This is a genomic window from Ensifer adhaerens, assembly GCF_013283195.1.
Classification (GTDB): Bacteria; Pseudomonadota; Alphaproteobacteria; order Rhizobiales; family Rhizobiaceae; genus Ensifer; species Ensifer adhaerens_G.
This window is the reverse complement of record NZ_JABEKT010000002.1, coordinates 228,975-284,116: the sequence shown is the minus strand read 5'-3', so window position 1 is coordinate 284,116 and position 55,142 is coordinate 228,975. Positions and strand designations below refer to the sequence as shown.

The following is a 55,142-nucleotide window of genomic DNA, read 5'->3' as shown; positions in this document are numbered from 1 at the left end:
GGCCAGCGGTTGCAGCCCGGCATTGCAGGGCGTGATCGTCGAATGACCGTTGGCAATTCCGATCATCGGCTTGGAAAAGTCGGCCTTCTTGTAGCCCAGCGCATAATACATCGCCCGGTTGGGGGACCGTGCGACGCCTTGCGTGATGTGTTTCGATCGCTCGTTGTAGGCCATGGCATGCTCCCTCATTTGGTTCGAGGTGGAGTTTACTGGCGTTCATGAAGCTTGTGAAATATACTTTTCACGCCAGAATAAGTCGCAGAGCATATCAATCGGATCACATCATGGATTTGAGACAGCTTCGCCAGTTCGTCGCCGTCGCCGAAGAGCTGCATTTCGGCCGTGCGGCCTCTCGCCTCAACATGACCCAGCCGCCGCTCAGCCAATCGATCCAGGCCTTGGAGAAGGAACTGAACGTGCAGCTCTTCAAGCGCACCAAGCGGAGCGTGGAGCTGACATCTGTCGGCAGGCAATGGCTCGCCCACGTCCGCCAGGTACTGGACGGCGCGAACAGTCTTGCCGGCACCGCAAGAAGGCTGTCGCGCGGCGAGATCGGGGTTCTGCGTCTGTCCTTCGTCAGCACGGCCGACTACAGCGTGCTGCCCGACATGGTCAGCCGCTATCGCGCGGCCTATCCGCACGTGGAATTGACGATGCGCGAAGCGACCAGCGATATCCAGATAGAGGCGTTGCTCGACGAGGAGATCGATGTCGGCCTGATCATCGCGCCCAGCCGGGCGTCCCTCCATCCGACCCTTTCCTACCGGCCGCTCTTGCGCGAACCGCTGGTCGCCGCGGTGCCAACGGCCTGGATCGAGCAGGGACGAAAGGGCTTTGCCGCAAGCAGTCTGGAGCCGGCCGATTTCTTCAAGGCACCCTTTATCGTCTTCCCGCGGCGGGCGGCACCGGCCTTTCATGACATCGTCTCGGGATACTTCGCCGAGCACGGAATGGCATTCTCGACCCACCAGGAAGCCATCCAGATGCAGACGATCGTCGGTCTGGTCGCATCCGGGCTTGGTGTCGCTCTGGTCCCCCAAACCATGACCAATCTTCAGCGGCGCGGCGCAACCTATTTGCCTCTGGCAGGCCGCGTGCCGGAGGTCGAGACCGGCCTTGCCTGGCGCAGTGCAGACCAGAATCCGGCCCTCGACACGTTCCTTGCCGCGGCGGTGGCGGCCGATAGCGATTGAGAATGCGGCTTCTGCCGATCGGACTGAAGCGCATCGGCGTCTCTGGAATGTCGCGGAACGCTACCGCACGAAACCGCGCAGGTCCGGCATGCGATTGCTGATGATGGTTTCCATCGAGAAGAAGCCGGTGACCGTCATCAGGTCGATATCGGTGATGAGCTTCTGATAGAAGGCGTCATAGCCGGCCATTCCGCGTGTCACCACCTTGATCAGATAATCCCAGTCGCCGCCGATCCGGTAGAGGTCCGTTACCTCGGGCAGCCGCTCGACATGCGTGCGGAAACTGTCGGCCCATTCCTTGGAATGGTGGCGGGTGCGGATCATCACGAACACCGTGAGGTCGAAGCCGAGCGCTGCAACGTCGATCGCTGCGTGAGTGCCAAGCACAAGTCCGCTGGCGTTCAGCCGCTGCAGGCGCCGCCAGCAGGCATTCTGCGACAGGCCGACTCGATCGGCCAGATCACGCTGCGAGATCGTGCCGTCCTTTTGCAGACAGGACAGAATCCGCATATCAATATCGTCAATCTTTTCCATTTTACCGATCATATGACCCGAATTCGACTCGTTCCAGCATAAGAATGATGAGGTTTGCATGCAACCGATCGATTAGACTTATCGTCTGTCCGACCCGGGAGGAAACGATGACGATGCCGTGCACACGCCAGCCACGCATGAGCGGCCCGCTCGATGCGTTTCGGGAAAGCCTTGCCGGCGACGATACAATCTCGGCGCTGCGGGCGGGGCTGGTCGGCAAGACTGCCAAAATCGAGGGTCCCTTCGGCGTCAAGAACCTCGTCTATGCCGACTATGTCGCCTCCGGCCGGGCATTGATGCAGATCGAGCAATTCATTCTCGAGCAGGTACTGCCCTACTACGCCAACAGCCACACCGAAGCGTCCTACTGCGGCGGCTTCATGACCCGGCTGCGTCGCGACGCGCGCGCGGTGATCGCCGGTTGCTGCGGAGCCGGACCCGAGCATGCCGTAATTTTCGCCGGCTCCGGCGCCACCGCCGGCATCAATCGGCTCGTGAACCTGTTTGGGGTCACCGAGGCGGTCGCCACTGGGCGGCGTGTTCGCATCCTGATCGGACCCTATGAACATCATTCCAACATTCTGCCCTGGCGTGAAAGCGGCGCCGAAGTGGTCGAGATTGCCGAATGTCCAGCGGGTGGACCAGATCTCAGCGCGCTCGGCGACGCGTTGCTACAGCCGGCCGATCTCACGATTTGCGCCTTCTCCGCCGCCTCCAATGTCACGGGCATCGTCACCGACGTTGCAGCCGTCACCCGGATCGCCAAGGCTGCGGGCGCAAAGATGGTGTGGGACTATGCCGGCGCCGGCCCCTACCTGCCGATCGACATGTCGCCCGACGACGACGCCAGGATCGACGCGGTGGTCGTCTCGCCGCACAAGTTCATCGGCGGGCCGGGCACGTCGGGTGTCCTGATCCTGCGACGCGACGCGGCTGTCACGGCAAAACCATCCTGGCCCGGCGGCGGCACGGTGAAGTTCGTTTCGCCGACCGGCCATGACTACAGCCAAAGCCTCGAGGCGCGCGAGGAAGCCGGCACCCCGAACGTCGTCGGCGATATCCGCGCGGCACTCGCCTTCCTCGTCAAGGAAGCGATCGGGGCTGCGGCAATGCAGGCCAGAAACGCGGACTTGACCCGCCGCGCAATCGCCGCATGGCGCGGCAACGAGCGACTGGAACTACTTGGTCCTCTCGGACCGGAGCGGTTGCCAATCTTTTCCTTCCGCGTCAGGGACGGCAAGGGCGGCCATGTTCACCAGCAACTGGTAACCCGCATGCTCAGCGACCGCTTCGGCATCCAGGCACGCGGCGGCTGCGCCTGCGCCGGACCCTATGTGCACCGGCTCCTGGGAATTGACGATGGCCAGTCGCAGCGCCTGCGCGAGGCCATTCTTTCAGGACAGGAAATGCTGAAGCCGGGTTTTGTACGGCTGAACTTCAGCGTCCTGCTTTCGGACGAGGAAGTGGCGTTCATCCTCGAGGCTGTCACCCAGCTTGCGGCCGACGCGGCCAGCTACGAGCAACATTATGATTTCGATCCGTCGCGCGCCATTTTCTTCCCGCGCGCCGCACTTGCACTGGGGGCGTGAGCGATGACGAGGCCCGACATTGCGGCTTTCTTCGATCCGCGAACCTGGTCCGTGCAATATGTGGTCAGCGATCCGAAAACGCGGGCCTGCGCAATCATCGATCCCGTGCTCGACTTCGACGAGAAGTCCGGCGCGGTAGCGACTGGCAATGCCGACCGGCTGCTCGACTTTGTCCGCGCGCAAAACCTCAAAGTCCAGTGGATCCTGGATACCCATCCGCATGCCGACCACTTTTCGGCCGCCGCCTATCTGAAGGCCAAGACCGGCGCCCCCACGGCCATCGGCGCGCATATCGTCGATGTGCAGAAACTCTGGGCCGACATTTACAACTGGCCAGGCCTGAAAACGGATGGATCGCAATGGGACCGGCTGTTTGATCGCGGCGACACGTTCCGGATCGGCACTTTCGAGGCCGGAGTGATGTTCTCGCCGGGGCATACGCTGGCGTCGATCACCTATCGCGTCGGTGACGCCGCCTTCGTGCACGACACGGTGTTCATGCCGGACAGCGGAACTGCGCGCACCGACTTCCCCGGCGGCAGCGCCAACGCGCTGTGGGCAAGCATCCGCGATATCATGGCTCTGCCTGACGACACCCGCATCTTCGTCGGTCATGACTATCAGCCCGGTGGCCGCGAACCGCGCTGGGAAAGCACCGTCGCTCAGCAGAAGGCGGACAACATCCATCTGACGCGCTATGCCTGCGAAAGCGAGTTCGTCGCGTTCCGCGAGGGACGGGATCGAACGCTGCCGATGCCCAAGCTCATCCTCCACGCCCTGCAGGTCAACATCAACGGCGGCCGGCTTCCGGAGCCGGAGGAAAACGGCCGGCGCTACCTGAGATTCCCGATCGATGCGCTGCGAGGGGCGGCATGGTCCTGAAGCCTTTCCCTTCAAGACAATGCTCGGCACCAGGGCTTTCCATCGGCCCGGGTGCATCGCTGATATCGTCGGCTCACCCTCGACGGAGCTGTCGGCCATGACGCTAGACGTTGCCCAGTTCGTGTTGGCAGCATTGTGCGGCGGTCTCGTCGGTTTCAGCCTTGGATTGTTTGGCGGCGGTGGCTCGATTCTGGCCGTCCCCCTGCTCGTTCAGGTCGTCGGCGTCAGCAACGTGCATGTGGCAATCGGGACCAGCGCCGTCGCGGTTGCGGCAAACGCGCTGTCGGGACTGGCGATGCATGCGCGACACGGCACGGTCAAATGGCGCTGTGCTAGCCTTTATTGCATCACGGGCGTCGGCGGCGCATGGATCGGCGCCACGCTCGGCAAGGCCCTGGATGGCCAAAGGCTCCTGCTGTTGTTTGCGGCACTCATGGCCGTCGTCAGCGTGACGATGTTGAGACGGCGACACCTGGTCGGTGATCCGGCGTCGAGCTGCACGCCCAGAAACGCACCGAAGGTGCTCTCGTTTGGCGCCGGGACCGGCATCGTCTCCGGCTTCTTCGGGATCGGTGGCGGCTTCCTGATCGTGCCGGGCCTGATGGTTTCCACAGGCATGCCGACGATCAACGCAATCGCCACATCGCTGGTGGCCATTTCCGCATTCGGCCTGACCACCGGGGCGAGCTACACATTCTCCGGCCTCGTCGATTGGCCTCTCGCTTTTTCATTCATCGGCGGCGGAGCACTTGGCGCGCTCACGGGTTGCCGCGCCGCCCATGGCTTCAGCAAGTATCAATCCACGTTGAACCTGCTGTTTGCGGCACTCACTTTCGCCGTCGCAATCGGTCTGGCGCTTTCTGCCTTGCGATAGGATCGCGGGCCCTTGCCGGAAAGCGTTTCGGCGACACTCTGGCGCCACAGAACGATGCCCCACCGAGAACAGTATCTGTGACGCGTCTTCGTCGCCCGGTGACAAATGTAGCTAACCTACATTCCTTTTGACATATGTAGCTTTCTTCATTATGACGATGATCACGCACGGCGAGTGAGACCATGAGGGCCCAAGAAGGGCTCTCGGATGAGGCCGATGCGATCGTTCGGAGGAAATCGATATGTCACGCCGTTTCGCGCTGGCTTCAGCGCTTGTTGCCCTATGCTCAGTTTTCTCGTCCGGCAGTGCGCAAGCCGCCGGAATGACCGTCTATTGCCCGATGTCGGAAGACGATTGCGCCTCCGTCCTGAAGGCGTTCAAGGACGATACTGGCATCGAAGCGCAGTTCGTGCGCATCGGCGCCGGCGAAATCCTCGCCCGCATTCGGGCGGAAAAGAGCAATCCGCAGGCCGGGCTTTGGCTTGCAGGCGCTGCCGACAACTTCATCCAGGCCGCCAATGAGGGCCTGCTGGCACCGCACAAGAATGCCGGCATCGATAAAGTTGACCAGCGCTACACCGACAAGGACGGCCGCTGGACCCCCATCTCCCTCTCGCCAATCGTCTTTGCCTACAGCCAGGCGGTTCTCGATGAAACCGGTGCCAAGCCGCCGACAAGCTGGAAATCCTTTGCCGATCCGGCCTTCAAGCAGAGCGTCGCTCTGGCTCATCCAGCATCGTCGGGAACAGCCTATGTGGCTCTCGCCTCGATGGTGCAGCTTTTCGGCGAGGAGCCTGCCTTCGAGCTTATGAAGACGATCGACGAGAACGTGGTTCAGTACACGCGCTCCGGCGTCGCGCCATCGCGCATGGTCGCCAACAACGAGATCGCGCTTGCCATGGCCTATACGCAGGACATCGAGGCCGCATTGGCACAGGGCTATACGGTCGGCTACGCCTTTCCCGAAGAGGGAACCGGCTTCGAGGTGAATGCAGCAGCGGCCATCGCTAACGCGCCTGAGGAGCAGTCCAAGGCTGCCGCCAGCTTCCTCGACTGGGTGCTCACCGAGAAGGGCCAGGCTGCCATCGGCGCAACGTTCCGCGGGCCGATCGTGCCGGGCTACAAGAACCCTGAGGCCAAGATCGACCTCTCCAACGTGAAGATGATCGACTACAACTTCAGCTGGGCCGGCGAGAATCGCGCGCGCCTGCTGGAGCGCTACGAAAACGACGTGCGCCACAAGGCCGACGCCAAGTAACGCCGGCAAGGAGCCTCGCCATGACCCTCGTCTCGCAAGCGACCCCGTCCGGGCGGACGGGGGCATCGCCGGCCTTCCTGCGCAAGATTGTCGTCGATCCCTGGCTGTTCGGCATTTTCGCCGTCGTCACGGTCTCGGTGCTCGTCTTTGCCGCCTTGCCGATCTTCACCGTTCTGAAACAGGCCGTCATCACCGACCGCGGCTTCGATCTCGCAGCACTGGCCGAAGTCCTGTCCAAGTCCTTTGTCTGGGAATCGTTGTTCAATACGCTGTTGCTCGGGGCGACCTCGGCCGTGATCGCCACCTTGATCGGCTTCGTTCTCGCCTTTGCGGCAACGCGTACGACCATGCCCGGCAAGACCTTCGTGCATGGGGTGGCGCTGCTGCCGATCATCTCGCCGCCCTTCGTCATGGCGCTCGCGGTGGTGATCCTGTTCGGGCGCTCGGGCCTCATTACCCGTGAGCTGCTCGGCATCCGCAACGCCAACGTCTACGGCTTTCACAGCCTGGTCCTGATCCAGTCGCTTGCCTTCACGCCGATCGCCTATCTCAACATCCGCGGCATGTTGCAATCGATCGACAGTGCGCTGGAAGATGCTTCCGCCTCGCTCGGCGCCTCGCGCTGGGTCACCTTCTCGCGAGTGACGCTGCCGCTCGTCACGCCGGCGATCCTGAGCTCGGCGCTGCTCGTCTTCGTCAAATCGGTGGAGGATTTCGGCAACCCGATGCTGATCGGCGGCAATTTCAACACGCTTGCCGTCGAAGCCTATTCGCAGATGGTCGGTTACTTCGACCTGCATTCCGGCGCGCTGCTCGCGAGCCTCATGCTGGTGCCGTCGATCACCGCCTTTCTTGTCCATCGCTACTGGGTCAGCAAGCGAAGCTACGTGACGGTCACCGGCAAACCGACGGCTCAAACCATCCGCATTTCCGGCGCAGCCGTGGTACTGCCGATTTCGATCCTCTGCTACACGATCGTCTTTGCGATCCTGCTGTTCTACCTGACGGTCATCTACGTCTCGTTCACCCGGCTGCCGGGCATCGACAACACGCTGACGTTCGACCACTACGCGACGGTCTTCACCGCCGGATTCCAGACACTTGCCAACTCGTTGCTGCTGGCGGGGATCGCCACGCCTGTGACAGCCATTGCGGGCATGCTCATCGCCTATCTCTTGGTGAGGAAGGCATTTCCCGGCAGTTTTCTTCTGCGCTGGGGCACGCTGCTCTCTTTCGCCGCGCCCGGCACCATTCTCGGCATCGGCTATGTCAGCACCTTCAACGCGCCACCGTTGCTCCTGACCGGCACCGCTTTCATCGTGGTCGCCGCCATGGTGGTGAAGAACCTGCAAGTGGGCATCGAAGCAGGCTCGAACCAGCTTCGCCAGATCGACAAGTCGATCGAGGAGGCCTCGATGACGCTCGGCGCTTCCAACACGCGGACCTTCTTCCAGATCACCCTGCCGCTGCTCAAACCGGCGCTGTTCACCTCGCTATCCTATGCCCTCACCCGGTCTCTGACGACGCTCAGCGCAGTGATCTTTCTGGTTTCGGCCAACTGGACGCTGATCACGGTCACCATCCTGTCGCAGGTGGAAACGCTGAAGATCGGGGTCGCGGCGGCCTACTGCAGCATCCTCGTCTTCGTCGTGCTCGCCATCCTGGCGCTCATGCAACTTCTCCTGTCGTCGACATCGCCCAAGAGGTAATCCCATGTCGAAAGTCATTTTCTCCAATATTTCAAAGCGCTTCCCCGTAGCGGCCGGTGCGGCCGCAGGCCTTGCGGTCGATCGGCTCAACCTCGTCATCGAAGAGGGGACATTGGTGACCTTGCTTGGCCCCTCGGGCTGCGGCAAGACGACGACGTTGCGCATGCTTGCCGGTTTCGAGACGCCGTCGGAGGGCGCCATCACAATCGGCGGGCGCGACGTCACCAATGTCCCCGTCAATGCCCGCAATGTCGGCATGGTTTTCCAGAGCTACGCCCTCTTCCCGCACATGACCGTGCGTGAAAACGTCGAATACGGCGTGCGGCTTCTCAATCTGCCGCGACAGGAGATGAAGGACCGGGTCGGCTCCGTCCTTGCGACGATGGCGCTCGAGACCTACGCCGACCGCTCGCCCTCACGGCTGTCGGGCGGCCAGCAGCAGCGCGTGGCGCTTGCCCGCGCCGTCGTCACTCAGCCGAAAGTGCTTTTGTTCGACGAACCGCTCTCCAACCTCGACGCACAGCTCCGCGAGCGTATGCGCGACGAACTGCGCGCCATCCAGCTTCGTCTCGGGATCACCAGCCTCTACGTCACCCACGACCAGAGCGAGGCCATGGCGATTTCGGACCGCGTCGTGGTGATGCGCAATGGCGTCATCGAACAGGACGACACGCCGCTCAACGTCTATTCGCGTCCCGGCACCGGTTTCGTCGCCGAATTCATGGGCAAGGCAAACATTCTGAATGGCCGTATCGAGGCGGTTGACCAATCCACCGTGTCGATCCGCATCGCCTCCACGGTTGCCTTCACGTTGCCGCGCGGCAGCCGTGCCTTCAGACCGGGCGAAGAGGTGCGCTGCGTCGTTCGGCCGGAGCATATCCGTGTCGATGCCGAAGGAGCGATGCAGGCAAAGGTGCGCCGCGTTGTGTTCCAGGGCGCCTATGTCGAATACCTGACTGATCTGGAGGGGCAGGAATGCGTCTTCCTCGACAGCAATTACTACCGCACGGGCGTGGCTGAAGTCGGCCAGATGCTGCGCCTGTCCGTCGACAGCCAGCCCGTCTGGATCCTGCCGAACAGTGAAGCCGCCGACATGGGAAAAGCCGCATGACCATCAACCAGCCCATCCTCCACAGTCTCTACGAAACGATCACAAGCGTTGCCAAAGAAGCCGCGCTCGCTGCAGGCGCAGTGGCGCGCAAGGGCTTCATCGAGGCGAGCCCGGAGACGCTGCAGACCGAGCAGAAGGCGGGTTTCTTCGACATCGTGACCGCCTGCGACAAGGCGGCGGAACGGGCCGCCTGCGACATCATCTGGTCGCGACTGCCGCAGTCGCGCATTCTCGGCGAGGAAAGCGGCTGGCAGGGTGAGGGCGAGACGACCTGGATCATCGACCCGATCGACGGTACTAGCAATTTCGCCTCCGGCCTGCCGTTCTTCTGCGTCTCGATCGCTGCCTACTATGCCGGCGAGCCGGTCTGCGGCATCGTCTACGATCCGATGCGGGAAGAGCTGTTCATGGCGAGCGACGGACGCCTGACGCTGAACGGCGACGTCGTCTCGCCTTTTGCGCGCGCCAACAGCGATCGCCATGTCGAACTGCTGAGCAACGCCCCCTATGAAGGCGAACGGCCCGATCTGGCGGCGCTCGAGGCCTATGCCGATCTCGTCACCTCTTTTCGCGCCGTTCGGCGCCTGGGCTCCTGCGCGCTCCACCTTGCCTATGTGGCGGTCGGCCGCGTGGCCGTTTCCTACGAGTCGAAATTCAGCGCCTGGGACATCGCCGCCGGCGTACAACTGGTTGCGGCCGCCGCCGGGCAGATCATCGCTCAGGACGCAAACGGACGACGCCTCGAGGCAAACGAGCAGGCGCTTGGCGCCGTGAAAAGGCTCGTTGTCGCGCAGGCCGGTTTTGACTATCAATCGTCCTGCCTGTCGAAGCTGATGGCAGACGGCAGGTTGTAATCCGCAATTGCGAAAGACGCTTCATGACACGAGCATCCGAGATGTCGGTACGATGGGTCCCATGCTGGATCTGATCAGGCAATCCCTGTCCCAGTTCACGCCCGCCGAGCGCAGGATCGCGGAAGCGATCCTCGACACGCCGAGCACGGCGATCACCTGGTCGATCACGGATGCTGCGCGCGTCGCCAAGGTCAGCGAACCCTCGATCATCCGCTTCTGCCGCAGGCTCGACTGCGACGGATTTCCGGATTTCCGCCTGAAACTTGCCCAGCAGCTCGCCGTTCGCCAGTCCACGGCGACCGTCGCCGAGAGCGGAACCGATCCGTTCGCCGGCATGGTGGACGACATCTTCAATCGGGCGGCGGAAGCGTTACGGGAGACGCGGCATGACCTCGACCTCGATTCCCTGCGTCGTGCGGTCAGCCTTCTGGCGCGCGCCCGCCGGATCGACGTCTATGGCTACGGCGGATCCGGCTTTCTGGCAGGCGAAGCCCAGCATCGCATGGCCTCCCTCGGGATCGCGAGCGTCGCCTATTCCGATCCGACCTTGCAGATGGTCTCGGCGGCACGCCTGTCCCCCTTGGATGTGCTGTTCGTGCTCTCCTTTTCCGGCCGCACCAGCTATCTGATTTCCAACATCGAGATCGCCAAGAAGTCGGGCGCGCGCATCGTCGCCATCTCTCCAGGCGGCTCGATCGTCGCCTCGCTTGCCGACGAGAACATCAATCTCAATGCCTACCGCACATCCGCGGGGCCACTCATCGTTCCGACCGGCCGCGCGCCGATGTATGTGATGCTCGACGTTCTCTTTGGGCTGCTGGCACCGGAACTCGGAAAGACCGATTGAACCGTCCCGGGTGAGGCGCTGCTGCGTGCTGCAGCGTCCGGGGCGCAGGACACGCCGGCAACCGGAATGTCGTCACACTTGTTACTCCCATCAAACCCGTTCCGGTGCGAAACTCCCTCCAGAGCAATCACGCGCGAAGACGCCCGTGCCAACAAAGGAGGTTTCAACCGCCATGACGACATCTGCGGAAAAAGGCGGTCACCCCGCCATGCTGACACCTCCTGTCGTGTCGCCACGGGCCTGGGAGGACGCCCGCCAGCAGCTGCTGGTGAAGGAGAAAGCCCAGACCCGGGCGCGCGATTCTCTTGCCGCCGAACGCCGGCGCATGCCGTGGATGGCGGTGGAGAAGGCCTATGCCTTCGACGGCCTTGCGGGCAGAGCCAGCCTCATCGACCTGTTTGCCGGTCGACGCCAATTGATCGTCTACCGCGCCTTCTTCGAACCGGGCGTGTTCGGCTGGCCCGATCATGCCTGCAGGGGTTGCTCCATGGTCGCCGACCAGGTTGCCCACATCGCCCACCTGAACGCGCGTGACACAACGCTGGTCTTTGTTTCGCGCGCGCCGCAGGCCGACATCGCGCGGCTCAAGGCGCGCATGGGCTGGGAAATCCCATGGTTCACCATCACCGACGATTTCGATGCCGACTTCGGGGTCGCCGAATGGCACGGAACGAACGTGTTCTACCGCGACGGCGAACGTGTATTCCGCACCTACTTCATCAACAACCGCGGCGACGAACAGATGGGGAGCACCTGGAACTATCTCGACATCACACCGCTCGGGCGCCAGGAAGTCTGGGAAGATTCCCCTGCGGGCTACCCCCAGACGCCGACCTACAAATGGTGGAACTGGAACGACAACTATGGCGCGGACGCCGTGCCTGACAAGAAATGGGTCGAAGTGTCGGATGCCGGCGAAGCGGCGTTCCGGGACCGGCAACAAAACGAGATGCCATGAGCGTGCCGATCACATACGCAAATTGTTTTGCCGGCTGTTGAGCTGCGCAACATCGGCAAGGGTCGCGAAATAGGGGCTATGGCGACGGCATCAAGCGCTGGGCGCGGTTGTCGCGCCAATACCGAGCGAGCTTTGCCGAATCGCCTGCATATCGCTACAGCATTCGTCGCACGTTCAACGGAACGGGCGAAGGGTGTTGCAGCGCCTCGGTCCTGCTGCACAAGACCAGCCGGAAGAATGCCTTGAAGACCATCGCCATCGATTTCGAAACCGCCAACGAGCAGCGTGGCAGCGCATGTTCCGTCGGTCTGGCCTGGATCGAGGATGATCGTGTCGTGCGGGTCGAGGAACGGCTGATCCGCCCGAAAGACATGCGCTTTTCCTCCTTCAACATCGCCATTCACGGCATTCGCCCGGAACACGTCGAAGATGCGGGTGAATTTCCCGAGGTGATGGACGAGTTCGCCGACGACTTTCGCGGCGCGACCATGATCGCCCACAATGCGGCCTTCGATTTCAGCGTCTGGCGTTCCTGCCTCGATCTCTACCGGCAGGATTACCCGGACCTGTCCTATCTCTGTTCTGTGAAGATGGCGCAAAAGGTCTGGCCGCATCTCGGATCGCACAAGCTCAACATCCTGGCCGGCCATCTCGGCCTGACCTTCGCGCATCACAACGCAGCCGAAGACGCGGCCATCTGCGCCGAGGCGGCCCTTGCAATTACCAGATCTCTGCGCGTTTCAGAGGTCCGCGACGTCCCGGTGGCGATTGGCATGAGGCCCGGCCGATTGTTTGCCAACGGCTACGACCCCTGCACCTGCCGCAAGAAGTGATCGGCAGGCAGGCGCCCGACCGAAAAACCGTTCCAGTTGACGAGGGCCTTACGCGACCCTTGTGTCACCTTCATGGTGGCACCGCTTGTCCCGATGGATACAGAACCGGCAGCGACAGAGGCGCAAGAGGCCAGGAGCGGTCCAGACGCCGACGAAATGACGTAAGGACTTCAGCCCAGGGCAGCGGCTTCGACCGAAAGCCGGTAGCGCGTGATGAACGGCTGATCGGGATGGAAGGATAGCGAGGTCGGGCTGGCCGGCGAAGCCACCGGGTTGTCGGCCGTCGACACCGCCGGTCCGAGGTCGAAGGCCGCGCAGACCGGTTCAACACCAAGAGCCAGATGCTTGCCCTCCCATGGATAGGCCGTGCGACCGCGATTGCTGTACCAGAGCAGAAGACTGGGGAAATGCTCTTTCTGCCAGGTCAAGCAGACCCGAAATCCTTCGTCTCGGTAATGCAAGGCGATTGCGCCATCGATGCCGACCAATTGCAGCAGTTCCTCGGCATTCTGGTCAAGCGGTACGGATGTCGCATCGACGGCGGTGCCGTCGCGGGCATCGACGCTCTGGAGCTTCGACCATCGGCCACCTGGCGCAAACAGGGCAGCGCCCGGCTCCACGTCACCGGGAAAGCTGTGCGCCTCGTTGTACTTTCCCGGTTCGAGCCTGACGGATCCGGGGCGGGGCGTCAGGCGGAAGGTGGGGTGCAGGCCGATCGGCAACCGGCACGGTCGCCGCACCTCGATTTCGAGCGTGATATCGATCGCGGCGTCGTTCGGGTCCGGCACGATGGACCGGCGCAATTGCCTGACCGGATGGTCCTCGGGGTAGCTGCACGTCAAGACGATCTGCCGATCGTCGCAGTCGCCCCAGTTCCAATGCACGTTCGAGCCGTGACCGTGCGGCACATCCGCGCCAACGAAACTTTCGCCGGTGTCCGACCAACCTTTGGGCAACGGGCGCGAGCCGTCGCTGCCGAAAGGCACGCAAGGCCATTCGCCGCGCAGTTCCTGCAAGATCGGTGGCAGCGCCGTTCTATTCGGATCCCCGCCCCAGGGCGCTACATGCAACGGGCTGACCTGCCGCCCGTCGGGCAGCAGGAAGGTGACCGGCCCGAGCATGCCGCCCAGAGATTGTACCGCCAGGCATCCATGCGCCCAAGCCAGGCCGCGCCTTCTCGTCTCGGTCATGCCGAAACGATCCTGCCAAAACGGTTCTCCGCCAGCCCTGGAACCTCGACCCTGAGAGAGTACAGGCTACCGGCGAGCCGCTCTCCCGGTTTCGAGAGGATGCTCGCCGTCGTGACATAGAGCGTCTTCAGGTCTGCGCCGCCGAAGGTGCAGGTCGTGATGTTGGTAACCGGCATTTGGATGACCTCCGTCACCGCGCCCTCAGGCGACACGCGCGCGATGCAGCCGCCGCCGAAACGGCAGTTCCAGAGATAGCCATCGCTATCCATTGCCGAGCCATCCGGAGAACCGCGGGAGAAATCGGCAAGGAAGGCCCGTTCGTTCGAAATCGAGCCATCAACCACTGCGTAGTCAAAGGCGTAGATCTCGTTTGCGAGCGTATCGGCGAAATAGAAGGTGCTGCGATCGGGGCTCCAGCACAGCGTGTTGGAAATGCCGAGCCCATGCCGCCATTCGCTCACATTTCCATCCGGTGCGATGCGGTAGAGAATGCCCTCGCCTGCTGCCGTCTCGCCAAGTTCCCCATCGGGCAGAACGTTGTTCTTCATCGACCCGACCCAAAAATTTCCCGCCGGATCGGCGCGCCCGTCATTCAACCGCACGCGCGGATAACCGGGCAAACGGAAGCCTTGATCCGCGCGCCGGTCGCCTTGCGGCCACCACCAGATGAGCTTCGAGGCGAGCGCCAGAAGGAACCGGCCCGGCTCGTCTGTCAGCGACACCGCCACCACCGGCTCTTCGAACATCCAGGAGCGCACGGCACCGCTCGCCTCATCATAGCGATGGACGAGGAAGCGGTTGATGTCGCTCCAGTAGAGCGCCTGCTCGGATGCCGACCAGGCGGCGCCCTCGCCGCATTTGTCGCCGACCGGGGCAACGCAAGTGATCGACCTCTCCATCCGCGTCTCCTATTCGGCCGCGATATCATGGACAAGCGACCGGGACGGTCCGAGCGCATGGGCGTTCTGCACCAGCGCCCGCATGTACCCAAGCGCAAACGCCTTGCCCGCATGCCAGGAGGCGGCACAGGTCATGGCCGGCGTATGGTCGGGGATCATCACGCCTTGATAGTTCTCGTCGCGCAGGATGCGGACGATTTCGGCCATGTCGATATCGCCTTCGTCGACGAAGGTTTCGACGTAGCGCGGCATCTTGCCCCTGACATTGCGGAAATGGATGTAGCCGATGCGGCCCGAGCGCGCGAACCGGCGGACATGTTCGTAGATATCGCCGCCCGGCATTTCCTGCAGCGAGCCGAGGCAGAGCTCCAGCCCGTTCGATGGGGAATCGACGATCGACATCAGCCGATCGAACTTCTCCGGCCGGTTTACCAGACGGGCCGTGCCACGCAGCACTTCCGCCGGCGGGTCATCGGGATGGGCGCCGAGCATGACACCAGCCTCTTCGGCAACCGGGACGACTTCCTTCAGGAACCGGGAGAGACGGTCCCAGATCTCGGCATTGCTGACCGACACCGGCTTTGCGCCAGGCAGCCCGTGCCGATAGCGCATGTTCCAGACCATGCCGTCGGGGATCGGCGCGTCCGGATCGGGCACGACACCCGGCGCATCCTCGACGCCGAAGCCGACGGATTCCGCACCGCCGCGCGCATAGGGGCCGCGCGTCCAGCCATAGACGCCGGCGAGCGAGAAGTTGTAGCCGATGCAGGGCACGCCCGCCTTCCCGGCATCGCGGATCAATTGCTTCAACGCCTCGATCTGCGCGCCGCGTTCCGGACCGTCGAGAAGGATGTCGTGCCAGAAGCGCGGCGAAAAATTCTCGATCGCGGCAAGCTCGAGGCCGGCAGCACGCACGTCCTGAACGAGCGCCGACAGCTCCTCATAGGTCCAGAGGCGGTCGGCCGAGCAATCGCCCCACCCACCGGTGTCGCCGCTGTCGATCTTCGGGTCCTTGCCGGCGAAATAGTTGGTCAGGTGCGCAACGATATGGGTCGCGCCGGACTGAAGTGCGAAGCGATAATTGTCGGGCGTGAGCTGTTCACGGTAGAGGCCAAGGCCGATTTTCATCTTGTTCTTTCCCTGTGCGATTATTTCACGCCGATGCCGGCGGTGAGCCCGCCGTCGATGCGGAAGTCCGATCCGGTGATGAAGCCGGCACGATCGGAGGCGAGATAGGCAACGAGTTCTGCGACCTCCTCCGGCTCGCCGATGCGGCCGACCGGGTGGGCCGCGCCGAAGCGGGCGAAGGCGTCCTCTTCGCTGACACCCTCGCCGCCATAGCTACGCGCGGCCAGCGACAACAGCGGCGTGCGAACGGAGCCCGGGCTGACGGAGTTTACCCGCACGCGGATGTCGGCGTGATCGAGCGCCATTGCGCGGGTCAGCGCATGGATGGCGCCCTTGGTGGCGACATAGGCTGCGACGTTCTGTTGGCAGTTGTGACCCTGCACCGAGGAGATGTTGACGATCGCCCCGCCGCCGCGCTTGTCCATCTCCGGGATGGCAAAGCGTCCGGTCAGATAGATAGAGCCGACATTGACGGACAGGCACCGGTTCCAGGTCTCGAAGCTGGTGTCGAGAACGGTGCCAAAGGGATGGACGGCGGCGGCGTTGACGACAATGTCGAGCCCGCCATGGCGCGATACGACGTCGGCGACGGCGGCCGCCACCTCTGCCTCGACCGACACGTCGGTCAGTCGCGAGGCCATGGCAAGGCCGCGCTCGCCGGCGATCCGGTCGAACGCCGCGTTCGCCGCTGCATCGTTACCACACGCCAGGACCTTGGCGCCGGCTGTAGCCAGCCTTATCGCCGATGCCAGCCCGATGCCGGAGGTTCCGGTAATGAGCGCTATTTTTCCTGCAAATTCCGTCATGGTCGGCTCCGAATTCCCTTAACGCACACGTTCCAGAACTTGATTGAGCAGCACGGCGCCAAGGATGATCCCGCCGCGCACGACGTACTGCCAGTATTCGCTGACATTCATCAGCGTCATGCCGTTGGAGATGCAGCCGAGAAAAAGCACGCCGATCAGGGTTCCCCAGATGCGGCCCTTGCCGCCGAACAGCGAGGTACCGCCGATGATGACGGCCGCAATGACGTCGAGCTCCATGCCGGTGGCGGTCGTGCCGGTGCCAGCGCCGATCTGCGAGGCGATCAGCGTGCCCGAAATCGCCGTCAGCGCGCCGGTAAGGCCAAGCGTCAGCGCCTTGACCTTCCAGATGTCGATGCCCGAAAGCCTTGCCGCTTCCATGTTGCCGCCGACCGCATAAACCTCGCGGCCGAAGCTGGTGTATTTCATCAGGAAGTGCATGGCCGCGAAGGTGAGAGCGAAGATGTAGACCGGGAACGGTATGCCGAAGAGATAGCCGCCGCCGAGAAAATCGAAACCGGCCGGAAAGGTCGAAAGCGGAAATCCGCCGGTAATGAGGTTGGCGACACCGCGAAGGGCGGCAAAGAGGGCAAGCGTGGTAATGAAGGTCGGCACGTTGAACCATTGCCGGAAGCGCCCAGTGAGATAGCCGAGCGAAAACCCGACGGTGAGCGCGACCGCAAAGCCGAGGATGACAGCACTCCATCCACCGATTGCGTCGGTGTAGGCGTCGGCGAACCAGGCGACGATGCATCCGGCCAGCGCCACCCCGGCGCCGACGGAAAGATCGATCTCGCCGGAGATGATCACCGCGGTCATGCCGAAGGCGATGATCCCGAGCATCGCCACCGTGCGCAGCACGTTGAGGATGTTGGCGGTGGAGGCAAAACCCGGAGCCATCAGGATCAGGAACAGGACGAGTGCCGCCAGAATGATTTCCATCGGGTAGGTCTTGAGCAGACGCAGCGGCACGTTCTGTCCGTCGCCTTCTGTCGTTTGGCTGACAAGTGTCATTTCGAGGCCCCTTCCATGCATAGGCCGTAGAGTTGGGTAAGGTCTGTCCGGGTTGGGTCCACCTCGGCCACGACGCTGCCGTGGTGCATCACGAGAATGCGGTCCGCCACTTCGAGGACCTCCTCGAGCTCGGTCGAGACGAAGATGCTCGAAAGGCCTTCCGACGCCTTCTGCCAGATGATGTCGAAGATCTGCCGCTTGGCCTGGACGTCGACACCTCGGCTCGGCTCGTCGAAGAACATCACCGAGGGCGCGGTGTTCAGCCATTTGCCGATCACCACCTTCTGCTGGTTGCCGCCCGATAGCGACGATACCGGCAGTTCCGGATCGCCGCACTTGATGTGCAGGTCGACGATCTGGCGATCGACATGCGGCTGTTCGCGCCGGCGGGAAATGAGGCCATTGCGCGCAATCGGACCGAGACTTGCCATGCAGAGATTGTCTGCCGTCGGCAGCGACTGCACGAGGCCGACCTCCTTGCGGTTCTCCGGCGTGTAGCCGAGACCTGCGGCCCGCATCTGGCTTGGCGTCGCCCCCGTCATCGATCGCCCTTCCAGGTGCACCGTGCCGGCGTCGATACGGTCGGCGCCGAAGATCGCGCGCATGAGCTCGGTCCGGCCCGAACCGAGCAGACCGGCAATGCCCAGGATTTCGCCGCGATAAAGATCGAAGGAAACGTCGTTGAAGTGCCCGGCGCGGGTCAGGCCGCGCACTTCGAGCAGCGGCTTCACCCGGTCGATCGCCTGGCGCGGCGGGCGGGTCGTGCGGGCGGCATCGCCGAACATCATGCCGACAATCTCGGCTGGCGAGGTCGCCCGCATCTCGACGGCGCCGATGTAGTGACCGTCGCGAATGACCGTGCAGGTGTCGGCGATCTCGAAGAGTTCGCTCATGCGGTGCGTGATGTAGATCATCGTCACGCCGCGCGCCCGGAGCCGCTCGATCAGCGCGAAAAGCTGCTTGACCTCTTTCGAGGCGAGCGCCGATGTCGGCTCGTCGAGCAGCAGGATCGAGGGGTTGAAGGACATCGCCTTGACGATCTCGACCACTTGCTGTTGCCCGACGCTGAGCGCCGAGACCGGCTTTCGGGAATCGATCGTAAGCCCCATGTCGGACAGAAGCTCGGCCGCGCGGCGATGCAGCCCTTTCCAGTCGACGACGCGGAAACCGGCGCGTCTCGTGTGCGGCAGGCGACCGAGAAAGATGTTCTCGCCGACGGAAAGCTCCGGAACGAGCGAAAGCTCCTGGTGCACCGTCACGATACCCGCATCGAACGCATCGTGCGGCGAGGTAAAGGCCTGGTCGCGTCCGTTGACGCTGATCGTCCCCGAGGTGGGTTCGGTCACGCCGGCAAGAAGCTTGATCAGCGTCGATTTGCCGGATCCGTTCTTTCCCATCAGGGCATGGACGCGCCCTGGAGCAAACTCATGGGTAAACTCCGACAGGGCAACGGTCGGGCCGTAACGTTTCGTGACGGATCGGAACGCGAGCCGCCCCTGGGCGGCATCGGTCCGTGGCTGAGAATAGGTCATCCGTGGTTTCCGGTTGGCGCGGCAGATGGTGGGCAGGGCCGGCAGGCCCCGCCCCGCAAGCCTTACTTCAGAGCCTTCAGGCCTTCCTTGTAGGCGGCGACGCCTTCGGCATTTGCGCGCGTGAGCGGAAGGACGGGAACATTGACCTTCGTTTCAAACGTCTTGCCTTCCAGCAGTTTCTGCGCGGCCTCGATCGCCTGCTTGCCGACCTCAAGAGGCTGCTGGGCCGTGGTCGCCTGCAGCACGTTGTCCTTGTCGAGAAGCATGTTGGCGAGCTGCTCGGAACCGTCGGTGCCGAACACGAACACCTTGCCCTCGAGCCCGGCCTTCTTCACCGCCTGGACGGCGCCGATCGTGCCGCCTTCGTTGGCGGCGTAGATCACCTTGATATCCGGATTGGCTGTCAGCATGTCGCTGGCGACGGCCAGCGCCTTTTCGGCCAGCCAGGCATCCTGCTGGGCGACGATCTCGACCTGCGAGGACACCACATGCAGGAAGCCGTCGACGCGGGCGTTCGATTGCTCCGGCAGGAGCGCCTTGAAGGCCAGCGTGCCGATCTTGACCTTCTCGCCATTGCCGAGTGTCTTCAGGAACGGGGCGGCGGCCTCGCCGGTACCGATGCCGATATCCCGGTCCGAGCTGGTCACGGTCGCCTGGGCGACGTCGCCATTGGCCGATGTGCCATAGGTGACGACCGTGATGCCGGCATCGCGGGCCTTCTTCAGCGCGGGCACCGAAGCATCCGCCGACAGCGGCGCGACGACGATCGAGTTGACGCCGCGGGCGATATAGGTGTCGATCAGTTGCGCTTCCTTTTCGAGCTTGCTGTCGCTGTTTCCGGCCAGCAGCTCGTCGCCGGCGGCTTCCGCCGCCTTCTCCATGCCGATCTGGATACCGCGGAAATACTGGTCCTGCTGGAAGACGATGCCGGCGATGGCCTTGCCATCAGCAAGGGCGGCATTGGGTGCGAAGCTGGCGCTCACCAGAAGGGCTGCGAGCGTCAGGACGTGGCGTTTTGCATTGATCATTTTGGGTCTCCTCCCCGATGCCCTCGATCGTATTGCCGGACCCGCGGGCATAGGGGCCGGTGCTGACTGAATGCTGAAAACGATATGCGGCCTATGTCTTGATCGCAGCGGGTTGGGCGCCCGATGGCGCACCGACGAATTTGAGGCCGAATTCAAGATGACGGCTCATGAGATAGGCGTAGGCAATCCGGTCGCGCGCTCTCAGCGCATCGATGATTTCGGCATGGGCCTCGTAGGTCGCCGACTGCACCGGCCGCTCCGCCTTGCCCAGACGCATGACCTCTTCGATCACCGAGCGCATCATCCGGTAGGCGGCGAGCGTCGTCCTGTTGCCTGAGAGTTCGACGATCGCCTCGTGGAATTCGTAGTCGTAGCGAGCCGCTTCCTCGACGCTCTCAGCCGTCCGGATCCGGGCGTTGGCCGCTTCCAGCCTGTCGAGGTCGGTTTCGCTTGCATGAAGGATGATGTGATCGCCGACGCCGGTCTCGATGATGCGGCGGAAGCCTTGAAGGTCGCGAAAGGAATCGGGCGATATGCCATTGTGAAAGGCAAAGAGCCGGCGGATCGCCTCGCCGTGACCGCCACTGATGACGGCGCCGACCTTGGGCCGCGTCTCGACAAGCCCATAGGCGCGCAAAACCTGCAGCGCCTCACGCACCGTGTTGCGCCCCGCCTGAAACTGTTCGCCGAGATCGCGCTCGGTCGGCAGCGCGTCGCCAATGCCGAGACCGCGTTCGGCGATCAGATCCCTGATCTGCTCGACGAGCCTGTCGACCGCCGACGTCTTGCCGACCTCAGCTGGCTCGACGCCTGTCGAATGCTCCGGTTTTGCGGAATTGTGCGCCACGCTCCCCTCCTTTGCGTTGTTCTATTTGTTGGTCCAGATTGGAAAACATGTCAAGCACCCTGCGGCGATTTCAGCGTCACCAGGAAGAATTCGGCATTATCCGCTCATTTTTACTTGAATTTATCTCTGCGTCGCTCCTTAATGCATCATCTGGTCCAACAATAAAGATCATCATCGAGACCGCAGGAGTTCAAGAAATGAGGCCGATGGAAGAGTGCTTTCGCTGGTATGGCCCCGACGACCCGGTGCCGCTCAGCCATATCCGGCAGGCGGGGGCGACGGGCATCGTCACTGCGCTCCACCACGTCTATGACGGCTCACCCTGGTCCGACGATCAGATCCTGAAGCACAAGGCGCTGATCGAGACGGCGGGCCTGCGCTGGAGTGTGGTCGAGAGCATTCCGGTGCACAATTCGATCAAGCTCAAATCATCGGACAGCGCACGCTACGTCGGCTGGTACAAGGACACGATGCGGGCGCTTTCGCGCTGCGGCATTCGCACGGTCTGCTATAACTTCATGCCGGTGGTCGACTGGACCCGCACAGAACTCATGCACCCGCTGCCAACAGGTGGATACGCGCTGCGCTTCGATGCCATCGATTTCGCCGCCTACGATCTCTTCGTCTTGAAGCGGCGGGGCGTCGAGCAAAGCTATTCGCCGGCCCAGATCGAAGCGGCACAGGCGCGCTTTGCTGCGATGACCCCTGCAAAGATCGAACGGATCGAACGCAACCTGATTGCCGGCCTGCCGGCATCGGAGCGCAAGTTCGATCGCGCTGGCTTTCTCGGAGCACTCGCGGAGTACGATGGCGTCAGCGCCGAGGACCTGCATGAAAACCTCGCGCACTTCCTGCGCGAGATCGTCCCGGTGGCCGAAGAGATCGGGGTAAGACTCTGCATCCACCCCGACGATCCGGCCTTCCCGCTCTATGGCCTGCCGCGGATCGTTTCCACGGCCAATGATGCGCGCCGCATCCTGGCGGCGGCCGACAGCCCCGCCAACGGCCTGACCTTCTGCACAGGATCCTACGGCACCCGCGCCGAAAATGACCTGCCCGCGATGGTGCGCGAGTTCGGCTCGCGCATTCATTTCGCCCATCTGCGCAACGTCCAGCGCGAAGCGGACGGCTCGTTTCATGAGGCCGACCATCTTGGCGGATCGAGCGATATCCCGGCCGTCATCCTCGCTCTCCTTGAGGAGCAGGAGCGCCGCCACGCTTCCGGACGCGACGACTGGCAGATTCCCGTTCGCCCAGACCATGGGCATCTGCTCGCCGACGATATCGGCAAGGAACGGATCAACCCCGGTTACTCGCTCATTGGCCGTCTGAAGGGGCTCGCCGAAATTCGCGGCGTGATGCAGGGCATTTCTGCGGCCAGGGCCGCACAGAACGGACAGGTGACACGATGAAGACTTTTGAGAACGATGCCGATTTGTTCGCGGCCATGCGAAGCCGGCTTTTTACCGCCGTGGTCGGCGACATCCTGGACACGATGGGGCTGCAGCACCAGTTCCTGCCGCCGCGGATCAAGGCCCTGCGTGACGACATGGTGGCAATCGGCCGTGCCATGCCGGTGCTGGAGGCGGATTTCTTTGCGACCGCGAGCAACGGCGGCCACGCCGAGATCAGCACCAAGCCATTCGGCCTGATGTTCCATGCCCTCGACAGCCTGAAACCCAACGAAATCTACGTCTGCGCAGGCTCCTCACCACGTTATGCCGTCTGGGGTGAACTGATGTCGACGCGCGCAATCCAGCTGAAGGCTGCGGGCGCGATCTGCGATGGTTATTGCCGGGACAGCGGCGGTATCCTGGCCCTGGACTTTCCGACGTTCTGCTATGGATCCTATGCCCAGGATCAAGGTCCGCGCGGCAAGGTGGTGGATTACGCCGTCCCGATCGAGATCGGTGGCATCCGCATCCGCCCCGGCGACATCCTCTTCGGCGATCGCGACGGCGTACTCGTTATCCCGCGCGAGGCGGAACAGGAGGCGATCGCCCTCGCCTTCGAAAAGGCCGAGACGGAAAACAAGGTTCGCCTGGCGATTGAGGCCGGCATGAGCACGGTCGAGGCGTTCGAGCGCTTCGGCGTCATGTAGTCGGCGAGGGCAGGAACCGCGACGCGGTACCCGCGTTCATGGGCGAAAGGCCCTGCCTGCCCCCCAAACGCCGGACTTTGCTATCACGGCGACCGTCTAAGACAGGGGGTTGGTCAGCCGTCGAGGATACCGGCGGATTTAGGGATGCGATGTGTAACGCGCAACATTCCTGTTCGTCTGGTAGACATGGGCAAAGTGGCACACAGGATCAGACCAGCGATATGAACGACGCCCTCACCATGCTCGGCTCCCGCACCCATACGGCCGAGGCGCAGCCTTCCTCCGCAGGCTTCCACGTCTTCACCGACGGCTCGTACGAACCGAGCTCCGGCGAGGGCGGCTGGGCATTTGTCGTCTATCACGACGGTACGGAGATCGCGTCCGAGTTCGGTGGCGCCCGGCGTTCCGCCGACAACACGATGGAGCTGACCGCGCTGCTCAAGGCGACGCTGTGGGTCAAAGGCAACGCGTCTGCCAAGAGCGCAATTGTCTGGTCCGATTGCGTTTACGCGGTCAATGGCTGCAACAGCTGGCGCTTGATCTGGAAGAACAACGGCTGGAAGAAGATTGTCCCGAATGCGAAGGTCCGGAGCCGAAGAATAGCGAATGCCGAGCTTTGGATGGCGATCGACCTTCAGCTCTCAAGCAACCCCGAACTGACTGTCGCCTGGTGCAAGGGCCATTCCGGGCTCGTCGGCAACGAGCGCGCAGACAGGCTTGCCGCGCTTGGGCGCCAATCTGCCCGGACCGGCGCTCGCTGATCCCGCAAATGTCTTTCGCCAGCATCGTCCGCCAATCGCGACGGTGCTCGGAAACGCTAGTGACAGACTCGCACATTGTGGGACATCGTGGTCTCGGCACCGGCCGATCTCGTCGACGACAGATGGACGAGCGTAATGCCAAGCTCGAGAAGAAGCTCAGCAGACTTGATATCTTGGGCCGCAAGATTGTCAGTGTATCCGCGGATCGTGCAGGCGACGCATTTCGAGTGGGCCGCGAAACGGATGTCGCCCAGATCTTCCGCCTCTTCGGCAACGGCCTCCAGTGCTCCGGCGACCGTTTCCAGCATGCCGTACCGCTCACGCGCACTCATGTCTTCCAGCGTCTTTGGGATCCCGATCATGTTATCTCCTTCGCGCCCGGCAGGATAAACTGCGGCGCTGGCATCACGTCGAATTCAGGTGTTGGTCTAGATATGGAGATCGCAGCGTCCATTAGCAAATCATGTCGGCCATGCGACTGCTGCATGACAGGCGCCAGCAGTTCAGTTCGAACCGGAGACCGCTTCAGCCGGGTTTCATCTTTACGCGTGCGTGCTATCAGATCGGACGGCCTCAATTTTGCCTGGGCAGATTGTCGGGCTGGAGATGCGTTGACCCGCAAAGCAGAGGCATGTTCGAATTGACCGCCCCATTTCCCTTGCACGCGCCGGACCAGGTGGAAGACGCCGGTAGGCCGGTCACGTCGCCTTCGACCGTGGATCCGTGAACGTGAGTAGCGGCCTCCTGAAATCCTGGCTCTTTGCTACGGCGCTGTGGCTCGCCGCGGTCCTGGCCTTTGCGTTTTATTCCATCGAATCGTCGCGGCAGCGCCTCGGCGATGAACTGACGACTGCGGGCCGGACCTTGCACCGCTTGATATCCCAGCGCGCGGCGCAGCACGACGCACATATGACCAGCCTGATCGCGCTTGCCGATGACACCGAACCGGCACGACTGGACGCGACCCGGCAGGTGATGGAGAGCGTTGCGCGGTTTTATCCGCGCATCGCCTGGCTCGCACTCGTTTCGCTCGATGAGAAGATCGGGAACGAAGCGACGCTGACGGCTCAAAGTGGCAATGAACTCGTACCGCTGATCGAAGTCCCCTTCGGCAAAGGCGAGGATCTTTCGCCACTGCGCGACGCGATCTCACAACAACAGCCCGGCAAGGTCTCGGCCTATGTCGGCCGAGACGGCCATTACCTGCTGGCCAAAAGGGCGCAAGCGCCATCGGACACCGCGCTGGTGCTTTCCATCGATGCGCGCCATTTGCTGGAGCCGGAAGAGCGGCCGCGATGGGCGCATCTGACGCTCACGCTCGACAATCATCTCCTGGTCGACTTACCTGCCGAGGAGACAGCCGGCGCAGCCGTCTCCTTCGTCGCGCCTGCCCATTTCGAATCGACGATCGACAGCGCCAGTCAAAGGATCTCGCTGTCGCTCGACCGGCCGATGCCGACCGACGCACTCCTGCCGATCAGACAGCTGATCGGCTTTGCCGCCATGGCCGGACTGGCGTCCTTTGCGCTGATGTTTGCGCTTCGTCAGCGGGCTGCCGTCCAGAAATCCCGAATGTCGACCGAAGAGGCCGAGGCTCGCGCGCTGTTGCAGGAGCGACAGGCGCTTCTTGCGCACGCCTCGCGCGTCAACGCCATGGGCGAGCTTGCGTCGGGCATCGCGCATGAACTGACGCAACCCCTGACGGCGATGCTGAGCCGCAGCCAGGCGGCACTCCGATTGGCCAGCGCCGACAAGCCCGATATCGGGCTGATCTCCGAGGCGCTTGAGGTCAATGTCCGCGAGGCGAAACGAGCGGGTGAGATGCTGAGGCGGATGCGCGATTATGCCTCCAACCGAACGCCGGAACCTATCACAAGCGCGATCAACGATATCGTTGCCGAAATCGCAGCGCTGACCGGCGCCGATCTTCAGGGGCGCGACATCCGGCTCAAGCTCGATCTGACGAAGGAGGCGCTTGTGGCCGACGTCGACCCGATCGAGCTGGAGCAGGTGCTGCACAATCTGATCCGCAACGCGGCCGATGCGCTGGAGGACGCGAAGACTGCTGACCCGTTGGTCGAAATCGAGACACGAGCCATTGGTGACGAGATGAAGATCATCGTTCGCGATAACGGGCCCGGGATCGCCGCAACTGCGTTTCCCAAACTGTTTCAACCCTTTTTTACGACCAAGGCCGATGGCATGGGTCTGGGGCTCTCGCTGTGTGCGACATTGGTGGAGCGCGTCGATGGCCGAATTGAAGCGGAGAATGCTCCAGATGGCGGGGCATGGTTTACGATTACGCTGCCACGCACGGGGAAACGAGAGACGCTGTGAGCAAATACCGGGTCTATCTGATCGACGACGATGAGGCGGTACGGGCTGCTATCGCCTTTCTGCTGCGCACCTACGGCATCGATGTCGAGACGTTTGGCGATCCCCAGACTTTCCTGACGCATGTCGACGAGGAGAGACCGGGCTGCCTTCTTGTCGATCTGCGCATGCCGCTGGTTTCGGGGCTGCAACTGCATGCAAAGCTGGCCGAGCGCGGCATTGACTGGCCGACGATCATGATCACCGGCCATGGCGACGTCGCAGCCTGTCGGCGCGCCTTCAAGGCGGGGATCCAGGACTTCCTGACCAAACCGGTCGACGGTGAAGTGCTGGTGGAGGCTCTGCAGCAGGCATTCGCCAGCTTCGACGCGCGGCTCGAAAAGCGCGAGGCACGACTGCAGCTGGCCCGATTGACCGAGCGCGAGCGCGAAGTCCTCGACATGGTCGCCATGGGCTGGGCGAGCAAGGAGATCGCGGCGGCGCTCAACATCTCGGCACGGACAATCGATGCGCACAGGGCCAAGATCGCCGACAAGCTCGGCACCAGCTCAGTGGCCGAGTTCGTTCGGTTGACGATGGCGGAGAAGGGGTCGGCATAGGTTGTCCTACCTATGCCGGGTGGTGGCATCGCGGATTCTGCCGCTCGGGCTGATTGGGTAGTGCTGGTTTCGGAAAAGCGAAACGCTTCCTCCGGAACAAGGATAGGAACCACGCCATGATCAAGACCCTCCTCGCAACGGCTTGCGCACTCGTCGTCGTCAGCGGCACCGCAAAGGCCGAACTGCTCACCGAAAAGAACATCCCGTCGAGCCTTGCCGTCGAGATCGCCGTGAATGCCGTTCAGGCCTGCGCCGCCGACAAGTACAATGTGACGGCAGCGGTGGTCGATCGCGCCGGCGTGCTGCGCGCGCTCGTGCGCGCCGACAATGCCGGCCCGCATACTGTTGGGGCAGCGCGTGCCAAGGCGTTCACCTCCGCATCCTCGCGCACGCCGACCTCGAAAATGGCCGAGAACGTCGCCAAGAACCCGGCAGCCGCCGAACTGGTCAACATCGAAGGCTTCCTGGTGCTTGCCGGCGGCGTCCCGATCAAGGCCGGTGACGTCACCATCGGTGCGATCGGCGTGGGTGGCGCTCCCGGCGGTAATCTCGATGAGGCTTGCGCCGCCGCTGCCATCGAAAAAGCTGCCGGACAGCTGAAGTAATCTGAAACCACCGGTGGCCGGCTCTCCCGGCCAAGATCGTCGCGATCCCCCAGGACGGTTGCACCGCCCTGGGGCGGAAGCGTGTGGGCGATCCGGGGTCGCCCGGCACCGGCCAGTGGCGCTGAGGCGGCCTGCGACAACCAAGATGTTCTGGATCGGAACGGTGCCGCCGAGTGCGCACAGGTTTGCCGACAGACCGGCGACAGTAACGTGTTGCCGGAGAGCAACATATCCGTGGCGATATAATTGCAATTCGAAATTGCGCCTTGCCGTGCCGGCAATCGCGTGCGAGGTTACATTGTCTGCAACCCACACTGAAGGAGGCGTGAGATGACATATACTCTCTTTAATATGCGCACTTCTGGTGGAACCGTTGCTGTACTCGGGATGCACCGTGCATCCTGCTTTGCCCCGTCGGGTTCACAAAGCGCCTGAACGCTGGCCTTCAACGGCCCGGCATTTCCCAACTGACCTAACGTTACCGGCCCATGACGCGACGAATCGCGTCCAAGCCCAAATCAACTTTTAGAGGACCCGATCGCGTCGCAGCGTCGGGATAAACACATGCGTGAGACATCTTTGCCTGTTGCCGGCACTCTGCCGGCAGCCCTCGACGATCTGTGCCGTACGTTCGGCATCTGGAAAACGACAACCGGCCTCGTTCGGGCGGCCTGGCGGCATCACCGGCTGGTCAACCAGTCGACCGGCCTCTCCAATCGGATGCGCCGCGATATCGGGCTTCCCGAAATCGACGAACCGCCCGACGACCCCTGGATCGCTGCCTGGGCATCGCCCCGGTGGGCTCCGGCCGTCCGTATCAACTGACCTGATGCATCAACCGTCAAACCCGTCAGGGTGAGACGGTTGATGCCGCTCATGCAACACGGGCGCGACGCCAGTCGTGCCCGTGGCCTGCCCTTGCTACAGCAACGCAGCCCGTGCCGAGCACCAGGTACCGCGCAGCGGGCTCGCACCTGAGGTCCAAATCAACCCCATGTCAGGGGATCGAGACGCAGGTAGAAATCCAGACGCCCGAGATCGGGCATGGCGATGCCGAGCGCCTCGAACAAGATTGCGGTCGCCCGTTGTGCCTGATCCAGCTCAGTCCAGCTTTCACCGGCGTTGGCGGTCATCAGCGCCAGGTCGGCGTAACGGTCCGCCGTTCCCAGACGCCCGAGATCGATCATGCCGGTGCAGCGAAGGGTCTGAGGGTCGATCATGAAGTTCGGCATGCAAGGATCGCCGTGGCAGACCACCCGGTCCCTCGCCTCCTGCTCGAGGCGAACTGCAAGTTCCCGCTCCACCCGTGCCAGCAAGTCTGTCGCGGGCGTCTGCCGGTCGTCGTCGGACAGGAAATCGGGATTGACGGCATTCCGCCCGACTACGTCTGCGGCGCGCGCAAACATCGGCGCAAGGCTGCGATCGAAAGGGCATTGACCGGTATCCAGCGCATGGAGTGCTCCAAGTTGCCGGGCCATGGAGGGCCAGGCCTGCAGCAAGTCGGCCGCCGAAAGCGCGGCGGCCGGCACGCCTTCGATTGCCGAAATGACCAAGCATGCACCACACTCGGCGATATGCCAATCGATCACTTCAGGGACGAGTATGCCTTTGCCCTGCAACCACAGGAGCCGATCGCGTTCCCCGGAAAGCTCTTCGGAGCGGAGAGCCGTTGCGACTTTGGCGTAGGCGTGCCCATCGCTGCGGCGGTAGACGAAATCTCCGGACTCGCCGGCCATGACAGGCTTCCATTCGAAGGGCAAACGCCCGAGCAATTCCTGTGTCCAACTCAAAGCGACGGCTCCCACGGTCTTGAAACGGCTTGTGTTAGCTGGGTGCCGCCAGCAAAGATTGCAACCATGGAACGACCGATAAGTTCGGCGTCATCGGCTGCCTTCCGCACTGATGCAGCTGCTGCCGATGACGGCTTGCAATGAAATGACCGCCGGTGGTCGACAGATGGATGTCCGACCGAGCGGCGAGGCTCAAACACATGACAAGGGACGAAAATGAACCAGTCGCTCGCACTCATCGCTCTTGTCGTCCGTGACTACGACGAAGCGATCGACTTCTATGTGAACACGCTGAAGTTCGTCCTGGTGGAGGATAGCTACCAACCGGAACAGGACAAGCGCTGGGTCGTCGTTAAGCCTGCAGGTGACGGCAATACCTCCTTGCTTCTTGCGCGTGCGTCCAATGCCCATCAGCAGGACTATATCGGCGACCAGGTGGGAGGACGGGTCTTTCTCTTCCTGCGAACCGACGACTTCTGGCGCGACTACAAAGCTCTCGCGACGCGAGGCGTCGAATTCGTGAGGGAACCCAAGGAAGCGCCTTACGGGACTGTCGCGGTCTTCAAGGACCTCTACGGCAACCTTTGGGATCTCGTTCAGTTTACGGATGGCAGGACCTGAGCGGCAGCCGAAGGCAAGACAGCGCAACAGGATATGGCGTTCGTGCCCGTCGATCCTGCGATCAGGCCGAAGGATGAAGCGTCCGATTTCAGGTCGCGGTTTTCCCGTGAGTCGGGCTTGACTTAATCATAGCTCGCCGGTTATGGATTAAACCCATAGCCAGCGAGTTATTGAATTGCCATGCCACTGCCACACGAAATCCTGTTCAAGACCCTTGCTGACCCAACGCGGCGGGCCATTTTTGAACGGCTCTGCCGCGAAGGCGACCAGACCGTCGGGGCCCTGACGGCGCATGCCGGGATCTCGCAGCCAGCTGTTTCCAAACATCTTGGGGTGCTGAAGCGCGCCGGCCTAGTCAAGGACCGGCACGAGGGCCGGCTGACGCATTACAGCGCTGAACTCGGCGCGCTTGACCCGCTGGTCGGCTGGGCAAAAGAGATGACCGGGTTCTGGCAGAACCGTTTTGACGACCTTGAAGACCTGCTCAAAAGGATGGATCAATGATCGAAACTGCAACCGAAATGCTCACCGTCGTCGTTGAACGGGAAGTGCCCTATCCGGCCGAAAAAATCTGGCGCGCGCTGACCCAGCCGCACCTGATCGAGGAGTGGCTGATGAAGAACAATTTTAAGCCAGACCAGGGCCACCGTTTCAACCTCACGGCCGACTGGGGCGCGGTAGATTGCCAGGTGCAGACAGTCGAGGCCAACAGGTCGCTGTCCTACACCTGGGACACCAAGGACCTGAAGAGCGTCGTCACCTGGACGCTCACGCCGACGGGCGCCGGCACCCACCTGCGCATGGAGCAATCCGGTTTCCGGCCGGACCAGCAGCCCTACTATCACGGTGCGCAGGCTGGATGGCCAAGGTTCGTTTCGGCCCTCGAGCAGGTCTTGGAGCGGCTGGACTGACGATCTGTACCGCGCCGCGTGTTCGTGCCGGGCGGATCATCCGATCCGTTCCGGCTGGTACGTTGAGGATATGCCAATGAACTGGAACAATTGCATACGACAGGTCCACCGCTGGACGTCTCTTGTCTTTGCGGCGGTGGTCTCCGCCATCTTCGCCACCCTGGGGATAGGCAAGCAGCCGGCCGAGTGGGTCTATTTCCTGCCGCTTTTTCCGCTCGCGATCCTGCTGACCACCGGCCTTTACATGTTCGTGCTGCCCTATCTTGGCCGACGGCATTCGGCGGGTTAGGAGCACGCGGCATGGCCGGCAAGACGACCAGAAAGCCGACAAAGCCATCGGAGAAGCCGACGGCCAAGAAAGCCAAACCTGACGGGGCGGCTCCGGTTGCGCCCAGCGAAGTCCCACTGCTGTCCGGCGGCAATCCGCAGATCGCCAAAGGCCATGGCGACGCCCCCGTCCAAGCTTACATCGCGGCGATGCCGGGCTGGAAGAGCGATGCCGGGCGGCGGCTCGACGCGCTGATCGAACGCGCCGTCCCCGGCGTCTGCAAGGCTGTAAAATGGAACTCTCCCCTCTATGGCCTTGAGGGCGAGGGCTTTTTCCTCGGCATCCATGTCTTCACCAAGTACATCAAGGTGGCGTTCTTCCGCGGCGCGTTGCTCGATCCGGTCCCGCCCGGCCAGTCGAAGCAGAAGGACGTGCGCTATCTCGACATTCACGAGAACGACGATCTCGATGAAGAACAATTCGCCGACTGGGTTAGGCAAGCGAGCCAATTGCCCGGTGAACGCATGTGACAATCGCCAGCGTTAACGCTCCATTAAGCATAGCGAGAATGCAGCCGTCCTACAGGCTTGGGAACGCGCGGGGCTTCACCTAAGTACACGCTCCTCACCCGATGCTGGGTGATTTGCCCGATGCCGGGTGATTTGATGGAGTGACATGATGTCAATGGAAAATGAGGCCGCCGCGCAGGCGCTGGCGCTCGATCGATCGGTCAGCGATGCCGAAATCAATATCGCCATCTCCCATGCACAAAACGCCATCGAGGCCGCGGGTGAGACCCAGTCCCCGGGGTTGCGCCGCGCGCTGCAGGTCAAGGATGCGCTCGAAGGCGCGCTGCGGCTGCGCGGCCGGGCTATTGGCCTGTGATCTCATGAATTCCGCAGGCTGAATGGTCGTCGCACAGGTCGCCAACACCGCGCACGGCCGATAGGCTCCGCACCGTCAAACAGGATCTACGATGCAACTGATGTCCATGCCGGCTGTTGCCGGCATATCCCTGGGCGTTGCGATCGCCACCGTCTTCTCCCGCAAGCATCGTGGAAAACCCGGTGGAGAGAGAACCCTCGCCGCCCTGGGAAGTTTCCTGGCAACGCTTCTCGCACTGCTCGCTCTCAACTTCGGAATCTTCTGCTTGCAGCAATCCTAGATGCCGCGCGCTGAAGACGCGGTCAGTCTGGCTGCGCACATCCCCTGTGCACAGCCAATATCGCCCCGCTGGACATCCTCGTCGTCACGCAACCGCTCTGAGTGCCGGATCGGGAATGGGGACTGCAGCCATCAATGCCCGCGTATAGGGCTCCTGCGGATCTTCGAACACGGCCCGGCGCGTGCCCATCTCGACGATGCGGCCCGCGCGCATGACGGCGACGTGGTGCGACATGCGTTCGATCACGGCCATATCGTGAGAGACGAAGAGGTAGGCAAGGCCCATCGTCTCCTGCAGTTCCAGCATCAGGTCCAGCACGCGGGCACGCACCGAGACGTCGAGTGCAGCAACGCTTTCGTCGGCAACAATCAGCTTCGGGTTGACGGCGAGTGCCCGGGCAATGCAGATGCGCTGGCGCTGGCCGCCAGAAAACTCGTGCGGATAGCGGCTGGCTGCATCCGGCCCGAGCCCGACGCGCCGCAGAAGATCGGCAACCCGATCGTCCTGCTCGCTCCTGTTGCCGATACCGTGGATGATCAACGGCTCGGCGATCGCCGCGCCGACCGCCATGCGTGGATCGAGCGAGGCATAGGGGTCCTGAAAGATCATCTGCGCCGAGCGCCGCACTGGCCGCATTTGGCGCTGGCTGAGCGGGCCGATATCGCAGCCATCGACGAGAACCTCGCCGCTGAACGGCACCAGCCCGAGTACCGCCTTGCCGGTGGTCGACTTGCCCGACCCACTTTCGCCAACCAGCCCCAGGGTCTGGCCGGGCAGGATCTCGAAGGATACGTCGCTGACCGCCGGGCGGCTCTCCTTGGCTTTCGAGAACCAACCCGCTTTCTTGCCGTAGTCAACCTCAAGGCCGCGCACCGATAGCACCGGGCTTGCCGTCTCCGGGTTCCCGACCAGCGGCTCAGACCCCACGCGCGGTGGTCCATCGGTGCCGGCATGGGCGCCCAATCTCGGCACCGCCGCCAGAAGCTCGCGGGTGTAAGGTGCCCTTGGCGTCTCAAAGATCGGTAGCACCCCGCCCTGCTCGACGACCCTTCCCTGCTGCATGATGACGACGCGGTCGGCCATTTGGGCGACCACGCCCATGTCATGGGTGATCAGGATGATCGAGGCGCCAAACTCCTGCTTCAATTCCTTCATCAGCTTCAAGATCTGGGCCTGCACTGTCACGTCGAGCGCCGTCGTCGGTTCGTCGGCGATCAGCACCTTCGGCCGGCAGGAGAGCGCCATGGCGATCATCACACGCTGGCGCATGCCGCCCGAGAGTTCATGCGGATATTGCGTCAACCGTCGCGCCGGCTCGGTGATGTGCACGGCATCGAGCATGCGCAGTGCCACCGCCTCGGCCGAAACACCTTCCGAGCCCTGGTGCTCGCGGATCGCCTCGGTCAGCTGAGCGCCGATCGACATCACAGGATTGAGCGATGTCATCGGTTCTTGAAACACCATGGCGACATCGCCGCCGCGCACGCTGCGCATGGCGGAATTCGAAAGGCGCGAAAGCTCGCGTCCTTCGAGCTGGATGTTGCCGGACGCAATCCGCAGCGAAGCCTTCGGCAGCAATCCCATGATCGCCAGCGACGTGACGGACTTTCCTGATCCGCTCTCGCCGGCAATGCACAGCGTTTCGCCGAGCTTCAGGTCAAAGCTGACTTCGTCGAGCACGCGCTTGGCGCCTTCGGGCGTTCGTGCATCGACACACAGTCTGTCGACACGGAGAACCGGCGGGGGAGCGGATTGGGATGCTGTCACGAAAAGACGATCCTCGGGAAGTAGAAGGACACGACCCAGTTCGGGGCGTCGACGATTTCGCTGATCCTGAGATCGCCGCAGACCGAGCAGAGCAGATAGGCATCGACCGGGCTCAATCCATGCTCGGCACCGAGCAGGTCGATCATGCGCATCAGGCTTTCGCGCGCGCCGGTCATCAGATCGGGACCGATGCCGGTGGTAACTTCGTAGCCTGCGGCGTCGAGATGGCGGGTGACCGGCCCCGGCGTTGTGAAGCGCGGACTTGCGAGACGCGCATCCTTGACGAGTTCGATGGTCGCTTCGACCTCCATCTGGCTCTCGATGGCGGTGCCGCAGACTTCGCCGTCGCCCTGGGCCGCGTGCGTATCACCGATCGAAAACAGCGCGCCCTCGACCTCGACGGGCAGATAGAGCGTCACGCCCGAGGTCAGGTCGCGAATATCGAGATTGCCGCCGACCCGACGCGGCGGCACGACGGAATGCAGACCCGGTTCGGCCGGCGCCACGCCGATCGTGCCGGCAAAGGGTTTGAGCGGAACGCGACCGCCCGGGCCGTAAAGCGCCGGCGCCATGCTGATGGCGTCATAGGACCACATGTGCAGCGCCGGCTCGCTGAACTGGTCGGCAAGCAGGCCGAAGCCCGGAATATTGGCGGTCCAGCCGACGCCGGATGGGACGAAGCGGCGGATCGTCACCTTCAACGCGTCGCCGGGTGCAGCACCCTCGACAAAAACAGGACCGGTCACCGGATTGATCCGGTTGAAATCGAGCTTTGCCAGCGTCTCGAGCGTCGAGCCCGCACCCAACTGTCCGCCCGACGAATCCAGGCACTCGAAATGAATGGTCTCGCCCGGCTTGGCGATCAATGTCGGTTCAAAATCGCGGTTCCAGCCGAAGTGGTGTTTGGCGCGGTGAATGGTATGGGTGCAGGCAACGCACATTTTTCTCTCCCCAGATGATAAGAGGCTCCCCGGACATCGAGGTCCGGAGAGCCCAAGGGCTTATTGCTTCACGTAGATCGCGTCGTAGTTGATGACGCGGGTCGGATCGACGTAGATTTCGCCGGCACCGCCCATGCGCGGCGACTTGGCGACGACACGGCGTTCGTTGGTCACCGGCACCCAGGGCGCATCCGCCATGATGTCGGTGAAGATCTTGCCCCACGCCGCCTGGCGCTCGCCAGCCTTGGCCGGATCCGACATGGAATCGGCAGCAACCGCGCGTGCGTCGAGATCTTCGTTGCAATACCAGGACCAGTTCCAGCCGCCCTGGACAGCACCCGAGCAGCCGAGGATCGGACCGTAGAAGTTGGACGGATCCGGGAAGTCGGCGATCCAGGCCATGCCGCCCGACCAGATCATCGGTGCTTCACCTTCGGTGCCGCCGGCGGCAATCACGTTGGCCTGGGCGAGCGCGCGAACCTCGGCCTTGATGCCGACGGCTGCCAGATCCTGCTGGATCGCCTGGGCGATGCGCGGCTGCGGATCGGTGTTGGTGGAATAGAGGATCGTCTCGAAGCCATCGGGGTGGCCGGCTTCGGCAAGCAGGGCCTTGGCCTTTTCGACGTCGAAGGCGTAGCCGGTGAAGGCCTTGTCGTAGCCCGGCATCAGCGGCGGCAGCGGCTGGTTGGCGGGCGTTGCCCGGCCGTTGAGGATGCGGGTGATGCGTTCCTTGTTGATCGCCATGTTGACGGCCTGACGCACCTTGACGTCGTCGAAGGGCTTGACCTTGGTGTTGAGCGTCACATAGCCGGTGTGCAATTGCTGGCCGTCGACGATGATCTCGGCGCCCTCGGGCGAGTTCTTGATCTCGAGGAACTTTGCCGGCGGAATGCCGTCGCCGGCGATGTCGACCTCGCCTTTCTGCAGGCGAAGAAGCGCGACCAGCGGCTCCTGCCCGACTTCGACGGTGAACTTGTCGATGTGCGGCATGTCCTTGATGAAATAATCCGGATTGCGCTCAAAAGTCAGGCTCTGGCCGACGGTCCAATCCTTCAGGATGAAGGTGCCCGAGCCGACCGGCTTCTTGCCGAAATCGCCGGCGGCGGCTTCGACCGCTTCCTTCGGCACGACGGAGGCGAAGTTGACGGCGAGAACATGCAGGAAGGTCGCATCGGGGCGCGACAGGCGGAAGACCACCGTCGACGCGTCCGGTGCCTCGATGCCTTCGAGCGTCGTCGTCTTGCCGCCGGTGACGTCGTCAAAACCCTTGATCGCGCCGAAGAAGCCGGCGCCCGGCCCTTGCGTCTTCGGATCGACCGCACGCTCGATCGAGTACTTCACGTCGGCGGCGACGATTTCGCGGCCATTGGTGAACTTCGCGCCCTTGCGCAGCTTGAACGTATAGGTCAGGCCATCGGGCGCGACCTCGAAGCTCTCGGCAAGCGACGGCACCAGCTCTGTGGTGCCGGGCGTATAGTCCATCAGCCGCGAGAACAGGCTCTTGATCATCGACCAGTTGACCCAGTCGTAGCCGATGGCCGGATCGAGCGTGGCGATGTCGTCCTTGTAGGTGATGACGATATCGCCGCCCTGCTTTGGCGCGTCCTGCGCGAAGCCAGGTAGCGGCGCAAGCATCAGCGCCGTTGCGACGGTTGAATTTCGAAGCCAGCTTTTGAACATTGTTGTTCCCCTTTTTGGTTGCTGCATAATTTAACGGGCGCGAATGCGCGGATCGACGAGCGGAGCGAGAATGTCTGCAAGCAAATTGCCGAGCACGATCGCGAGCGCCGAGACGAGCGTCACCCCCATGATGATTGGAATGTCGACCTGCTGGATCGCCTGCCAGGCGAGCTGGCCGATGCCGGGCCAGCCATAGACGGCCTCGACCACGACGACGCCGCTCATGAACTGGCCGATATCGATGCCGATCATGGCGATGATCGGCAGCAGCGCGTTCGGCAGTGCATGACGAAAGATGATGCGCGCCGACGACAGGCCCTTTGCCCGGGCAGTGCGGACATAATCCTGGTTGAGCACGTCGATCATCGCCGAGCGCACCATGCGCGCATACCAGCCGGCACCGAGAACACCGAGCGTCAGCGCCGGCAGCACCACATGCGCCGGCGTGCCGAAGCCGCTCATTGGAAACCAGGCGAGCGTGACGGCGAAGACGTAGAGCAGCAAGAGTGCCGCCACGAACTGCGGCGCCGAGACGCCAACGAAGGACGCCATCATCACGGCGCGGTCGACGAAGCCGCCGCGGCGCACGGCCGCGAGCACGCCGAGAAACACGCCGAGCACCACCTCGACGGCGATGCCTGCCGCCATCAGGATCAAGGTCGCCGGCAGCCGGGCGGCAATCAGCGCGCCGACATCGGTTTTCTGCGCATAGGACCGTCCGAGGTCCCCCTGAAACAGACCCTGCAGATAGCTCCAGAACTGGACGAGCAGGGGCTGGTCGAGACCGAGTTCGCGCCGGATGTTGGCAACCGTCTGCGCCGTGGCGCTGCGGCCGGCGATCATGCGGGCCGGATCGGCAGGCAATGCATAGAGAAGAAGGAAGGTGATGGCGGCAACGCCCAGAAGAATGAGCGCGGTCTGCACCACACGGCGAAGGAGGAGGAAAACCATGTCAGCCCCTCCCCCGCTGCGTCGGGTCGAGTATGTCTCGAAGAGCATCGCCGACCAGATTGAAGGACAGCGCGGTCAAAAGGATGACGGCACCGGGGATGAAGACCAGCCAGGGAGCGGCCTGAAAATAGCTCTGGCTTTCGAAGATGATATTGCCCCAGGACGGTGTCGGCGGCTGCACGCCGATGCCGAGAAAGGAGAGCGTCGCTTCGAGCAGAACGGTCGTGGCGATGCCGAGCGTTCCCCAGACGATCGCCGTCGGGATCAGATGCGGCAGGATGTGATGAAAGAGGATGCGGCCATGCCCGGCGCCAAGCGAGCGCTCGGCCAGGATGAAGTCGCGCTCCACCAGCCCGCGCGTTTCGGTATAGACGATGCGCGCCACCTGCACCCAGTTGACGAGCGCGATCACCATGGCGACGATCCAGAGACTGGGGCGCAACAATGCTGCGAGAACGATGGCCAAGAGCAACGCCGGAAAGGCCATCATCAGATCGGTGAAGCGCATCAGCGCGCCGCCGACGATGCCGCGCATATAGCCGGAGAGAATGCCGATCAGCAGCCCGATCGTCACCGCGATGCCGTTGGCGACGAGACCGATAACGAGCGAGGTGCGCGCGCCGTAGAGAAGCCGGGAGAACAGGTCGCGCCCGAGCGTGTCGGTGCCGAGCAGGAACTGCGCGCTCGGCGGCAGCGGCGCGCCCTCCAGCGTCAACCCGTCGAACATCTGCTCGTCAGGGCTATAGGGCGCGATCAGCGGCGCGGCGATCGCAAGGAACACCACAAGAGCAACGACGATCAGGCCGAACAGCGCTGCCGGCTGGCGGACCATGGCTTTCAATGCCTGCATCAGCCAGCCTCCGGCAGCGGCTCGGCGCCGCCGATGATCGAGGCGGCGACCTGCTCCATCGACAGCCGACGCTGCATCGCGCAGTTGCGCAGGATCCGATAGGCCTGCTCCTCATCCAGCTTGCGGGCATGGCTGATTTTCTGCACAGCGGCATGGACCAGCGGGCGCATGCGAACCCGCTCTTCCAGATGGGCGATCTTCTCCACGATGGCCTGGCGCTCGCGATGGATGGCAAGCGCCATGACCAGCGCGGGATAGACCGCCGACGAGGCTAGCGGCTTGGCGATGATGGCGGAGGCACCCTGATCCATCGCCCAGGCGACACGGCCGGGAGCTTCAGACCCAAGCAGGGCAACGAGGGGTCGCGGCGCGCGTTCGTCGGTCCATGGCAACAGTCCGGTCCAGCCCTGATCGGCGTCGACCAGAATGAGATCGGGCAGATGGTCGGCGGCAAGCGGCGTCCACTGCACAAGGACGTGGAAACCGAAGAGCTTCAGCTGGCGAGTGAGCCGCTCGGTCGTTGCATCCTCGCGATGGAGGATCGTGGCACGCCAGCCGGCAAAGTTGGGTGTTTCCCTCATGAGACGATCCGGAGCTGGGGTGGTTTGCGCGTGCGACGACCCGTCAGATACGGATCGGCAACGATGGCGGGCTCGGAAGCGATGATATCGAAGCCACCCTCGTCATTGATGCGCCCAAGGTGGAAGGGAAGTGCCGCGTGGCGGGTTTCGGCATCGATCCGCAGCGGGCCGAGAACGGTCGAGCGCGGCGCCGCACAAAGCAGGCGGGACACCACGGCCGGATCGTCGGTGCCGGCATCGATGATTGCCTCGGCACAGAGCTTGACGGCGGCATAGGCACTGGCAAAAACGCTGGAAATCCGACGCGAAGCGCCGAACCGCGCGCTCACTTCAGCCTTGAATGCCGCATTTTCGGCGGAACTTACCGTGTCGAAATAGGCGGCGGCACAGAGCTGGCCGGTCGCCACGCCGAGGCCGATGTCGATGAGCTCGCATTCCTGCAGATCGCAGCTGACGACCGGGCAGTTTTCAGGGCGGAAGGCGGGATCGCGTTCGCCGAGCGCCCGGATCGCGGCGTGCAAGGCATAGCTCGACGGGCCGACGAGATTGTTGAGGATGAAGCTCGGCCGCCGCTGCTCGATCTCGGCGACGATACGCTCGACCGCGGTTTCCTCGAGCGGCAGATAGCGCTCGCCGAGCACCGATCCGCCCGCCTCTTCGATCAGCTCGCGCGCGAGCCGGTTCATTTCCCAGCCCCAGACATAGTTGGCGCCGACGAGATAGGGCCGGCGACCAAAGCGCGGCAAGAGATAGTCGAGCAACGGCAGCAGATGCTGGTTCGGGCAGCCGCCGGTGTAAATGACGTTGTCGTTGGCCTCGAAACCCTCATAGGGGCACATGTACCAGAGCAGCCCGTCATGCTTTTCGACGAGCGGAATGACCTCCTTGCGCGCCAGCGACGTGATCGTGCCGACGATGTGCCGGCAGCCCTGATCGCGCAGCAGCGTGCGTGCGCCTTCGAGGTACTGATCGATATTGGCGTGCGGGTCGACGAAGACAGGCTCGATGCGGCCGGGGTGGCGCGCCGCAATCTCATCGATCGCCAACTCGGCGCCATCGCGGCAGTCGCGGCCCATCGTCCCGTAGGGGCCGGTTGTCGAATACAGGATACCGATCTTCACCGCGTCACGCATGGACCTGCCAAAAACCAAAAACCCCATGACGCGTTTCCCATCGGAGATGGGGCATCATGGGGCGAAACTGCCCGTCGACCATAAGGGTCATGTGAAAAGGACTGAGCTGCTCAATCCGTAGACAAGATTAAGATACGGGCAATGGACCTCTGTCAAGCAAGGATTGACAAGGATGCGGCGCCCCGTGCGCAAGTTTACACATCCGAACGAACTGAGCGCAGCAACAAAGGGTGGCGTCGTACTGCCTGCCGCCGGCGATAAGCGATGCATCGCCAGGGGCAACCGGCCCGTAAGCGGGCCGGTCTAATGCGATTGAAGGCCTAGAACTTCCGGCTGATCGCGACCTTGAAGTTCCGGCCGGGCATCGCCGAGATACCGTCGCTGAGATAGGGCTCGTAGTACTTGTCGAAGATGTTGTCGATCGCCAGATGCACTTCGCCGCCTTCCATGAGGCCCGTTGTCGGCGTCCAGTCGAGGAAGAGGCCGTGCACCGCATAACCGGCACTCGGCGGGCGGGCATAGGTCTGGCCGCCCTGATTGTAGGGCGTACGGTTCTGGTCATCGACGAAGGTCCCGGTCCAGCCGAACGCGAGGTCCCGGTCCGGCACCTTGATGCCAGCGGTGGCGATCACCGTCAGGGGCGCGAGGTCGTTGATGTAGGTGTCGGGACCCCAGACATTGTTGACGGCACCGGTGCGCTCGCCTGTCATCCAGGAGACACCGAGATCGGCGAACATGCGTTCGGTCTCGTAATGCGATTGCAGCTCGATGCCCCTGATATCGTAGGACGGGGTGTTCCAGTAGAACGGGACATTGCCGGAAACGCCGGCCAGGTTGATAGTTCCAAACCGACGTGTGACCGGATTGGAGACGTGGTTGTTGTAGGCCGAGATCCGCGTCGACAGCATGTCATCGGCCGTCAGTACATCGTTGAAGCTCATATCGACGCCGATATTGAAGGTGCTGTTGCGCTCGACGTCGAGATCGCGGCTGGTGCCGGATGCCTTGGTCTGTACGCTCTGCGTCGAGTAGATCTCGTCGATGTTGGGCACGCGCATCGCATAGGCCCAGTCGGCAAAGAACCGCACCGAGGGCGCTGCTTCCCACGAAAGGCTGATCGCCGGCGTCACCCCCTGATGCGAGACGGCAGAATAATCGTGTCCAGCCAGCGGATTGTTGAAGCGCGGCGCATCGTTCGGCACGCCCTTGGAACGCACGTGGTCATAGCGAAGGCCCGGCGTCACGGTCAGGGTGTCGGTGAGCTCGATCCTGTCGCGAACGAAGGCCGCAACGGTCCTCTGCGTGCCTTCCGGCATGAACCAGGGAGCGTAGTAGCCATAATTGTATTGTGCCTGGGTGCGGTTGGCGATGTCGTACATCCAGATGTCGCGATCATGGTCGAGATACTGGACGCCGTAGTTCAGGCTGTGCGACAGGCCGCTGAGCGTGAAGTTGGAGGTGTTTTCGGCTTCGAACTTGATGTCGCTATAGGTGGCATCGTTCTCATAGCCGCCGACCGATGCGCTCGGGTTGAGCCCGGGGATATCGGGGCGCGTCGCGTGCTGGCTGGTCGACGAGAAGCTCGCCATCATCCGGTAGTTCACCAGGTCGCTGTCGCCGGCATAACTGTAATTCAGCGTCGAGGTGAAGTCTTCGATCTCGCGCCAGGTGAGCAGGCGGCGCATCGCTTCCTTATAGCCGTAGCGGGCGATGTTGAAATCCGACGGCGCCGACTGGCCGCGGATGGCGGCGACCGGCCCCCAGTTGTCGTTCTCACCGTAGGCAACTGTGCCCCTGATCTCGTGGCCGTCATACTCGGCACCGACATTGGCAAGCAGGGTCGTGAGCTTCGAATTGGAATAGTTGTAGATCTCGCCGCCGCCGACGCGCATGTCGTCGCTCTTGCGCCAGGTCGCCGCCAGAAGGCCGTCATAGGTGACCGGACCGCCGAAATCCGACTTGCCGTAGAGCGCGCCGGTTTCGAGAAACTGCTTGTTGGCGCTCTGGAATCCGGACTTGGCCCAGATGCCCCACTCCTCACCCGGCCGCAGCATGTCGGTCGCGTCCTTGGTTTCCATCAGCACGGTGCCGCCGAAGCCGCCGTTGCCGTAACGCACCGAGGTCGCGCCTTTTTCGATCTCGACGCGCTTGAGCAATTCGGGCTCGATGAAGACCGTTCCCTGGTCGTATTTCTCAAAATTCTTCGGTGCGCCGTCGAGGATGATCCTGACGTCGGACTGCCGGGCGAAGCCGCGAATGGCAATCGTCTGCCCTTCGATGCGCACTCCACCGCCCAGCGACACACCGGGGGTTTTCTGCAGCAATTCCGGCAGGCTCGAGGCCTGTGCCTTCTCGATGTCTTCGGCATCGAGGATGGCGACATTCGGCGCCCGATCGCCGCGATTGGCATCGCCGCGCACGACGATCGGCGCGAGCTTGGTCCCGTCGGCTTCGACCGGCTCGGAGGTTTCGGTGGCGCTCATGAGCTTTACCGTCGACCCGCCGACGAAGCGATAGCGGACGCCGGTTCCACTCAGCAACCGCGAGAGCGCCTCATCCGCCGTCATCTCACCGGAAAGACCAGATGTGCTGACCCCTGACGCAACCGAGCTGTCGAACACGACCTGCAGCTTGAGTTGGCTCGCGAGGCGGTTGACGGCGGCGGTCAGCTTGCCGGCCGGCACATCGACATGATGCACCGAGGCATCCTGGGCAAGCGCACCCGTGGCCGTAAAGGCAAACACCGTACCTGCCATCAGCAGGTTGAAAATTCCGGAGTGGCGGCGTCCGCCGGTCGCATTCGAATATGGCATGATGGTCCCAGACAATGAAGGATGGCCGAGAAGAGGCCGGGTCTGGTTTCTGGACGAACGAGGTCCCGATACAGGGACACCTCGCGTCCGATTTTTTTAGCGCAGGATCGTGACGTAGGGTCCGATCCGGGTGACCTTGATGTCGAAGGCTTCGGCAAGACCCTGCAACGCCCTGACCGGATCGGAGAGATCGAAGCTGCCGGAGACACGTCTGGCGCCGACCGCGGCATCGGCGATCAGGATTTTGCCCGGGATGTAACGACCGATTTCCTCGACGACGGACGCGATGGTGCGCCCGTCGAAGACGAGACGCCCGTCGCGCCATGCGGCCGCCAACAGCGGATCAACCGGCTTGGTGTCGCCGAGCCTGCCTTCATGATTGTAACTCACCTGTTCGTTGACCTCGACGCGGCTTGGCGATGTCACGCGGTCTGTCGCAACCGACACCGCGTGCTCCAGTACCGTGACGCTGGCCCCGTCGTCGGTGAGGTTGACGTCGAATGCCGTTCCGAGCGCAGTCGTCGTTCCCGCTCCCGCCTCGACGACGAACGGCCTGTCCCTGTCGGTCGCAACCTGAACAAACACCTCGCCACGCAACAGAACGATCCGGCGTTCGCCTGGGGTGAAGTCGTAGGCGACAGCCGATTGGGCGTTGAGCTGCAGCGTCGAGCCGTCGTCGAGCCTCAGGGTCGGCCGTTCGCCAGTTCCGGCTATGACGTCCGCGCGCATCCACATTGCGCCGTCGAGCGCGAGAAAGGCGCCGATGCCGACGATAAGGACGGCGGCAAGCGAGGCGAGGGTCTTTCGGCGATTTGCGGGCGCCTGCACCGCCCTCTCGGCAAACTCCGGCTCGCGCCGGATCAACAGCGTGGCGTCGCCGACCGCCCTCTGCGCCCGCGCAAAGATTTCGGCATGGACAGGGTCTTCCGCACGCCACCGCTCGAACGCCAGTTGCAGCTTTTCATTCGAAGGGTCGCCGTTCAGGAGCACCAGCCAGTTCACCGCCTGCTCACGCACCCGCTTTTCACGCGTCTTGTGGTTGCGATCCGATGCTTTGCCGGTCGGCGCATGCCGTCTATCAAGCGCCATCACGACACCTCCTCCAGACGATCCAGGCAATGCAGGTAGGCCTTGCGCAGATGCCGGTCCACCATGTTGCGGCTGATGCCGGTGCGCATCGCAATTTCGTCGGAGCTCAGATTGCCGATCCGATTGGCGAGAAAAACGCGACGTCTTTGCAGCGACATCTCCATGATCGCCGTTTTCAGAATCTGCAGCCTGCGGCGAAGGTCGATGTTGGCATCGGGAGCGGCGATATCGCTCGCAACGGCAAGCGCCTCTTCTTCGCTGCCGGAGAAAAGCTTGAGTTCGAAGCGGTCGCGGCGCAGCCGATCGATGCCGAGATTGGCGCAAGCGCGGCGCAGAAACGCACGCAAGGACGATTTGCCCTGAAGCGAAGTGCGCCGGTCCACCAGCCGCACATAGAGTTCGTGAACGACGTCGTTTGCCGTTGCCGACGCATGGCCGCGCTGCCGCGTCATCGTGCAGAGCTCGTCGTAGTAAGCCACGATCGCGTCGTCGAGCATCGAATGCGAAGCTGATTTCTCTGACATGTCTGTTTTCAGGACGGATCCGAACCGGCCGGCGGGAAGAGGATGGATGGCAATGCGCCGACAGAAGGCCGGCCGCGGCGTTCATTAGCGCGTCCGTGCAACGCACACAACAAATATGAGTTAAAAACTCATCTTTATCGCATCACGGCCGCGCAGACCTCCCCTCCGTCTGAATGGTGCAGCATTCGAGCCGAAATCCGTCTCGACGAAGGTCCGTCAGTCGTCCTGCACCACGGTCGCCTAACCGGTCGAAACGGATGGCCTGCCCTGGGCGGGGCACAGCGCCTTACGCTTTCCTTACTCCGAAGCCGCATCTTACCAAGCGATTTTCTATGGGCGGTCGGATTAGGCTCTCGGTGTGGGTGCGGCATTCTTGGATGATCGGCCGTGCAGCGAAATGACGAACGAGCGCAATCTTGAGCGCTGTTGCCATGCTCATGCCGCTTTCACGTGACTTCAGACGGCCGCCTTCTCTTTACCCGGCACGCATGCCCGAAACGGTGCCTCGAAGAGCAAACGAAAAACCTACGACGAGTATCACGCAATGAAGATCAGAAGCGCATTCAAGCCCGCTGCGAAGCAAAGCCGGAACTTGCCCACCGAGTATTTCATCCTGGCGAATGTGCGCTTCGAAGGACAGGTCGTCGGATACCTCGCCGGGCGGCCCATCCGCGAAACGGTGACCGACGGCAGCGGGCTTCGGTATCGGTTCGTCGGCGTGGCCGCGCGCAACGCTGGTGGCGGACCGGATGTGCAGTCGCTGCGGCAGGGCGAGTGGATCGTCCAGCCGGGACTTGTCTATGCCAGCATCGACGACGCTCCCGCCAACCGGGCCGCCTGACGCCGACCGCGTGGCGCAACGCTCGAAGACGACCGCAATGTCTATGTAATCTTGGCAGATTAGCTCCGGGGCAGACAATTCGAACCCGGGATCGGACATGCCCCTTTGCAACGCGCGCGGCGTCTTCGCCGCCATCGCCGCCACCACAGCCTTCGCTCTCACCGGCTGTGCTTCCACCGAAATGAAGAATTATATCGGCCAGCCGGTGGAATCGGTCATCATCGACTACGGTCCGCCCTCGGCAGTTCTCGATCTCGGCTGGGATCAGCGCGCCTACCAGTGGCGCAAGATCTCCACCAACGTTGTTTCCGGTTCGACCAGCGGTGAGATACGCGACACGCGGCGCGGCCAACGTTATGAAGAATACGTAACGCCCGGCTATGTTGAGGAGCAGGAATGCTTCTATACATTCTACGCCCGCCAGCAGGGCGGCCGCTGGTACGTCACCAATTTCCGTCAACCAAAGCTCGAATGCGAGTGAGCACTTCAACTCCGCTTTGATTTGAGAAATGATGCATTCGGCACCACGGCCACCGGCCGTCCGGAGCCGCAATCAGGAGAGATCGGCATGCGCATCTTGCTGCTAGAGGACGAGCCCGAAATGGCATCGGCCCTGAAGACCGCGCTCGAGCGTCGACAGGTGATCGTCGATCATGTTTCCACGCTCGCGGATGCCGAGGCCGTGGTCGAGCTCTGGTCCTATGATGTGATCGTGCTCGATCGCCGCCTGCCCGACGGTGAGGGCCTGAGCCTCATTCCGAAGCTGCGCGCGTTGCGCGTCGAGGCGCCGATCATGATGCTGACGGCGCTCGGCACCATCAACGACCGCGTCACCGGGCTCGATGGTGGCGCCGACGACTATCTCGCCAAGCCGTTTGCAGTCGAGGAGCTGATGGCGCGGCTTCGGGCACTCGGCCGCCGTCCCGTCACGCTCAAGTCCGACCAGATCCTGGTCGGCCGCCTGACCTATGATTTCCGCCATCGCGAGGCTGTTGTCGACGACAAGCCGCTTGATCTGTTGCGGCGGGAAAGGTTGGCACTGGAGGCGTTGATGCGCCGGCCGGGCCGCACCGTCTTGCGCGCAACCCTGGAAGATTCCGTCTACGCGATGGAAGATGAGATCGATTCCAACGCGCTTGATTCCCATCTCTCGCGGCTGAGGCGAAAGCTCGAGGAAGTTGCAGCCGGTGTCGAGATCAGGGCAATCCGCAACCTCGGCTACTTGTTGCGCGCCACGGCATGAAAAAATCTCGCCCACGCTCGCTTCAATGGGTGCTGGTGCGCCGCCTCATTTTGCTGCAGGCGGCGTCGTTCGTCGCCTTGATCGCCCTCTTGGTTGCGATCCTGATGATTGCCCAGCCTCGCCTGATCATCGACAACGAGGCGGCCATAAAGCACCTGTCTGAGGCCATGGCCCGCGACGAGAACGGCGGCTTGCTGGTGCGCGACACCGAGGAACTCCGTGCGTTTCGGGAGGATTTTCCCAATCTCTGGTTCGTGATCCGCGACACTGATGGACATGTGGTCCAGCAGGGAAGCGTTCCGCAGGCGTACGAAGCGGTTGGCGGCGAACTCTTGAAGAACATCGGTCGTGCAACCTTGCGGTTCGACGAGGGCGACCGGAGGCCGGAAGCAGCACTTGCCAATGTCGACACCGACGTCGGCCGGGTGCAGATTCTTACCTCTTCGATCTCGTCGCGCGACGAGAACGACGGGCTCGAAGTCGAGATCAGTGTCAATGCCGACATGGCAAAGGATGCCGACGGCAATCCTGATTGGCTGCGCGTGCTGCCGGTCCTGGCACTCCTTGTGCTTTGCCTGCTGCTGCCGATCATTGTGGTTATGGGGGTCGCCACGCTGGTCACTACGCCGGCTGTCGTTCGACGGTCGCTTGCCGGTCTCGTTGCGACGGCCGATCAGGCCGGGAGGATCGATATCGACAATCGCGCGGTGCAGCTGGAAACGGCCCAGGTTCCGACCGAAATCGCGCCGATGGTACATGCCTTCAACAACGCGCTTTCCCGTCTGGACGAAGGTTACGACCAACGCAATCGCTTCCTGACCGACGCGGCGCACGAACTACGCACGCCGATCGCCATCCTTCGCACGCGCGCCGAATTGCTGCAGGAAGATCCGCAGAGCGCACGGCTGAGGAAGGATATCGAGCGGCTATCGCATCTGGCGCAACAACTTCTGGAACGCCAGGTGCTCGAGCACAGCACCGGCAGCCGTGAGGTCGTTGACCTCGTTGCCCTGGCCAAAACGCTTGCCGCCGATTTCGCGCCTCTTGCTTTCGAAGCCGGCTACGAACTTGCCTTCGAGGCGAATGCGACGAAACCGGTGCCGATCAGCGTTCATGTGCAGCAGATTGAACAGGCCGTTGCCAACCTCCTGCGCAATGCCGTCGAGCATGGTGGCAACCGCGGAACCATAACCGTGCTGGTCGACGCGCGGGGCGGCATCGAGGTTCATGATGACGGTCCCGGCATTCCCCACGACGAACGGGAGCGCGTCTTCGAACCGTTCTACCGTTTGCGCCCGCGTTCGAGTGGTGCCGGCCTCGGTCTCAATCTCGCCCGTGAGATCGCCCGGCTGCATGGCGGCCGCATCGACATCCTTTTCGGCTCCTGGTCCGGCGCGCGGATAAGGCTGCAATTGCCGGTTCTCGACATCGATCATCCGGCGATCCTGTCGACCGCCAGCGCTTGAACCGGCACCGACGACCTCTCAACTTTTCAGATCACTTTTCGCCCTGGCCCTTATCAACGGCCGGCTGATGGTCCACATATGTCTCGGCGTTTCACGGTCGGCTTTCCCGGGAGTTCCCGTTTCGACAGCAGCAAGGTCCGTCAGAACAGAGTGGAGAATTGCGATGCAGGCTTCATCCCAGGCCATGACAGGAGAACTGGAAGGAAGCGGCGGCCTGCCAACAGAGAGCAGAAAGATTCTCGATTGGCTGGTCACCGAGACCCGCGACCAGCGCTTCATTGACAATATCTTCGTGGATTTGTGCGAGCGGCTGGTGCAGGCGGGCGTGCCGCTTGCGCGCGCGACGCTGCACTTCCGGATCCATCATCCGCAATGGCTCGGTGCCCGCATCCTCTGGCGCAAGGGACAATCGGAGGCGGACATCCGCATGTACGATTATGGCGTCGAAGACACGTCGCAATATCTCAACAGCCCGCTCTATGCGATCAACACTGGCGCCAGCCAGGTTCGAAAGAATCTCGAGGCGCCGACCGATGACGAAATCCCGAACTCGCTTTACGACGAGTTGCGCGCAGACGGTCTAACCGAATACATCGCCTTGCCGCTCGAACATACGCTGGGCAAGCGCCATGTCGTCACCTTCGCCAGTGATCGGACGGGTGGTTTCGAGACGGCCCATCTCGAAACGCTTAAAGGCTTGCTGCCGGTTCTGGCACTTGTCAGCGAAATCCGATTGAAGAACCGGATGGCGCGAACGTTGCTTGAAACCTATGTCGGGCCGCATGCAAGCGAACAGATCCTTGCCGGCGCGACCACACGCGGAAGCGGTGTCACCGTCAGCGCCGCGATCCTGATCTGCGACCTTCGCGACTTCACCAAGCTCTCCGATCTCTGGCCACGGGATGACGTGATCGAGCTTCTCAACGGCTATTTCGACGCCATGTCCGAGCCGATCGAGCGGCATGGCGGCGAGATCCTGAAATTCATGGGCGATGGCCTGCTGGCAATTTTTCCGCTCAGCAATGCCCAAGCCAGTGAAAACCTCCTGCAGGCCATCGGCGAAGCGGAGGTCGCCATCGCCACCTTGAACCAGGAGAACGTGGCGAAAGGACGCGAAGCGCTGGGCTACGGGATCGGCGTTCACGTCGGCGACGTGATGTATGGCAATATCGGTTCGCGCCGTCGGCTCGACTTCACGGTGATCGGGCCGGCCGTCAATATCGCATCGCGGCTGGAAAGCCTGACCAAGCAGGCGAAGCGTCCTGTGCTGTTGTCGCGCGCCTTTGTCGAACTGGCGGGACGCACCCGCGAAATGGAGCATCTGGGCGCCTTTGCCGTGAAGGGGCTCGATGACCCGATTGACGTCTTCGCATTTTCGTCCGGCACCGCTCAAGCGGCGGAATGATCAGATGGAGGCCGACGGCCTGCGTAATGAACGACAGCAGTCGTTTACGCCAGACGCTCGCCCACCCGGCGCGCGACAGTCTGCGCCATGGTTTTCAGGTGGTCCGCGGCGGAATAGCCGGAGATCGTCTTGCGCGGCTTGAGATCGTGATCCCCGTCCTCCAGCCATAGGATCTCTATTGCGCCGGAGAGCCGATATCCAGGAACCTCCTCGCGCGTGCCAAATTCGTCGCGCGTGCCCTGGACGATCAACGTCGGCGTCTTCAGATCTTCCAGGTGCTTGGTGCGCAGCTGCTCTGGCTTTCCCGGCGGGTGGAAGGGATAGCCAAGACAAAGCAGGCCGATGATTTTCCCCTCGGCATAGAGCTCATCTGCAATCATGCTGGCGACGCGCCCGCCCATTGATTTGCCACCGATCAGCAACGCGCCGGCTGCGCCAAGGGCATCTACCGCTGCCTTGAACTCCGGATTGAGCGTTTCGGCACGTGGCGGCGGCTTGCGGCCACCGGATCGGCGCGCTGCCATATAGTCGAATTCGAATCGTGCGACCCGAAAGCCTTCGGCGGCAAGCGCTTTGGCACAGGCGGTCATCGATGCGGAATCCATCGGCGCGCCGGCGCCGTGCGCAAGCAGGATGGTCACGGCTGCATTCTCCGGTCCATCAAACAGCATGATCTTTTCCATCTCGTCACCTTCCGCCGGCGAAATTCAGCCTGGCATCAAACCCGGCACAAGCGACCGTTCTTCACCCGGCTCTCGCCAGCCGCTTGAGCGCATTCTTCTGGATCGCCGCAGGTTCAGAAGAACGCTCCAAGGACACCAGCACTTTGATTCTCGGCCATATTTCGGCCCTCAGTCCTTCCACTTGAAGGCGGACCGCTCTAGCCGAGCGGGCTTGGCGCGAATTGCGCCACCAGCTCATGCCTGTCGCCGGGATAGGTCAATCGAACATGGGTTACCGGTGCACGGCCGCTCCAGGTGCGGCGCTCGATCACAAGGCAAGCAGCACCGCTCGAAATGGCGAGTGCCTGCGCCGCACCGCGCCCTGCCCCAACGGCCCGGATGCGATGCTCGGCCGTACTCCACGGCACCTTGCCCAGCAACCACGAACCGGGCGCTGACGTTTCGAAGAGTTCCGTTTCGGCTTCGGGAACGGCCGCGAGGCTGATCAGCCGCTCCTCGAAACAGAAAGGCCGGCCGCCGGCGAAGTGCCGGCACGTGATCTCGATCAGTCTTGCAGACGGCGGCAGGTCGAGACGACCCGCATCCCTGCTCTCGGCCTTGCGGATATTGCGTTCGTCGAGCTGGAAACTGTACTCCAACCCGAGGGATTGAACCTCCAGCTTGACGTCATGGATTTCCATCACCGCCGATTGCACATGGGGAAAGGTGACGTAGCTCCCGGACTTGCGTCGACGCTCGATCAGTCCGCGCTTGACCAGCTCGGTCAGCGCCTTGTTCACGGTCATGCGCGAGCAGCCGTATTGTTCGGTCAATTCATGTTCGAACGGGATACGGTGGCCCGGCGGCCACGCGCCGGAGAGAATATGACCTTCGACCTCTCCGAGGATTCTCTGGTGCAACGAAAGCGACTGCGTTTGGTTGCCTGTTTCGTCGGCTGGCTGATCGCTCGAAATGTTGGCATCCTCGGTGGTTTTCTCTCGCCGGCAAGCTTAACCGTTTCCCAGCGCTGCGACAGCCCTCCCCTTGCCCTTTCCTGCTTTTCCACCATAGCTTCGCTGACAAGCGGCCTCGCCGAGCCGATAGGCGTCGTTTGACGCATCGGCCCATCAGCACTTCCCGTGCTCGCATCGCCACGAGCGCATGACGGTGGCAGGTCGTTGCGGGCCGTCGGTGACGTCATCGCATCGACCAGCATGGCCCGGCCGCCGTCGATTGAAAAGGATCCAGCATAACATATTGTAATTATTTGATTTATCACTGAAATCAGGCAGCAACCTGACACACCGAATACACCGGGTGTGTGTCGCCGCGATCCGGCTTGCGTCTCAAGCGAAGGAGTTATGGCCATAAGGTTGCGCAGCGTTGACAGCTGTCAACCACTGGCTCCTCGTTTGGTCATATTGTCAGCTCGGTGACCGTGCCTAGCCTATGACGGCATCTGCTTTCCCGCGTTTCGCGGGAACACGTCCTGGATCGCGGGCTGCTTTCGAAAAGCAGCGAGACCGCCGATCACCGTTCAGGCATGCGACCTCAGTGTCTGTACCTGTGTCAGTAAAACAGGTGCCACGGGGTCAGAAAGGCCCGAGCCCATTCCTGTTCGCGCTCGCGCTCACGATCGTCCGCAGGCTCGCGCGGCGTCAACTCGATGCGTGGCTTAACCGCCTGCACGACCGCTTTCGGTGCTGGAGGCTCAAGGTAGCCAAGCGTCATCCCGCCGAGATAGAACATGTTGCATCCCTTCCAGTCCGCCTGACATCATCGTCATCGCATCACGATCTTGCCACAATCCAGCCCCCTGTCAATAGTCGACTAAATCCATATTCTAATAGCGTGAATTACAGGCGTCTCGGGTTATGCAGCCGCGGCGGTGTCGCGGCCTCCACTCGGACCTTAAACACCTGGTCCGATGACGCCCGTGGCGGTGCTATTGTGGGGCAGTGGAATCGGTCCGCAAGGACAGCTCTCCGAGAGCCATCACCAGAGTTGTCCGCGGACAACAGATGATCTCTCTGGCGCGTTCACCGGTGCGTGGAGCAGTTATACAGGCGTTCGGCTATCCATTTGTACATTCACACCGAATCGGATCATAGTGCATCTGCGCATATTGCCCCGATATGACAATTTTTGCGCAGTTTTTGGAGAACTCGATGTTGCAGCATAAAATCCATGGCCTCGATGTGCAGGAGCATTTACCCACGCTCCTGGCTGCCGATGCCTTGGAACTCGCGCATCAGCTCCAGCAGCATCAGAAGAAGATCTTCCCGCCGCAAATGCAAAAGACGTTGCGTCTTTTCAGCCCGGCCGAGGCCGCTGCCTTTATCGGAATCGGCGAAGGCTATCTGCGCCAGATCGCTTCAGAGGGCCATGGCCCCGAGCCGTTGTCAAACGGCCGGCGCATGTATGCGGTCTCCGATATCGAGCGCATTCGACGTGTTCTGGACGAAGGCGGCAAGTCGGGCAAATACGTACCGCATCGTCGCGGTGACGAGAGACTGCAAGTCATCTCAGTCATGAACTTCAAGGGTGGGTCGGCCAAAACAACGACCTCGGCACATCTTGCGCAATATTTGGCGCTTAGGGGCTATCGGACGCTTGCAATCGATCTCGATCCGCAGGCCTCGCTTTCGGCGCTCTTCGGCCACCAGCCGGAGCTGGACGTCGGTGAATCCGAAACGCTGTACGGCGCCATTCGCTACGAAAATCCGCGGCCAATCGCCGAGATCGTCCGCTCGACCCACATGCCCAACCTTCATCTGGTCCCCGGCAACCTTGAACTCATGGAGTTCGAGCACGAGACGCCGAAGGCGATGACCAGCGGCTCGGCCGAAACCATGTTTTTCGCGCGGATCGGCGATGTGCTTGCCGATATCGAGAGTTTTTACGACATCGTCATCATCGATTGCCCTCCGCAGCTCGGTTTTCTCACCATGTCAGCGCTGTGCGCCGCGACATCAGTGCTGATTACCGTGCATCCGCAGATGCTCGACGTCATGTCCATGTCCCAGTTTCTCTCGATGACCAGCGAGTTGATGCGCGTCGTCGAAGATGCCGGCGGCCGAACAAGCTACGACTGGATGCGCTATCTCGTGACCCGGTTCGAGCCGAACGACGGTCCGCAAAGCCAGATGACCGGCTTTATGCGATCCATCTTCGGCAACCGAATGCTGCACAACGCCATGGTCAAATCGACGGCCGTTTCCGACGCCGGCGTAACAAAACAAACGCTCTATGAGGTCGAGCGGTCGCAGTTTGTCCGCGGCACCTACGACCGCGCAATGGATTCCCTGACGCTCGTCAATGGCGAGATCGAGGACCTGCTGCGCAAAGTGTGGGGAAGGAAGTAAGCCGTGGCCCGCAAGAACCTCATCGGTGTTTCAGACAACCACTTCGCAGACGGCGAAGACGACCGCCCGCTGGCTAGTCGGCCAATCGTCGGCCTCAGTCCCGGCCAGCGGCCCTCGAGCCCGATCGGCGGCATTACGCGCTCGCTTTCGAATATTACGCAGAAGGTAGAGCGCGCACAGGAGCTGGAGCGCCAGCTCGCCGAAGGTCTGGCAATTATCGAGCTCGATCCCGCACTCGTCGATGCTTCCTTTGTCGCTGATCGTCTTGGCGTTGCAGCCGAAGCCGAGCAGTCGCTTCTTCAGCAAATCCGGGATCACGGACAACAGGTTCCGATCCTGGTTCGCCCGCATCCGAGCGAGGATGGGCGCTACCAGGTGGCCTATGGCCATCGTCGCCTGACCGCCATGCGAGAGCTCGGCAGTAAAGTCAGGGCTGTCGTTCGTGATCTCAGCGACGAGCAGCTGGTGATCTCGCAAGGCCAGGAAAACAACGCGCGCACCGACCTCTCGTTTATCGAGCGCTCGCTGTTTGCTGCGCGCCTGGAGGATCGAGAGTTTTCGCGTGATGTCATCATGTCTTCGCTGGGCGTCGACAAGGCTGCCCTGTCGAAGATGATCGCCATCGTGCGCCGCCTTCCCGTCGACCTCATCGAGGCAATCGGCGCAGCACCATCCATCGGGCGGCGGCGCTGGACCGAACTCGCAGATCTCGTGGCCAATGACGACAAGCGCACAGAAGCGCATGGTTACGCCCGCCGTTCGGATTTCCTGGCCCGCGAGAGTGATCAACGGTTCGAGACACTGTTTGCGTTCCTGAGCACCGTAAAGGTCAAGAGCCAAGCGGTTGCATGGGTGGCGCCGGATGATACCCGCCCCGTGCGCATCCGGGAGACAAACAGCGAAACGACGCTTTCCTTCAACAAGAAGGCCGCGCCGGGTTTTGCAGATTTCGTGAGGCAGAGGCTCAAATCTCTGTACCTCGAATATCAAGAGGAAACAGGAGACTAACAGAGCAAAAGAAAAAGGCTTCCGAACGACTAGCGCAGCGGAAACCCTTCTCTCGTGTAGCAACTAGAGAATCCCATTTCCGCGAATCACTGTCAAGCGTTTTTAACGTCGTTTCGGCGAACGAACTTCTTTTGCCTTTGAAAAGGTGAAGAAAGATGGAGCGTGGAAATGTGACGACGCCCTTTGGGCGGCGCGCGATGACGCTTGGCATGTTCGCAAGCCAAGTCGTCGCGAGCGAAATCGATTCGCATCAGTCGATCGATAAATGGAAACTGTTTCGGACCGTCTGCGAAGCAAAGGCAATCGTCGGCGTATCCGACCGTGCCTTGGCCGTGCTGAATGCATTGCTAAGCTTCTATCCGAAGCTCGAGCTGACCTGCGGCAAAGGCCTGGTGGTTTTCCCGTCAAACAACCAACTGGCGTTGCGCACGCACGGCATGGCCGGTACGACCTTGCGCCGTCATTTGGCAGCCTTGGTGGAAGCAGGCCTTATCCTCCGCAAAGACAGTCCCAATGGCAAACGCTACGCCCGTCGAGACACAAAGGGGTCGATCGGCGACGCCTTCGGATTCGATCTCTCTCCGC

Annotated in this window: 59 protein-coding genes (2 of these 59 cut by a window edge); 34 read left to right on the top strand and 25 right to left on the bottom strand. The window is 62.4% G+C overall.

Annotated features, from left to right (window positions below; genetic code table 11):
* On the bottom strand, positions 1–174 hold the beginning of the coding sequence (gene ilvD / locus LPJGGPFB_RS17845; protein WP_173421299.1) for a dihydroxy-acid dehydratase. Its footprint begins 1,500 nt before the window's first position; the window shows 174 of its 1,674 coding nt (coding positions 1–174); its start codon is at positions 172–174; the stop codon falls past the left edge of the window.
* A 110-nt stretch (positions 175–284) separates the two neighbouring features.
* Between ilvD and LPJGGPFB_RS17840 the strand changes: the two genes are divergently transcribed.
* Positions 285–1,193 carry a LysR family transcriptional regulator gene (locus LPJGGPFB_RS17840; RefSeq protein ID WP_173421298.1) on the top strand — a complete coding sequence of 303 codons (909 nt, stop codon included), beginning with the start codon at positions 285–287 and terminating at the stop codon, positions 1,191–1,193.
* 60 nt (positions 1,194–1,253) lie between these two features.
* Here LPJGGPFB_RS17840 and LPJGGPFB_RS17835 read toward each other — a convergent pair whose 3' ends face one another.
* Positions 1,254–1,739 carry an Lrp/AsnC family transcriptional regulator gene (locus LPJGGPFB_RS17835; RefSeq protein ID WP_173421297.1) on the bottom strand — a complete coding sequence of 162 codons (486 nt, stop codon included), beginning with the start codon at positions 1,737–1,739 and terminating at the stop codon, positions 1,254–1,256.
* A 95-nt stretch (positions 1,740–1,834) separates the two neighbouring features.
* Here LPJGGPFB_RS17835 and LPJGGPFB_RS17830 point away from each other — a divergent pair, with 95 nt between their 5' ends.
* The 10 genes from LPJGGPFB_RS17830 (at position 1,835) to LPJGGPFB_RS17785 (ending at position 12,642) form a co-directional block, all read left to right on the top strand.
* Complete coding sequence (locus tag LPJGGPFB_RS17830; RefSeq protein WP_427858276.1) at positions 1,835–3,316, top strand: aminotransferase class V-fold PLP-dependent enzyme; 1,482 nt, start codon at positions 1,835–1,837, stop codon at positions 3,314–3,316.
* A 3-nt stretch (positions 3,317–3,319) separates the two neighbouring features.
* Entirely contained in the window at positions 3,320–4,198 is an 879-nt protein-coding gene (locus tag LPJGGPFB_RS17825; protein WP_173421296.1) for an MBL fold metallo-hydrolase, read from the top strand.
* Positions 4,199–4,295: 97 nt separating this feature from the next.
* Positions 4,296–5,072 carry a sulfite exporter TauE/SafE family protein gene (locus tag LPJGGPFB_RS17820; RefSeq protein ID WP_173421295.1) on the top strand — a complete coding sequence of 259 codons (777 nt, stop codon included), beginning with the start codon at positions 4,296–4,298 and terminating at the stop codon, positions 5,070–5,072.
* 241 nt (positions 5,073–5,313) lie between these two features.
* Positions 5,314–6,330, top strand: coding sequence for an ABC transporter substrate-binding protein (locus tag LPJGGPFB_RS17815; RefSeq protein WP_173421294.1), 1,017 nt, complete (start codon positions 5,314–5,316; stop codon positions 6,328–6,330).
* Positions 6,331–6,350: 20 nt separating this feature from the next.
* Positions 6,351–8,039, top strand: coding sequence for an ABC transporter permease (locus LPJGGPFB_RS17810; protein WP_173421293.1), 1,689 nt, complete (start codon positions 6,351–6,353; stop codon positions 8,037–8,039).
* Between the two features lie 4 nt (positions 8,040–8,043).
* On the top strand, positions 8,044–9,150 hold the full coding sequence (locus tag LPJGGPFB_RS17805) for an ABC transporter ATP-binding protein (protein WP_173421292.1): 1,107 nt from the start codon (positions 8,044–8,046) through the stop codon (positions 9,148–9,150).
* Positions 9,147–10,004 carry an inositol monophosphatase family protein gene (locus LPJGGPFB_RS17800; protein ID WP_173421291.1) on the top strand — a complete coding sequence of 286 codons (858 nt, stop codon included), beginning with the start codon at positions 9,147–9,149 and terminating at the stop codon, positions 10,002–10,004. Before LPJGGPFB_RS17805 ends, LPJGGPFB_RS17800 begins: the two co-directional genes overlap by 4 nt.
* 61 nt (positions 10,005–10,065) lie before the next feature.
* On the top strand, positions 10,066–10,851 hold the full coding sequence (locus LPJGGPFB_RS17795; RefSeq protein WP_209788900.1) for a MurR/RpiR family transcriptional regulator: 786 nt from the start codon (positions 10,066–10,068) through the stop codon (positions 10,849–10,851).
* Positions 10,852–11,023: 172 nt separating this feature from the next.
* A complete protein-coding gene (locus tag LPJGGPFB_RS17790) occupies positions 11,024–11,809 on the top strand; it encodes a DUF899 domain-containing protein (protein WP_173421289.1) in 786 nt (261 codons plus the stop codon).
* A gap of 242 nt (positions 11,810–12,051) precedes the next feature.
* Positions 12,052–12,642: a 3'-5' exonuclease gene (locus tag LPJGGPFB_RS17785; protein ID WP_173421288.1), complete on the top strand. Its 591-nt coding sequence runs from the start codon at positions 12,052–12,054 to the stop codon at positions 12,640–12,642.
* A gap of 170 nt (positions 12,643–12,812) precedes the next feature.
* Here the strand turns inward: LPJGGPFB_RS17785 and LPJGGPFB_RS17780 are convergent, their stop codons facing one another.
* From LPJGGPFB_RS17780 to LPJGGPFB_RS17745, 8 genes are all read right to left on the bottom strand, one after another.
* The gene (locus tag LPJGGPFB_RS17780) at positions 12,813–13,832 is read right to left on the bottom strand and encodes an aldose epimerase family protein (RefSeq protein ID WP_173421287.1); all 1,020 of its coding nucleotides are present in this window, start codon (positions 13,830–13,832) and stop codon (positions 12,813–12,815) included.
* Entirely contained in the window at positions 13,829–14,731 is a 903-nt protein-coding gene (locus tag LPJGGPFB_RS17775; protein WP_173421286.1) for an SMP-30/gluconolactonase/LRE family protein, read from the bottom strand. The genes LPJGGPFB_RS17780 and LPJGGPFB_RS17775 overlap by 4 nt, the downstream gene beginning before the upstream one ends.
* 9 nt (positions 14,732–14,740) lie before the next feature.
* The gene (locus LPJGGPFB_RS17770; RefSeq protein WP_173421285.1) at positions 14,741–15,859 is read right to left on the bottom strand and encodes a mannonate dehydratase; all 1,119 of its coding nucleotides are present in this window, start codon (positions 15,857–15,859) and stop codon (positions 14,741–14,743) included.
* A gap of 20 nt (positions 15,860–15,879) precedes the next feature.
* The gene (locus tag LPJGGPFB_RS17765) at positions 15,880–16,665 is read right to left on the bottom strand and encodes an SDR family NAD(P)-dependent oxidoreductase (RefSeq protein WP_173421284.1); all 786 of its coding nucleotides are present in this window, start codon (positions 16,663–16,665) and stop codon (positions 15,880–15,882) included.
* 18 nt (positions 16,666–16,683) lie between these two features.
* Entirely contained in the window at positions 16,684–17,676 is a 993-nt protein-coding gene (locus LPJGGPFB_RS17760) for an ABC transporter permease (RefSeq protein ID WP_173421283.1), read from the bottom strand.
* Complete coding sequence (locus tag LPJGGPFB_RS17755) at positions 17,673–19,208, bottom strand: sugar ABC transporter ATP-binding protein (protein WP_173421282.1); 1,536 nt, start codon at positions 19,206–19,208, stop codon at positions 17,673–17,675. The genes LPJGGPFB_RS17760 and LPJGGPFB_RS17755 overlap by 4 nt, the downstream gene beginning before the upstream one ends.
* 62 nt (positions 19,209–19,270) lie before the next feature.
* Positions 19,271–20,236 carry a substrate-binding domain-containing protein gene (locus LPJGGPFB_RS17750; RefSeq protein ID WP_173421281.1) on the bottom strand — a complete coding sequence of 322 codons (966 nt, stop codon included), beginning with the start codon at positions 20,234–20,236 and terminating at the stop codon, positions 19,271–19,273.
* Between the two features lie 91 nt (positions 20,237–20,327).
* Positions 20,328–21,083, bottom strand: a complete 756-nt coding sequence (locus tag LPJGGPFB_RS17745; protein WP_173421280.1) for an FCD domain-containing protein — start codon at positions 21,081–21,083, stop codon at positions 20,328–20,330.
* 206 nt (positions 21,084–21,289) lie between these two features.
* On the opposite strand from LPJGGPFB_RS17745, the gene uxuA reads away from it, so the two are divergent.
* The 3 genes from uxuA to LPJGGPFB_RS17730 all read left to right on the top strand — a co-directional run bounded on the left by uxuA (position 21,290) and on the right by LPJGGPFB_RS17730 (position 23,945).
* A complete protein-coding gene (gene uxuA, locus LPJGGPFB_RS17740; protein WP_173422213.1) occupies positions 21,290–22,495 on the top strand; it encodes a mannonate dehydratase in 1,206 nt (401 codons plus the stop codon).
* Entirely contained in the window at positions 22,492–23,184 is a 693-nt protein-coding gene (locus LPJGGPFB_RS17735; RefSeq protein ID WP_173421279.1) for an RraA family protein, read from the top strand. Before uxuA ends, LPJGGPFB_RS17735 begins: the two co-directional genes overlap by 4 nt.
* 221 nt (positions 23,185–23,405) lie before the next feature.
* The gene (locus LPJGGPFB_RS17730) at positions 23,406–23,945 is read left to right on the top strand and encodes a ribonuclease H family protein (protein WP_173421278.1); all 540 of its coding nucleotides are present in this window, start codon (positions 23,406–23,408) and stop codon (positions 23,943–23,945) included.
* A gap of 56 nt (positions 23,946–24,001) precedes the next feature.
* Here LPJGGPFB_RS17730 and LPJGGPFB_RS17725 read toward each other — a convergent pair whose 3' ends face one another.
* Positions 24,002–24,307 (bottom strand): hypothetical protein, encoded by a 306-nt coding sequence (locus LPJGGPFB_RS17725; RefSeq protein WP_173421277.1) that lies wholly within the window; start codon positions 24,305–24,307, stop codon positions 24,002–24,004.
* Positions 24,308–24,674: 367 nt separating this feature from the next.
* Between LPJGGPFB_RS17725 and LPJGGPFB_RS33600 the strand changes: the two genes are divergently transcribed.
* From LPJGGPFB_RS33600 to LPJGGPFB_RS17705, 4 genes are all read left to right on the top strand, one after another.
* Positions 24,675–26,282, top strand: a complete 1,608-nt coding sequence (locus tag LPJGGPFB_RS33600) for an ATP-binding protein (protein WP_173421276.1) — start codon at positions 24,675–24,677, stop codon at positions 26,280–26,282.
* Positions 26,279–26,878, top strand: a complete 600-nt coding sequence (locus LPJGGPFB_RS17715; RefSeq protein ID WP_327795817.1) for a response regulator transcription factor — start codon at positions 26,279–26,281, stop codon at positions 26,876–26,878. Before LPJGGPFB_RS33600 ends, LPJGGPFB_RS17715 begins: the two co-directional genes overlap by 4 nt.
* A 116-nt stretch (positions 26,879–26,994) precedes the next feature.
* Positions 26,995–27,483 (top strand): GlcG/HbpS family heme-binding protein, encoded by a 489-nt coding sequence (locus LPJGGPFB_RS17710; protein ID WP_173421274.1) that lies wholly within the window; start codon positions 26,995–26,997, stop codon positions 27,481–27,483.
* A 564-nt stretch (positions 27,484–28,047) separates the two neighbouring features.
* On the top strand, positions 28,048–28,308 hold the full coding sequence (locus LPJGGPFB_RS17705) for a DUF1127 domain-containing protein (RefSeq protein WP_234902926.1): 261 nt from the start codon (positions 28,048–28,050) through the stop codon (positions 28,306–28,308).
* Positions 28,309–28,469: 161 nt separating this feature from the next.
* On the opposite strand, the gene LPJGGPFB_RS17700 is transcribed toward LPJGGPFB_RS17705, so the two are convergent.
* The gene (locus tag LPJGGPFB_RS17700) at positions 28,470–29,273 is read right to left on the bottom strand and encodes an APH(3'') family aminoglycoside O-phosphotransferase (RefSeq protein ID WP_282438135.1); all 804 of its coding nucleotides are present in this window, start codon (positions 29,271–29,273) and stop codon (positions 28,470–28,472) included.
* 216 nt (positions 29,274–29,489) lie between these two features.
* Here LPJGGPFB_RS17700 and LPJGGPFB_RS17695 point away from each other — a divergent pair, with 216 nt between their 5' ends.
* The 7 genes from LPJGGPFB_RS17695 (at position 29,490) to LPJGGPFB_RS17665 (ending at position 32,238) form a co-directional block, all read left to right on the top strand.
* Positions 29,490–29,894: a VOC family protein gene (locus LPJGGPFB_RS17695; RefSeq protein WP_173421272.1), complete on the top strand. Its 405-nt coding sequence runs from the start codon at positions 29,490–29,492 to the stop codon at positions 29,892–29,894.
* A gap of 180 nt (positions 29,895–30,074) precedes the next feature.
* A complete protein-coding gene (locus LPJGGPFB_RS17690; protein ID WP_173421271.1) occupies positions 30,075–30,398 on the top strand; it encodes an ArsR/SmtB family transcription factor in 324 nt (107 codons plus the stop codon).
* The gene (locus tag LPJGGPFB_RS17685; RefSeq protein ID WP_173421270.1) at positions 30,395–30,805 is read left to right on the top strand and encodes an SRPBCC family protein; all 411 of its coding nucleotides are present in this window, start codon (positions 30,395–30,397) and stop codon (positions 30,803–30,805) included. Before LPJGGPFB_RS17690 ends, LPJGGPFB_RS17685 begins: the two co-directional genes overlap by 4 nt.
* A gap of 76 nt (positions 30,806–30,881) precedes the next feature.
* On the top strand, positions 30,882–31,094 hold the full coding sequence (locus tag LPJGGPFB_RS17680; protein WP_173421269.1) for a hypothetical protein: 213 nt from the start codon (positions 30,882–30,884) through the stop codon (positions 31,092–31,094).
* Positions 31,095–31,105: 11 nt separating this feature from the next.
* Positions 31,106–31,603, top strand: coding sequence for a DUF1801 domain-containing protein (locus LPJGGPFB_RS17675; protein ID WP_173421268.1), 498 nt, complete (start codon positions 31,106–31,108; stop codon positions 31,601–31,603).
* A gap of 154 nt (positions 31,604–31,757) precedes the next feature.
* Complete coding sequence (locus tag LPJGGPFB_RS17670; protein ID WP_173421267.1) at positions 31,758–31,958, top strand: hypothetical protein; 201 nt, start codon at positions 31,758–31,760, stop codon at positions 31,956–31,958.
* A 91-nt stretch (positions 31,959–32,049) separates the two neighbouring features.
* Positions 32,050–32,238, top strand: coding sequence for a hypothetical protein (locus tag LPJGGPFB_RS17665; protein ID WP_173421266.1), 189 nt, complete (start codon positions 32,050–32,052; stop codon positions 32,236–32,238).
* An 84-nt stretch (positions 32,239–32,322) separates the two neighbouring features.
* Here the strand turns inward: LPJGGPFB_RS17665 and LPJGGPFB_RS17660 are convergent, their stop codons facing one another.
* The 10 genes from LPJGGPFB_RS17660 to LPJGGPFB_RS17615 form a co-directional block, all read right to left on the bottom strand.
* On the bottom strand, positions 32,323–34,005 hold the full coding sequence (locus tag LPJGGPFB_RS17660; protein ID WP_173421265.1) for a dipeptide ABC transporter ATP-binding protein: 1,683 nt from the start codon (positions 34,003–34,005) through the stop codon (positions 32,323–32,325).
* Positions 34,002–34,946, bottom strand: a complete 945-nt coding sequence (locus LPJGGPFB_RS17655; RefSeq protein ID WP_173421264.1) for an acetamidase/formamidase family protein — start codon at positions 34,944–34,946, stop codon at positions 34,002–34,004. The genes LPJGGPFB_RS17660 and LPJGGPFB_RS17655 overlap by 4 nt, the downstream gene beginning before the upstream one ends.
* Before the next feature lie 60 nt (positions 34,947–35,006).
* Entirely contained in the window at positions 35,007–36,626 is a 1,620-nt protein-coding gene (locus LPJGGPFB_RS17650; RefSeq protein ID WP_173421263.1) for an ABC transporter substrate-binding protein, read from the bottom strand.
* A 30-nt stretch (positions 36,627–36,656) separates the two neighbouring features.
* Positions 36,657–37,577 carry an ABC transporter permease gene (locus LPJGGPFB_RS17645; protein WP_173421262.1) on the bottom strand — a complete coding sequence of 307 codons (921 nt, stop codon included), beginning with the start codon at positions 37,575–37,577 and terminating at the stop codon, positions 36,657–36,659.
* 1 nt (position 37,578) lies between these two features.
* Positions 37,579–38,427, bottom strand: coding sequence for an ABC transporter permease (locus LPJGGPFB_RS17640; RefSeq protein ID WP_173421261.1), 849 nt, complete (start codon positions 38,425–38,427; stop codon positions 37,579–37,581).
* Complete coding sequence (locus tag LPJGGPFB_RS17635) at positions 38,427–39,008, bottom strand: ANTAR domain-containing response regulator (RefSeq protein WP_173421260.1); 582 nt, start codon at positions 39,006–39,008, stop codon at positions 38,427–38,429. Before LPJGGPFB_RS17635 ends, LPJGGPFB_RS17640 begins: the two co-directional genes overlap by 1 nt.
* The gene (locus LPJGGPFB_RS17630; RefSeq protein ID WP_173422212.1) at positions 39,005–40,141 is read right to left on the bottom strand and encodes a transporter substrate-binding protein; all 1,137 of its coding nucleotides are present in this window, start codon (positions 40,139–40,141) and stop codon (positions 39,005–39,007) included. The genes LPJGGPFB_RS17635 and LPJGGPFB_RS17630 overlap by 4 nt, the downstream gene beginning before the upstream one ends.
* A 320-nt stretch (positions 40,142–40,461) precedes the next feature.
* On the bottom strand, positions 40,462–42,954 hold the full coding sequence (locus tag LPJGGPFB_RS17625; RefSeq protein WP_234902924.1) for a TonB-dependent receptor: 2,493 nt from the start codon (positions 42,952–42,954) through the stop codon (positions 40,462–40,464).
* 96 nt (positions 42,955–43,050) lie between these two features.
* Entirely contained in the window at positions 43,051–44,043 is a 993-nt protein-coding gene (locus LPJGGPFB_RS17620) for a FecR family protein (protein WP_173421259.1), read from the bottom strand.
* Positions 44,043–44,567 carry an RNA polymerase sigma factor gene (locus LPJGGPFB_RS17615; RefSeq protein WP_173421258.1) on the bottom strand — a complete coding sequence of 175 codons (525 nt, stop codon included), beginning with the start codon at positions 44,565–44,567 and terminating at the stop codon, positions 44,043–44,045. Before LPJGGPFB_RS17615 ends, LPJGGPFB_RS17620 begins: the two co-directional genes overlap by 1 nt.
* 544 nt (positions 44,568–45,111) lie before the next feature.
* Here LPJGGPFB_RS17615 and LPJGGPFB_RS17610 point away from each other — a divergent pair.
* The 5 genes from LPJGGPFB_RS17610 (at position 45,112) to LPJGGPFB_RS17590 (ending at position 49,522) form a co-directional block, all read left to right on the top strand.
* Positions 45,112–45,408 (top strand): hypothetical protein, encoded by a 297-nt coding sequence (locus LPJGGPFB_RS17610; RefSeq protein ID WP_173421257.1) that lies wholly within the window; start codon positions 45,112–45,114, stop codon positions 45,406–45,408.
* Between the two features lie 97 nt (positions 45,409–45,505).
* A complete protein-coding gene (locus LPJGGPFB_RS17605) occupies positions 45,506–45,889 on the top strand; it encodes a hypothetical protein (protein ID WP_173421256.1) in 384 nt (127 codons plus the stop codon).
* An 87-nt stretch (positions 45,890–45,976) separates the two neighbouring features.
* A complete protein-coding gene (locus LPJGGPFB_RS17600; protein ID WP_173421255.1) occupies positions 45,977–46,651 on the top strand; it encodes a response regulator in 675 nt (224 codons plus the stop codon).
* Positions 46,648–48,117 carry a sensor histidine kinase gene (locus LPJGGPFB_RS17595; protein WP_173421254.1) on the top strand — a complete coding sequence of 490 codons (1,470 nt, stop codon included), beginning with the start codon at positions 46,648–46,650 and terminating at the stop codon, positions 48,115–48,117. The genes LPJGGPFB_RS17600 and LPJGGPFB_RS17595 overlap by 4 nt, the downstream gene beginning before the upstream one ends.
* 163 nt (positions 48,118–48,280) lie before the next feature.
* Positions 48,281–49,522 carry an adenylate/guanylate cyclase domain-containing protein gene (locus LPJGGPFB_RS17590; protein ID WP_173421253.1) on the top strand — a complete coding sequence of 414 codons (1,242 nt, stop codon included), beginning with the start codon at positions 48,281–48,283 and terminating at the stop codon, positions 49,520–49,522.
* A gap of 44 nt (positions 49,523–49,566) precedes the next feature.
* Here the strand turns inward: LPJGGPFB_RS17590 and LPJGGPFB_RS17585 are convergent, their stop codons facing one another.
* Both LPJGGPFB_RS17585 and hutC read right to left on the bottom strand, forming a co-directional pair.
* Entirely contained in the window at positions 49,567–50,205 is a 639-nt protein-coding gene (locus LPJGGPFB_RS17585; protein WP_173421252.1) for an alpha/beta hydrolase family protein, read from the bottom strand.
* Positions 50,206–50,402: 197 nt separating this feature from the next.
* Entirely contained in the window at positions 50,403–51,158 is a 756-nt protein-coding gene (hutC, locus tag LPJGGPFB_RS17580; protein WP_173422210.1) for a histidine utilization transcriptional repressor HutC, read from the bottom strand.
* On the opposite strand from hutC, the gene LPJGGPFB_RS17575 reads away from it, so the two are divergent.
* Positions 51,069–51,299, top strand: coding sequence for a hypothetical protein (locus tag LPJGGPFB_RS17575; protein ID WP_173421251.1), 231 nt, complete (start codon positions 51,069–51,071; stop codon positions 51,297–51,299). The genes hutC and LPJGGPFB_RS17575 overlap by 90 nt on opposite strands.
* Positions 51,300–51,753: 454 nt before the next feature.
* Here the strand turns inward: LPJGGPFB_RS17575 and LPJGGPFB_RS17570 are convergent, their stop codons facing one another.
* Positions 51,754–51,933, bottom strand: a complete 180-nt coding sequence (locus LPJGGPFB_RS17570; protein ID WP_173421250.1) for a hypothetical protein — start codon at positions 51,931–51,933, stop codon at positions 51,754–51,756.
* Between the two features lie 419 nt (positions 51,934–52,352).
* On the opposite strand from LPJGGPFB_RS17570, the gene repA reads away from it, so the two are divergent.
* From repA to repC, 3 genes are all read left to right on the top strand, one after another.
* On the top strand, positions 52,353–53,549 hold the full coding sequence (repA, locus tag LPJGGPFB_RS17565) for a plasmid partitioning protein RepA (RefSeq protein WP_173421249.1): 1,197 nt from the start codon (positions 52,353–52,355) through the stop codon (positions 53,547–53,549).
* A 3-nt stretch (positions 53,550–53,552) separates the two neighbouring features.
* A complete protein-coding gene (repB, locus tag LPJGGPFB_RS17560) occupies positions 53,553–54,557 on the top strand; it encodes a plasmid partitioning protein RepB (protein WP_173421248.1) in 1,005 nt (334 codons plus the stop codon).
* Positions 54,558–54,712: 155 nt separating this feature from the next.
* Positions 54,713–55,142, top strand: partial view of a plasmid replication protein RepC gene (repC, locus tag LPJGGPFB_RS17555; RefSeq protein WP_173421247.1) — the start only. Its footprint extends 866 nt past the window's final position; the window shows 430 of its 1,296 coding nt (coding positions 1–430); it begins with the start codon at positions 54,713–54,715; its stop codon lies beyond the right edge, outside the window.

Coding starts and splice junctions, on each gene's coding strand:
- LPJGGPFB_RS17615 (WP_173421258.1), bottom strand. CDS start 44,567: ATGTCAGAGAAATCAGCTTCGCATTCGATGCTCGACGACGCGATCGTG.
- LPJGGPFB_RS17575 (WP_173421251.1), top strand. CDS start 51,069: ATGACCTTCGACCTCTCCGAGGATTCTCTGGTGCAACGAAAGCGACTG.
- LPJGGPFB_RS17795 (WP_209788900.1), top strand. CDS start 10,066: ATGCTGGATCTGATCAGGCAATCCCTGTCCCAGTTCACGCCCGCCGAG.
- LPJGGPFB_RS17820 (WP_173421295.1), top strand. CDS start 4,296: ATGACGCTAGACGTTGCCCAGTTCGTGTTGGCAGCATTGTGCGGCGGT.
- LPJGGPFB_RS17725 (WP_173421277.1), bottom strand. CDS start 24,307: ATGATCGGGATCCCAAAGACGCTGGAAGACATGAGTGCGCGTGAGCGG.
- LPJGGPFB_RS17570 (WP_173421250.1), bottom strand. CDS start 51,933: ATGTTCTATCTCGGCGGGATGACGCTTGGCTACCTTGAGCCTCCAGCA.
- LPJGGPFB_RS17645 (WP_173421262.1), bottom strand. CDS start 37,577: ATGGTTTTCCTCCTCCTTCGCCGTGTGGTGCAGACCGCGCTCATTCTT.
- LPJGGPFB_RS17590 (WP_173421253.1), top strand. CDS start 48,281: ATGCAGGCTTCATCCCAGGCCATGACAGGAGAACTGGAAGGAAGCGGC.
- LPJGGPFB_RS17750 (WP_173421281.1), bottom strand. CDS start 20,236: ATGATCAATGCAAAACGCCACGTCCTGACGCTCGCAGCCCTTCTGGTG.
- repA (WP_173421249.1), top strand. CDS start 52,353: ATGTTGCAGCATAAAATCCATGGCCTCGATGTGCAGGAGCATTTACCC.
- LPJGGPFB_RS17695 (WP_173421272.1), top strand. CDS start 29,490: ATGAACCAGTCGCTCGCACTCATCGCTCTTGTCGTCCGTGACTACGAC.
- LPJGGPFB_RS17765 (WP_173421284.1), bottom strand. CDS start 16,665: ATGACGGAATTTGCAGGAAAAATAGCGCTCATTACCGGAACCTCCGGC.
- LPJGGPFB_RS17630 (WP_173422212.1), bottom strand. CDS start 40,141: ATGCGTGACGCGGTGAAGATCGGTATCCTGTATTCGACAACCGGCCCC.
- LPJGGPFB_RS17755 (WP_173421282.1), bottom strand. CDS start 19,208: ATGACCTATTCTCAGCCACGGACCGATGCCGCCCAGGGGCGGCTCGCG.
- LPJGGPFB_RS17585 (WP_173421252.1), bottom strand. CDS start 50,205: ATGGAAAAGATCATGCTGTTTGATGGACCGGAGAATGCAGCCGTGACC.
- LPJGGPFB_RS17635 (WP_173421260.1), bottom strand. CDS start 39,008: ATGAGGGAAACACCCAACTTTGCCGGCTGGCGTGCCACGATCCTCCAT.
- LPJGGPFB_RS17655 (WP_173421264.1), bottom strand. CDS start 34,946: ATGTGCGTTGCCTGCACCCATACCATTCACCGCGCCAAACACCACTTC.
- LPJGGPFB_RS17690 (WP_173421271.1), top strand. CDS start 30,075: ATGCCACTGCCACACGAAATCCTGTTCAAGACCCTTGCTGACCCAACG.
- LPJGGPFB_RS17680 (WP_173421269.1), top strand. CDS start 30,882: ATGAACTGGAACAATTGCATACGACAGGTCCACCGCTGGACGTCTCTT.
- LPJGGPFB_RS17810 (WP_173421293.1), top strand. CDS start 6,351: ATGACCCTCGTCTCGCAAGCGACCCCGTCCGGGCGGACGGGGGCATCG.
- LPJGGPFB_RS17805 (WP_173421292.1), top strand. CDS start 8,044: ATGTCGAAAGTCATTTTCTCCAATATTTCAAAGCGCTTCCCCGTAGCG.
- LPJGGPFB_RS17780 (WP_173421287.1), bottom strand. CDS start 13,832: ATGACCGAGACGAGAAGGCGCGGCCTGGCTTGGGCGCATGGATGCCTG.
- LPJGGPFB_RS17835 (WP_173421297.1), bottom strand. CDS start 1,739: ATGATCGGTAAAATGGAAAAGATTGACGATATTGATATGCGGATTCTG.
- LPJGGPFB_RS17790 (WP_173421289.1), top strand. CDS start 11,024: ATGACGACATCTGCGGAAAAAGGCGGTCACCCCGCCATGCTGACACCT.
- LPJGGPFB_RS17685 (WP_173421270.1), top strand. CDS start 30,395: ATGATCGAAACTGCAACCGAAATGCTCACCGTCGTCGTTGAACGGGAA.
- LPJGGPFB_RS17600 (WP_173421255.1), top strand. CDS start 45,977: ATGCGCATCTTGCTGCTAGAGGACGAGCCCGAAATGGCATCGGCCCTG.
- LPJGGPFB_RS17830 (WP_427858276.1), top strand. CDS start 1,835: ATGACGATGCCGTGCACACGCCAGCCACGCATGAGCGGCCCGCTCGAT.
- LPJGGPFB_RS17770 (WP_173421285.1), bottom strand. CDS start 15,859: ATGAAAATCGGCCTTGGCCTCTACCGTGAACAGCTCACGCCCGACAAT.
- LPJGGPFB_RS17650 (WP_173421263.1), bottom strand. CDS start 36,626: ATGTTCAAAAGCTGGCTTCGAAATTCAACCGTCGCAACGGCGCTGATG.
- LPJGGPFB_RS17825 (WP_173421296.1), top strand. CDS start 3,320: ATGACGAGGCCCGACATTGCGGCTTTCTTCGATCCGCGAACCTGGTCC.
- LPJGGPFB_RS17675 (WP_173421268.1), top strand. CDS start 31,106: ATGGCCGGCAAGACGACCAGAAAGCCGACAAAGCCATCGGAGAAGCCG.
- LPJGGPFB_RS17730 (WP_173421278.1), top strand. CDS start 23,406: ATGAACGACGCCCTCACCATGCTCGGCTCCCGCACCCATACGGCCGAG.
- uxuA (WP_173422213.1), top strand. CDS start 21,290: ATGGAAGAGTGCTTTCGCTGGTATGGCCCCGACGACCCGGTGCCGCTC.
- LPJGGPFB_RS17705 (WP_234902926.1), top strand. CDS start 28,048: ATGCGTGAGACATCTTTGCCTGTTGCCGGCACTCTGCCGGCAGCCCTC.
- LPJGGPFB_RS17815 (WP_173421294.1), top strand. CDS start 5,314: ATGTCACGCCGTTTCGCGCTGGCTTCAGCGCTTGTTGCCCTATGCTCA.
- LPJGGPFB_RS17595 (WP_173421254.1), top strand. CDS start 46,648: ATGAAAAAATCTCGCCCACGCTCGCTTCAATGGGTGCTGGTGCGCCGC.
- LPJGGPFB_RS17760 (WP_173421283.1), bottom strand. CDS start 17,676: ATGACACTTGTCAGCCAAACGACAGAAGGCGACGGACAGAACGTGCCG.
- LPJGGPFB_RS17620 (WP_173421259.1), bottom strand. CDS start 44,043: ATGGCGCTTGATAGACGGCATGCGCCGACCGGCAAAGCATCGGATCGC.
- LPJGGPFB_RS17800 (WP_173421291.1), top strand. CDS start 9,147: ATGACCATCAACCAGCCCATCCTCCACAGTCTCTACGAAACGATCACA.
- LPJGGPFB_RS17670 (WP_173421267.1), top strand. CDS start 31,758: ATGGAAAATGAGGCCGCCGCGCAGGCGCTGGCGCTCGATCGATCGGTC.
- LPJGGPFB_RS17640 (WP_173421261.1), bottom strand. CDS start 38,427: ATGCAGGCATTGAAAGCCATGGTCCGCCAGCCGGCAGCGCTGTTCGGC.
- LPJGGPFB_RS17605 (WP_173421256.1), top strand. CDS start 45,506: ATGCCCCTTTGCAACGCGCGCGGCGTCTTCGCCGCCATCGCCGCCACC.
- LPJGGPFB_RS17665 (WP_173421266.1), top strand. CDS start 32,050: ATGCAACTGATGTCCATGCCGGCTGTTGCCGGCATATCCCTGGGCGTT.
- LPJGGPFB_RS17710 (WP_173421274.1), top strand. CDS start 26,995: ATGATCAAGACCCTCCTCGCAACGGCTTGCGCACTCGTCGTCGTCAGC.
- LPJGGPFB_RS17735 (WP_173421279.1), top strand. CDS start 22,492: ATGAAGACTTTTGAGAACGATGCCGATTTGTTCGCGGCCATGCGAAGC.
- LPJGGPFB_RS17775 (WP_173421286.1), bottom strand. CDS start 14,731: ATGGAGAGGTCGATCACTTGCGTTGCCCCGGTCGGCGACAAATGCGGC.
- LPJGGPFB_RS17610 (WP_173421257.1), top strand. CDS start 45,112: ATGAAGATCAGAAGCGCATTCAAGCCCGCTGCGAAGCAAAGCCGGAAC.
- LPJGGPFB_RS17840 (WP_173421298.1), top strand. CDS start 285: ATGGATTTGAGACAGCTTCGCCAGTTCGTCGCCGTCGCCGAAGAGCTG.
- LPJGGPFB_RS17625 (WP_234902924.1), bottom strand. CDS start 42,954: ATGCCATATTCGAATGCGACCGGCGGACGCCGCCACTCCGGAATTTTC.